The sequence below is a fragment of the Streptomyces sp. NPDC002994 genome, assembly GCF_040611155.1.
In the GTDB taxonomy this organism is placed as follows: Bacteria; Actinomycetota; Actinomycetes; order Streptomycetales; family Streptomycetaceae; genus Streptomyces.
The window spans coordinates 56019-111883 of the sequence record NZ_JBEXNQ010000025.1 but is presented as its reverse complement, the minus strand read 5'-3'; the positions used below and the strand labels follow the sequence as shown (position 1 = coordinate 111883).

The window sequence follows — 55865 nt, the reverse complement described above, 5'->3', positions numbered from 1 at the left end:
GCATGACGACAGCCCGGTATGGGCTCGGGTCGCCAAGGTTCTGTCCGGTGGATCACCGACTGCAGTGGTGCTGGGTCGTTGCACCTGGGTGTGGGGCGGGGTGATCGGTGCGGCTGGAGCGGCATCCGCCCATCAGCACGCCGCAGGGGCCCGTAAGAAAGCACCGCGCAGGTTCGCCCATGCGGGTGGAATCGTCGCAATTATGCAGGTGCGGGGTGTGATCCGGATAGCTTTTTATGTCGTATGCCTTGCCAGCGACGAACAGGATCCAAGCCGTGAGCGAATCATCAGCCGAGGCAGAAGCGAAGAAACTCATCCGCGAATATGTCGATGAGCTGAGGGAGGCGGGCGGAAATGAGGCCTTCTATTCGGGCAATGATGAGAAATGTAAACTTCTACAAAAGAAATTGGACGAGCATCACGTCGCACCCCAACCGAATGCGGCTACTTTCCTCCCCTTGATGCTTGAGTTCTGGTGGCGCGGCTGTAAGCGCGAAGTGCCGAGGTTCCCCAAGGACGTCAATCCGCGCTCCGTAGAATTCTACATGTACCCATCCGGGACGTTTCAGGGCTGGCTGCCAGGGCTCCGGAAATGGAACAGTTCAAGTTTTTATCTTGGGGAGGGTGCGTACTGGGACGGTCCTCAGCATGTCAGGGTTCCTGATGGCGCGACGATCTGTGCGCGGGATCAAAACAACAACGAGTCGAGCCCTCATTTTCAGGCGCTGGGAACCCCCGTAAAGTTTAAACTGGAAGATATTGAAGTGCATCACCTTGATCCGTCGTCCGAAGTGAAAACAACACTGTTTTCGCTGAAGGCGACGAACAGTGAAATGGCCGAACGTTACCTCCGCCCACACGGGGTGGTTTACTCCGGAGGCGGGTCCGTGCCCGAGGACGACACTGCGCGAGATATCTGTTTCGCCTCGGAATCAGCCAATTTCAAGTGGTCGCTCCTGGCTGAGGGGGCTAGCTATAGGTTTATGGCATGGCAGCGTTGTCGCCTAGGGGCGACCACGCGGGAATATGTCGTGCCTGTCGGCTTGCTCTCTTCGTCGAAAGAGAACTGGGACCGGGTTTCCTGCATTACTCACGACAGCGATCACTCCCGCTGGGAGGTGCACGACTTCGCCGGCGGTGGTTGGAAGTAACCGCGCGGCCGCTTCCGGCTTCCACAGCGAACACCACGGACAGCAGCCCGGGGAAACCTGGCCCCCAACCTCAGGGACATAGGCGGAATCCGCGTTGCCGCCAGCACCTCAGCTCGGTGTCGGCCCCCTGCCTTGAGCGGAAGCTGGGGGAGGGCGGGACAGAGCCGAGACCCGCCGGACAAGGCCGCGGCTGCGTTGAATCGTCGACGTGGCGGGTCTGGCGCCGGGCTCGGCTCAGGTTCAGGAACACGTCTCCGCGGGAAGACTCGTCCGGCCGGTGTTCCATAACCTCTTGCTGCCTGGCGTCTCGGCCGGAGAAGGCTCCGGATGCGACAGGGGTAACCGGACCCTTGAGGGCTTTGGCCGGAGCGTGGGCCTGGTCCGGGGTGATACACAGGGCAAGCGGTACGTGGCGCGGGCTGTACTGGGACGAGCACACGGCGATCGGGCTGTCGCCAGTCACGGTCCACCGGGGTTCGCCGATCGACGCCTGTTTGCTCAGCAGGGACGCGGCCAGATCACTGGCCGCGTCTGAACGTATCCCACAGCAGGAAAGCGCTCGCGCCACGGTGTCACGCAGGAGCAGGAGGCGCTCGGATGCATCGGACAGACCTTCGCCGACGTCCTGCTTGCTCGCGGCGAGAGTGATGAGCTCGGCCCAGGACAGTCCGGGGCCGGCCTCGTCGACGCCGCGCTGCCCGAGGTAACCGAGACGCCCCCACGTGGGGTGGCGGACGAAGAAGTCGGCGTTGCTCTCGTCCTCGAAGTTGGCGTACACGCCCGAGTAGGGTCGGGGACTGGAAACGGAGCATCAGCCACCGCGCCAGTCCCCGACCCTACTAGGGCCCGGCCGACGCCAACCCTTTCGTGCGAGGGAACACGCCCCCAGCGCTGGCGCGTGCAGACAGCTCCAGCGTCACCACGTTCGTGTCCGGGCCACCGGACACCTTGACCCCGCGCGGCCAACTCGACCCGCCCTGCGGAACGTTCGCGTCGAGTTGCACTGCGCGCACTGCCTCGCCGTTCTCGCTGAACACCCAGAGCGAAGGGCCTTCGTACGACGTCGCGGAGACCGACCAGTCGACCGGGTCCCCCACCGCGTCGGAGATGTCATCGCTGTCCGTCCCGTACGCGAAGACCTGCACCCGGTCCCAGTCGAACCCGGTCAAGCCGGACAATGGCACCGCCTCCGGTGTCCGCACCGCCGCGTCCAGCTTCGCTTGGAGGGCCTTGTCTGTCGTACTGGACAGTGGTGTCTCCCTGATGAACAAATACCAGGCGACCACCAGCGCCAAGGCCAGTGCCGCCACCGCGACCAGCCACAACTTGCGGACGCCCCGCATGCCCACGCCCTAGCTCCCCGGGCCCGGGTCGCCCGGGTCCCTGCCCTCGTGGGCGCCGCCCTTCACCCCGTTGCTGTGCCCGTGCTCTCCGATCTCCACCTTGTCACTGGCCACGAGGTTCCCTTCGCGGTCCATCACCACGGTCGTGCCGAGCTGCACCGCCGACTGGATCTTCGCGGCCAACTGGGCCGGTGTGTCCGTCGGGTTGTTCATGGCGATGCGGCGCCCGACCTCGTTGTTGTAGAGGTCCATGGCCTCCCGGTCCCTCGGGTTCCCCGGCAGGCGCTCGTGCGCGGTCCCGTACTGCTCGGTCCACTCGGGGCCGAACCGCTTGGTCATCAGCGCGTTCCAGTACGCATGCCTGAAGGCGTCCATGTGACCGTCGTTGCCGTCCTCGGGGAAGCGGGCCTGGCACTCCGCCCAGGCGCGCTCCTTGATGTCCTTGAAGTCGCTCTTCTCGACGACACTCAGGTCACTGAGCAGATTCTCCTCGCCCTGGGTGATCTGCTCGCCGAAGTAGTCCGTCACTCCACGTGGGTCGTCGGTGACTTGGTACTCGCGGAGGATCTCCTTGGGGCTCTTGCGCCGCCCCACGTGCACGACGTCGTTGAACGCGTCCCGGCGCGTGCCACCGTCGTCCTTGAGGTCCCAGGCGATCCGTTCGTCGGCCTTGTCGCCCATCCGTAGCGCGTCCTGGATCTGGGTATGCGCCTCTGCCAGGTTGTCCCGGACGGGACCGCTGCGGTAGTCGGGGTCGTGGATCAACGCCGGCGGCAAGTCGAGGCTTCCGTCCGGGGCGACCTCCGCGCCGTTCTCGCGGGCCTTCTTCAGGCCCGCGCGCAGGTGCTGCTGTGCGGTGCGGATGTCGGCCACGGCCATCTCAAGGGCCAGCCGAATGGCGTCGGCCTCTTCCTGTGCGAACTCCAACTGAGTGAGTTCCGCCACCCAGTTGCTGCGGGCCGCCTCATACGCGGGGCCCGACCAGCCGCTCTTCTCGAGGACGTCCTTGACCTCGGTCCGATAGCGATAGGCCAGATCCTTGAGCTTCCTGACCTGTTCGGCCCAGGCTTCCGCCGCCTTGAGCACCGGGCCGGCGTCGGCCCCTTCCAATTGGGCGACCGTCATCCCCAAGGGATGTCACCACCCTGCATGCCGGACGAGTTGACCACTTCCGCCGCCCGGTAGTTCTGGCTGTTGTACTGCAGGTTCCCGCCGGTGCGCCCGATCCTCTCGGCGAGGGCATTGTTCTGTTCGTCCCACAGCCGCGCGGTGCTCTTCAACTGGTCCTCGCTCAGCCAGCCGTCCACGCCCCCAGCCGCTCGACGCGTCGCGGTGCAGGTCGGCTCCGCCGCGGCCAGCAGGGCCTGCCGGATTTCCAGCGCATCACCGCCGGCCTTCTTGATCGCTTCGGGATCGGCGGCGTAACCCCGCTCACCGTCACGCAACTCAGCCATACAGTTCCCCCTCAAGATCTGTGTGTCCTTCATCCGTACAGTAAGGAGTGGACGCATGAGGCGTCTTGAGGGGTTCCGGGCGATTGTCCGTGGAACCGTCGCGCCTCCATGACCTGGATCGAGGACATGGGCGAGCCAGAAGGCGGGTTCTCGCGCGAGAACCTCGCCCGCGACCAGCTCGCAGTCCCCCTTCAGATACTCCGGGATGTGCACGGCGGCGCTCATAGGAGGAGGTTATGGAATACCGGCGGGACGAGCCGTCGGCGGGGTGGACCTGCTGCCCTGTCTCAACGACCCGGCTTCAAAGCTGCGGGCAACATGCCGGCACCCGGCATGGGGTTCGAGTGCGATGAACCCGGCACTTGGTGAATTCCATCGCCCCTCCGGCCTCATCCGTCTCAGCCGTGCCGCTTGCGGCCATCGCGGGAGCGCTTCGGCGTACAGGCGGAAGCGACGCACCCGGACCGCGCACGGGTGCCCGCTCTCAGGCGCGGTGGTCCGAGCGGTGGGTGAAGATGTCGGTCTTGAGTGCGCGTATGAGGCGGTGGAGTCCTTGCTGGGTGGCGGTCAGTATGACCACCGGGTCGTCGCTCTCGCGGAGTTTGATGCCACTTGTTTCGGCGGCGGCGATTTCCAGGCAGTTGGAGCTGTCACCGCTGTAGGAGGACTTTTGCCAGGGCAGCGTGGGCACGGTGGTTCCTCTCTCAGATGTCCTGTGCGATGCGGTGGATGAACTCGCGGGACGCGCAAGGGGTCAAAGCGCTCTCCTCCATGCGGTCAAAGACGGAGCGGTACTTCGCCAACTGGGCTTCGGCATCCAGGAAATCGCATCCATGGTGGACGTCGAGTTGCACAGTGTCGAGCTGCGGCACAGGGCCGGACACGTAGTCGATCGACTGGCCGTTGCCCGGGAACGTGCCGTTGCCGAAGGGGATCACCCTGATAGTGATGTTGTCGCGCTCACTCATCGCGATGAGGTGCTTGAGCTGGGCTCGGGCTGTTGCGGCTTCACCGAAGCCCATGCGAAGCGCGGCTTCGTGGATGTTCGCGGCGTACGGGATCGGAGGATCCCGGTAGAGGATCTCTTGTCGCTTGATGCGGTGGGAGATCCGGTGCTCCATTTCGTACGGGCGCAGAGGCGGGACAACGGTGTTGAACAGCGCCCGGGCGTGGTCCGGCGTCTGGAGAAGCGCTGGGATGTGAATCACCAGCGCCACCCTCAACGCGGCGGCGTGGTGCTCCAGTTCCGCCAGGTCGGCAAATACGGCGGGCAGAAGTTCTCGGTGATCGTCCCACCAGCCGCGCTTGCGGCCGCCGGTCATGGCCGCGAGGGCCTCCACCAGTTGGTCGTCTGCGCATGAATAGGCGCGGGCGAAGGCTCGGACCCGGTCGGCGCTGACGGCGTAGCGGCCGGCTTCGATGCTGCTGATTCGCGCTTGGTTGACGCCGAGGTGCGTGGCGGCCGTGGTGGCGGTCAGACCAGCGTGCTCACGGAGTTTGCGCAGCTCGGCACCGAGACGGCGCTGACGCAGGGTGGGGGCGGCGCTGGCTGGCATGAGGCTCCCTCTTCGTGTGCACGCAGTGTGCCCGTGTCACCCACAAGGGGCAGATTGGCAAGCATCTCTATGGATTGATGGCAACTATCTCATTCAGCGCTCTATGGTGGAACTCAAGCCACTTGCTGTTCGGGTGCCGTGAGATCGGAAGCGCACCGCCCCCCATCGGGGCGGCATTGCCACCGCGTGGTGCCGAGAGTAATTGGGGTCAATTCCGTCCTTCCACAGGAGGCGTTCATGGCCACCGTATCCTCGCCCGAACCCTGGGCGTACGCCCTTCATCTGCCGCACCATCCCCGTGCTCCGCGCGTTGCTCGTATGACTTTGCGGGCCGTGCTCGGTGGGCACGGGATGGGGGAACTGATCGACACCGCCGAGCTGTTGACCTCCGAGGTGGTCACCAACTCCTACCGTCATTCCGACGGCCCCTCCTCCCTGCGGATGCGGTCCATGCGCGAAGGGCGGCTGCGGGTCAGTGTGTGGGACACCAATCCCGTGATTCCCGCGCCCTTCGACAAGCCGCCCACGCTGCTGCCGTTCCTCCCGGAACCGGACGACTCCACCGGTGGGCGGGGGCTGCTTCTCGTGCAGTTGTGTGCCGACAGCTGGGGTGGCTTCTCCGTCGGGGCCGGGCTCGGCGGGAAACTGCTCTGGTTCGAGTTGGGGCGGCGGCCCGAGGCGGAATTCGCCTTCGCGGCCTGACCGGCCCCGGCACGCAGGAGTCCATCCGTGAGGAGAACGTTCGTGACAGCGTCCGACACCGCAGGGGCCGAATGGCTGACCGTACTGACCATGACCGACAGCCGCGAGAAGGCGCTGGTGCTCGCGCGTGACGCCGTCGACGCGCGACTGGCCGCCTGTGCGCAGGTCATCGGGCCGGTGGCCTCCGTCTACTGGTGGGAGGGCGTGACGGAGACCGCCGAGGAGTGGCAGGTGGTGTTCAAGACGGCGGGCGTGCGGTACGCCGATCTGGAGGCACACCTGAAGGACGCGCACGATTACGAGACGCCCGAGATCATCGCCACGGCCGTCGTGCGCGGCAGCGCGGAGTACCTGGCGTGGGTGGAGCAGGAGACCGCCATCCCGGAGAACAGCGGTCCGTGATCCTGATCAGTCCTGCGGCTCGCGCTCGATCCTTACCGCGCACACCTTGAACTCCGGCATACGTGACGTCGGGTCCAGCGCCGGGTTCGTCAGGGTGTTGGCCCGGCCCTCGCCCGGCCAGTGGAACGGCATGAAGATCGTGTCCGAGCGGATCGCCTCGGTGATCCGGGCCGGGGCCACCGCCCGCCCGCGCCGCGACACCACCGCCAGCCGCTCGCCCTCCGACACGCCCAGGCGCTGTGCGAGCCGCGGATGCAGCTCTACGAACGGGCCGGGCGCGGCCGCGTTGAGTTCGTCGACGCGGCGGGTCTGGGCGCCGGACTGGTACTGGGCGACGACCCGGCCGGTGGTGAGGAGAATCGGATACTCGGCGTCCGGTTCCTCCGCCGCCGGGCGGTGCGTGACGGGGACGAAGCGGGCGCGTCCGTCGGGGGTTGAGAAACGGTCGAGGAAGAGTCGGGGCGTACCGGGGTGGTCGTCATCCGCTGCCGTGTCCGGGCAGGGCCAGAAGACGCCGTCCTCCTCGGCGATCCGGCGGTACGAGATCCCCGAGTAGTCGGCCGGGCCGCCCGCCGACGCGCGGCGCAGTTCGGCGAAGACCTCCTCGGGGTCGACCGGGAAGCCCTTCTCGTGTCCGAGCAGCGACGCGAGGGAGTGCAGGACCTCCAGGTCCGTACGTACACCGGGCGGCGGGTCGATCGCCTTGCGCCGCAGCAGGACACGCCCCTCCAGGTTCGTCGTGGTGCCCGTTTCCTCCGCCCACTGGGTGACGGGCAGGACGACGTCCGCCAGCGCCGCCGTTTCGGAGAGGACCACGTCCGCCACCGCGAGGAAGTCCAGCGAGCGCAGGCGCTCCTCGATGTGGGCGGCGCGCGGCGCGGAGACGACCGGGTTCGAGCCCATGAGGAGGAGGGACTTGATGTCGCCGCCGAGTGCGTCGAGGAGTTCGTACGCGCTGCGGCCCGGGCCGGGGAGGCTGTCCGGGTCCACGCCCCACACCCCCGCGACGTGCTCGCGCGCGGCGGGGTCGGTGAGCTTGCGGTAGCCGGGCAGCTGGTCGGCCTTCTGGCCGTGCTCGCGGCCGCCCTGCCCGTTGCCCTGGCCGGTGAGGCAGCCGTAACCGGACATGGGGCGGCCGGCGCGCCCCGTGGCGAGGCAGAGGTTGATCCAGGCGCCGACGGTGTCGGTGCCCTTGGACTGCTGCTCGGGGCCGCGCGCGGTGAGGACCATGCCGGTCGCCGCGTCGCTGAACATGCCTACCGCTTCGCGGAGTTGCGGGACCGGGACGCCGGTGATGCGCTCGACGAGCTCGGGCCAGTGCCCCATGGCCGCCGCCCGGGCCTCGTCCCAGCCGGCCGTACGGTCCTGGATGAAGGCCTCGTCCGTACGGCCCTCCGCCACGACGATGTGCAGCAGGCCCAGCGCGAGCGCCAGGTCGGTGCCGGGGCGCGGTGCGAGGTGCAGGTCGGCCTGTTCGGCGGTACGGGTGCGGCGCGGGTCGACGACGATGAGCTTGCCGCCGTTCTCCTTCAGCTCGGTGAGGTAGCGGAGTGCGGGCGGCATCGTCTCGGCGAGGTTCGACCCGACGAGGATCACGCAGCCGGTGCGCGGGATGTCCTCCAGGGGGAAGGGCAGACCGCGGTCGAGGCCGAAGGCCTTCTGGTGGGCGGCGGCGGCCGACGACATGCAGAAGCGGCCGTTGTAGTCGATCTGGGACGTGGACAGGACGACGCGGGCGAATTTCCCCAGCGCGTACGCCTTCTCGTTGGTGAGACCGCCGCCTCCGAAGACGCCGACGGCGTCGCGGCCGTACACCTGTCGTGTACGACCCAGACCCTCCGCGATCTTGGAAAGGGCCTCCTCCCAGGTGGCCGGTTCGAGCCTGCCTGTGGCGGGGCGACGGACCAGTGGCTCGGTCAGGCGCACCCGGGAGGAGAGCACTGCGGGCGCCGTACGGCCCTTGCCGCACAGGGCGCCCCGATTCACGGGGAAGTCCGTACGCTCGACGACTTCCACCACGTCGGCGCCGTCCGCTGCCGCGCGCAGGTTCATTCCGCACTGGAGCGCGCAGTACGGGCAGTGGGTGGCGGTCGAGGCGGGGGGCGTGGCCTGGGTGGGGGCCGGGGAAGGGCGGGGCATGCCGTCAGCATGCGACGGCAGTGTTACGGCGACGGGTGCCCGGGTGTTACGCCCCCGGTACGCCCCGCTCCCCCTCGCCGCCGCCGATCGGTGAGGCGGCATGCTGCGACTCGCTCAGTGCGGAGGCGCGAGGAAGCCGTCCACCACGCGGCGCGCCTTGCCCACGGCCTCATTGTCGCCACGGCGCAGGGCGATGTTCGCGGCGGTGAGCACCGCGTCGATCTGGAACGCCGCGAGGTCGGCGTCCAGGTCGTCGATCTCGCCGGTGCGGACGGCTTGGCGCAGTTCGCCCGCGAGGACACCGAGCCAGTCCCGGTGGTGACCGAACAGCGCGTCACGGACCTTCCCGGGCCGGCTGTCGAAGTCCGCGAGGTTCGCCACCCAGAAACAGCCGCCGGGGAAGAGCGGCGTCTCGACGTACGCGATCCAGCGCTCGGTCAGCGCGCGCAGCCGGGCGGCGCCGGGAGGGGCGGCCGACGCGGGGCGGACGACCGCGTCGAGGAAGGCCTCGCGTGCGGACTCGGCGGCGGCGACCTGCAAGGTCTCCTTCGTACCGAACAGGGTCTGGACGCCGCTCTTGCTGAGACCGAGGTCTGTTGCCAGCCGGCCGATGCTGAGCCCGCTGAGCCCCTCCAGCGAGGCCACGTCGGCGGCGTGGCGGGCGATCGTCTGCCTGGTCCGCGCGCCACGCAGGAGCCGCCCGTCGGACGTTCCCCCTGCCGTTCCCCCCGCGTCGGCACTGTCGACCGACCGCTCCGTTGGCTCGCTCACGTGGCCATCCTGCCACACCCTTGCGCTTAACGTACGACCGATCGTACGTTTTGTTTGTGACTGCCACAGCGACTTCCCTCACCGAAGAGTCCGACCCCTACTGCCTGTCGCCGGCGACCGCCGCGCAGCTCCTCGCCGACGCGCCCTGGCGCCGGTTCGCGGTGATCGGCGACAGCCTCTCGGCGGGGACCGGAGACCCGAGCCCCGGCTACGCCGGCCTCGGGTGGGCCGACCGCCTCGCCGACATCCTTCGCCGCGTGCGCCCCGATCTGGCGTACCTGAACTCCGCCGAGATCGGGGCGACGACCGCCGGAACGCTTGCGACGCAGGTGGACCGGTTGATCGCGTACGAACCGGACCTGGTCCATGTGCCGTGCGGCGCCAACGACCTGTTCCGTCCGGAGCCCGACTTCACGCGAATCGAGCAGACGCTGCGGCGCGTGTACGAACTGGCCGCGGGCACCGGCGCCCAGTTGACGGTCTTCACGCTGGGCAAGGCTTTTGTGGTGCCCCAGTTCCCGGACTGGCAGGACAGAGTGCGCAGGCTCAACGCCATCACCCGCGGACTGGCCGCGGAGCACGATGCCGTGCTCATCGACATGTGGGACCACCCGGTCAATTCCCGGCCGGATCTGCTGAGCGCCGACCGGATCCACTTCGCCACCTCGGGCCAGGCCGTGATGGCCGCCGAGGTCGTCAAGGCGCTGGCGGCCGTGCTCGAGGCGAACCAGGGAGTCACCGCGTGACGAACGTCGATGAACCGGTCCGACCGCGACCCGCCGCGCCGCCGGCCGCCACCGCCGCCACCACACCGTGGCCGGCCGTGGCGATCGTGCTGGCCGGCGCGTTCATGGCGATCCTCGACTCCTTCATCGTCATCGTCGCCGGGCCCGCGATCCAGGCCGACCTCGGCGCATCCGACGGCGAGCTGCAATGGATCCTGGCCGGCTATCAGCTCACGTACGCCGTGTTCCTCATCACCGGCGGCCGCCTCGGCGACATGCTCGGCCGCAAACGCATGTTCGTCGCGGGCATGACGCTGTTCACCCTGGCATCGGTCGCGTGCGCCGTCTCCCCGACGGCGGCCGGCCTGATTGCCGCGCGTCTCGTCCAGGGCCTGGGAGCCGCGTTGATGCTCCCTCAGGTGTACGCCGCCATCACCGGGCTGGTCGGAGAGAAGGACCGGCACCGCGCCTTCGGCGTGCTCGGAGTCGTGATCGGGCTCGCCACCATCGGCGGCCAACTCATCGGCGGGCTGCTGATCGGCGCCGACGTCTTCGACTCCGGCTGGCGGTCGGTGTTCCGGATCAACGTCCCGATCGGAATCGTGACTGTACTGCTGGCGGCCAGGCACCTGCCGGAATCCCGGGCGGCGTTCGCGCGCAGGCTCGACCTCCCCGGAGTCGTGGTCCTGAGCGCCGCGCTCTTCCTGCTCGCCTTCCCGCTCATCCAGGGACCTGAAGCGGGCCGGCCCTGGTGGACGTGGGCCGGCCTCGCCGCGAGCGCCCTCGGCTTCGCCCTCTTCGTGCGGATCGAACGGGGGGTGGGGAGGCGGGGCGGCGACCCGCTGGTGAGGATCTCACTCTTCGCCTCGCGGTCGTTCTCCGTAGGCATCGTCCTCGTCCTCGCCCTCTACGCCGTCCTCACCTCGTACTACCTCGTGCTGTCGATCGCACTGCAGGACGGACTCGGCATGTCGGCCCTCGGGGCGGGGCTGGTCTACGCCCCGGCCGCCGTGACCTTCTTCGTCTTCAGCATGCTCGCGAGCAGGCTCGTGCCGAAGTACGGCCGCCGGGTCCTGGAGGCCGGGGCGGTCGTGCTCGCCGCCGGCTACGCGGCAACCGCGATCGTCCTGGCCGGAGGCCTCCCGTTCACGCCGGGGGTCATCATCCCGACGCTCATGCTGCAAAGCGTCGGTGGCGGACTGCTCATCACCCCGGCGCTCAACGCGGTCCTGACGCGAATCGACCCCGACGACGCGGGCATCGCCTCCGGAGTCCTCTCCACCGCCCAACAGGTCGGCGGCGCGCTGGGCGTGGCCGTCATCGGAGTCGTGTTCTTCGACTCCTTCCATCCCTCCGCGCACCACGCGCCCCAGGCGGCAGCGACGGCGGCGGGACACGCCCTGGCGATGTCCTCCGTATTCACCTGCGTCATCGCGATCGCCGCCACCGTCCTGGTGTACCTGCTCCCCAACCACCCGCGCCCTACTGCCCGGTGAGGTACCCGACCGTCATCCCGGCCGTCCAGCCGCCGTCCACCGCCAGCTCGGAGCCCGTCATGTACGCCGCCGCGTCGGACAGCAGGAACGCCACCGCGGCCGCGATCTCCTCCGGTACGCCGACCCGCCCCATGGGGGTGCCCAGGTAGTTGCCCTCGCCGGTCTGGATGCCGACGGGGGCGGTCATCGGGGTGTACGTCATTCCGGGATGCACCGAATTGACCCGGATCTTGGCCTCCGCCAGCTCGACCGCGCCGATCTTCGACAGGCCCCGCACGCCCCACTTGGAGGCGCCGTAACCGGCGGTCATCGCGAGGCCGGTGAGTCCGGCCGCCGACGAGATGTTGACGATGGACCCGCCGCCGCCGCCGTCACAGTCGCCGTCACCACCCGCCCGCATCAGCGGAATCGCGGTCTTCATGCCGATGAAGACCCCGACCAGGTTGATCTCGACGACCTGGCGGAAGTGCTCGACACTCTCGTGCTCCAGGAACTGACCGGTGGCTATCCCGGCGTTGTTGACCAGGCCGTCGATCTTCCCGAACTCGGCGACCGTGAAGTCCAGCGCCGCCTGCCAGTCGCTCTCGCTGGTCACGTCGTGCCGTATGAAACGCGCCGCGTCGCCGAGCTTCTCGGCGGTCGCGGCGCCTTCCTCCTCCAGTACGTCGGTGATGACAGCCTTCCCGCCGCCGTCTACGACGGCCTGCGCGGTGGCGGCGCCGAGGCCGCGGGCCCCGCCGGTGATGAGGACGACCTTGTTGCTCAGATCAACGACAGCAGCGGACACGACGACCAACCCCTGATCAGAATGGATGCGTATGCCTATTCGGCATACCTGTCGGCCGTCAGTCTGTCAGCGCCCCGACGCGTCTGCCAGCGCTTCGGCCACACCGGATTCCCGGCGCCCCAGAAAGCGCGGATCGGGTTCGGTCGCGGCATCGAGCGCCGCCTTGCCGGCCGCGAGGATCTCCCGTACGCCGCCGTAGTACCAGGTCGCGTCGCGCCGGGCGTCGACGCCGACTCCGTACGCGTCGATGCCGGCGGCCCGGCACAGCCCGATCGCCCGGCGGATGTGGAACCCCTGACTCACCAGCACGGCCCGGTTCACGCCGAAGATCTTCTTGGCGCGTACGCACGAGTCCCAGGTGTCGAAGCCCGCGAAGTCGCTGACGATGCGCTTGTCGGGCACGCCCTGCGCGACCAAGTAGGCGCGCATGGCGTCCGGTTCGTCGTACTCCGTCCGACTGTTGTCCCCGGTCACCAGCACGACCTTCGCCTTGCCCACCCGGTAGAGCTCGGCGGCGGTGTCGAGGCGGTTCGCGAGGTACGGCGACGGGCCGCCCCGCCAGAGGCCGGCCCCGAAGACGACGACCACGTCGCGGGCCGGGGCATCGGCCGTCGTCCTGACCCGGCTGTCGGCGACGGCGTGCAGCCAGGTCGCCGGCGCCAGCGCGAAGACGGCGGCGAGCATGAGCGCCTGGACGGTACGCCGTTGGGCGCGGCGGGTTCGGGGTATGAGGCGGCGGCCCTTGAGCCGCTCGCCCGCCCACCGCTGTGCTGCCTTGCCTGCCTTGCCCAGTGAAAATCGCATGTCTTTCCCGCCCCCGACTGGAATCATTTCGCTATGGCGACACAATTCTGGCCCCTGTACGGGCTCCGGATCACGACTCCGCGCCTCGAGCTGACGCTGCCGGACGGCGCGGTGCTCGACGAACTGGCCGGCGTGGCGGCCGACGGCGTACACGATGAGGCATCCATGCCGTTCTCGGTGCCGTGGACGGACGGGGCGCCGCAGGACCGCGCGCGGGCGACCTTCCAGCACGTGCTGGGCACGATCGCGCAGTGGCAGCCGGAGAAGTGGACGCTCAGCCTCGCCGTGCGGTGCGAGGGGAAGACCGTCGGCAGGCAGGACCTGATGACGGAGGACTTCCCGGTGACCAGGGAGGGCGAGACCGGCTCCTGGCTGGGGCTTGCGCACCAGGGGCGCGGCATCGGTACGGAGATGCGTGCGGCCGTGCTGCATCTGGCGTTCGAGGGCCTCGGGGCCCGGCATGTCACCTCCGCGGCGATGACGGACAACCCGCGTTCGCTACGGGTGTCGGAGAAGCTCGGCTACCGGCCGGACGGCCTGATGGTCGAGTCGGTACGGGGTGAGGCCAGGACGTCGCTGCGGCTGCGGCTGACCAGGGACGACTGGGAGGCGCACCGGACGGTGCCAGTGGAGGTGACGGGGCTGGAACCTTGCCGGGAGCTGTTCGGGGTGTAGGCGAAGGTCCGGGTGCTACCGACCACGGACATGGGTGGCCGCCAGCTCGGCTTCCCTGATGACGGTGTCCGTGTCGACGCCCAGCAGCTCGCCGTGCGCCTTGCGCATCCGGCCGTCCACGAAGACGTGACTGACGTTGGGCGGCTGCCCGTTGAGCACGATCTGGTTGATCCAGTCGAAGCGTGGTGCGAAGTTGAGCGTGCCCGGGTCGAGGACGACCACGTCCGCGCGTTTGCCCGGCGTGAGCGAACCGATGCGGTCCGCCATACCGACGCACTCCGCGCCGCCCAGGGTCGCCATGCGCAGTACGGCCGGAATCGTCGGGTGCACCTCGGGGTCCTGGTGCAGCGCCCGCTGCAGTCCCAGGGCCGCCTTCATCAGGTTGAACATGTCGGACGTGTCGTTGGTTCCCCCGTCATGGCCCAGCCCCGCCTTCACGCCGCGTGCGTGCAGCGCGGGCAGCCGCATGATGCCTGAGGCCAGCCGCATGTTGCTCAGCGGGCAGTGGGCCACCCGGACGTCATGCTCGGCGATCAGCGTGATCTCGTCATCGGTGAGATGGATCGCGTGGTTCATCAGCAGATCCGGCCCGAAGGCCCCAGCCAGCCGCAGTGCGCGGACGGGGTCGTCCCGGCGGTCGCTGTGATGCTCCAGGACATGGGAGTTGAGCATCACTCCGAGGTCACGGGCCAGCTCGTTGAACCGGCGCAGCCGGTCTACGCCCGCCATGCCCGCGTGGACGGAGACCTGGGCCGATGCCAGCGGGAGCGGGTCGAGCAGGTCCTTCTTCACCCGGGCGACGAGGTCCGTGTCCGGGGTGCTCTGCATCATCGCGTACACGAAGCGCAGCCCGGACTCGTCCAGCGCGCTGATGTAGCGCTCGCTGGTCTCGTACGGGATGGGGTGCACCCAGTCCACGACGGTCGTGACGCCCGCCTGGAGCGCGTCGAGCGCGGCGAGGCGGACGAAGCGGTACATGTCCTCGGCTTCGATCTTGCTGAGGGTCGTGCTGTTGCAGGAGGCGAGCCAGCCGTACAGATCCTGACCCGCGCATCCGCCGCGAATACTGGACTGCCACAGGTGATTGTGAATGTCCACGAACCCCGGCAGCACCATCCGGCCGCTCACGTCCACCACCCTTGCCCCGGACGGCTCGGGCAGCCGCCGCCCCACGGCGGCGATTTTCCCGTCGCGCATCAGCACATCGGCGTGGTCGAGCGTGCCCAGCGGGCCTTCCCCGACGTCCGGGTCCATGGTGAGGACCACGTCCGCTCCGCGGAGCAAAGTGGTACGCGTCAGCCCCGGTCTCTCAGCTGTCTCAGCTCTCTCGGCTCTCTCAGCCGGCCGCGCCGCGGGGGCGGAGAGCGGGGCCCCCAGCATCAGAGGGACGCTGCCCAGGCCGGCGAGGACGTTTCGGCGGCTGGGCCGCGCAGACTCGGTCATGGTGTTGGTATCCCGCGCGCCGAACCTGAAAGCAAGGTGCAATTCCGGCCAATGGAAAAGTAATTCCAATTGCGCCTGGCGTTCCATTTTTGCTCCTTACCGCCTGCACACCGGCCCCACCCGCCCGGTGAGGCCGTCGCAAAAACCCGTCACGCCCGCGCAACGAGGCGGCAACCTGCGCCCGGCAGTATCGGTCCATGACGGAGTCGGCAGCACACCGCGAGTCACTTCCGCTCGACAGCACGGCGCAACTGCTCACCCGCATCACCACCCAGCTCGGCACGCAGCTGAGGCACGTCTCCCTGAACGGAACCCGCCGTCCGATGACCCTGCCCACGCCCCCGCCCCGGCCGCCGTCCCCGCCCACCCTCGTCGCCGTCGCCCACGGCAGCCGCGATCCCCACGCGCTGCGCACCGTCACCGCGCTGCTGGCGCGGGTCCGCGAGCTGCGCCCGGGGCTCGACGTACGGCTCGGGCACATCGAGCTGAACGAGCCGCTGCTCACCGGCACCCTCGCGGACCTGGACCCGGGCGAGGCCGTGCTCGTACCGCTGCTGCTGAGTCGCGGTTACCACGTCAAGTACGACCTGCCGCAGGCCGCCGCCACCGCCCCCCACCTGCGCACCCGAATAGCCGCCCCGCTCGGTCCGCACCCCCTCCTCGTCGAGGCGCTGTACGCCCGCCTCACCGAGGCCGGCTGGCGGGCCTCCGACGCCACGCACCCCACAAGCGGCGTCGTCCTCGCCGCCGCGGGCTCCCGCGACCCGGAATCCGCCGCCGACACCTGCCGCACCGCCGCCCTGCTCAGCGAACGCCTCGGCGGAGTCCCCGTCATCCCCGCCTACGCGTCCGCCGCCTCGCCGACCGTCCCCGAAGCCCTGCGCGCCCTCGCCGCGCGTGGCCGCCACCGGGCCGCCGTCGCCTCGTACTTCACCGCGCCGGGCCGCTTCGCCACGCAGAGCGCCGCCGCCGCGCCCTGGATCGCGGCCGCGCCGCTCGGCACGCACCCGGCCCTGGCGCGGCTCCTCCTGCTCCGTTACGACCAGGCTGTGGCCACCCGTTCCCCGGCGCCCCGGCGCCAACTGGCCTCCGCCTGAGCCCCGACTGTCACTGGCTGCGTTTACTGTCGGTGCATGGAAGGCACAGCGCACGACGCCCAGTCCCACGACACTCAGTCCCACGACGCCCACTCCTCCTCCGTCCAGCTCGCCCCCGCCCAGCTCGACGCCGCCCTCTACGACGCGGCCGCCACCGAGCGCTGGGCCACCGAGCCCGACAAACGGCCCGGCAGGACCGCCTTCCAGCGCGACCGCGCGCGCGTGCTGCACTCCGCCTCGCTGCGCCGCCTCGCGGGCAAGACCCAGGTCGTCACCCCCGGCTCGAGCAGCCAGGTCTGGGACGCCAGCCCCCGTACCCGCCTCACGCACTCCCTCGAATGCGCCCAGGTCGGCCGCGAGCTGGGCGCCGCCCTCGGCTGTGACCCGGACCTCGTCGAGGCCGCCTGCCTCTCCCACGACATGGGCCACCCGCCCTTCGGGCACAACGGCGAGCAGGCACTCAACGACTTCGCCAAGGACTGCGGCGGCTTCGAGGGCAACGCCCAGTCGCTCCGGCTCCTGACCCGCCTCGAACCCAAGCGTTTCGTACGCTCACCACAGAGCGGCGAGATGGTCAGCGTCGGCCTCAACCTCACCCGCGCCGCCCTCGACGCCGCCACGAAGTACCCCTGGCCGCGCGGCGCCCACCCCACCGAGCCCAGCTCGGGGAAATTCGGCGTCTACGAAGACGACCTGCCGGTCTTCGACTGGGTCCGCCAGGACGCGCCCGCCCACCGCCAGTGCTTCGAGGCCCAGGTCATGGACTGGTCCGACGACGTGGCGTATTCGGTGCACGACTTCGAGGACGGCCTGCACGCCGGCCACCTCGACCCCAACTTCCTGTTCGCCGAGCCCGAGCGCCAGGAGATCTTCGCGGTCGCGATCGGCAGATACGTACCGGAGGACACCAGCCCGGAGGAGCTGGCGGCCGCCCTCGACCGCCTCCTCGACGAGGAGTGGTGGCCGCACGGCTACGACGGGTCGGCCGTCGCCCAGGCCCGGCTCAAGGACGCGACCAGCCAGCTCATCGGCCGCTTCTGCCTGTCCGCCGAGGGCGCGACCCGCCAGGCGTACGGAACGGGAAGGCTCACGAGGTACGCCGCCGAGCTGGTGGTCCCGCGCGAGGTGCGCCACGAGTGCGCCGTCCTCAAGGCCGTCGCCGACCGTTACGTCATGCAGCGCGACGAACAGGAACGGCTCCGCGCCGACCAGCGCATCGTCATCGCCGAGCTGGCCGAGGCCCTCACGGCCCGCGCCCCCGAGGGCCTCGACCCCCAGTTCCGCGCCCTCTTCGCCGACGCGCCCGACGACAGGGCCCGCAAGCGCGTGATCGTCGACCAGATCGCGTGCTTCACGGACGCCGCCGCCCGCTCCCTGCACGCCCGGCTCACGGCCCGTACGCCGCGCCGTTCATGATCGCGTCACCGAGAGGCGTCCGCCGGTGCACGACGTGGCTGCCGCGCCGCTCGGAGGCGACCAGCCCCGCCTCCCGCAGCACCGTCGCGTGCCGGCTCGCCGTCGACAGCGTCAGCCGCAGTGCGCCGCCGAGCTGCGTGGTGGTCATCGGCCGCTCCAGCACCTCCAGGACGGACGCCCGGGTGTGGCCGATGAGCTGCGCCACCGGCAGTCCGGCGCCCTTCGGACCCGGGCCGCCCGCCCCGCCCGGCCGGGAGAGGGCGAGCCACCCGGGATCCGGCGTCACCGGATGGACCAGCACCGGGGGCAGCTCCTGGTCGGCCAGTGAAACGGGATACCGGATACAGAAGAACGACGGAATCATCGTCAGCGAACGCCCGCCCAGCTTCAGTTCGCTGTCCACCGGATAGCCGGTCTCCAGCACCCCGTCGTCACGCCAGGCGAAGTCCTGGTAGCTGCTCAGCAGCCCCTCGGGCCCATGGGACAGAGCCGCCTCCGCCCGCACGGGACGGTCGGCGTCGACGGCCGCCCTGATCACGTCCAGGTACGGCTCCACCGCCACCGCGTAGTAACGGCGCAACGCGTCGCCCAGCCGCTCCAGCGTCTCCACGTCCCCCTCGGCCAGCCGCCGGGCGACCGGTGGCACAGGGCCGTCCGCGAAGAGCCGCCCGAGTTCCGCGCTCATCCTGGCCACGGGCGTGGACAACACCTGGTCGACACCGGTCTCCAGATCCGGGATGCCCCGGCCCGGCGTCAGGAAGTCGGGGAGGTACGCCGCACACGGGCACAGCCGGTGCAGCGAAGCCACGGTCCCGGTGAGTCCGGCGCGGGCGATCGCCGCCCGTACCTCACGCCGCCAGGGATCGAAGACCAGCGCACCCTGCCGGTTCTGCAGCAGGTGAAGGCTGTTCACGATCTCCCACAGAGGATCCGGCCGTGCGGCCACCCGCAGCCGGTTCAGATCCTCGGTGGTGAAGTGGATGCGTAACATGCGCCCCCCAACTCCCTTGCTACGAGCGTACTCACGGGTCACCGGAATAGTGCGGTCCTTTTGCGTTGTGCACGAAAGCCCCGCACGGCGTCCATATCGGCGTGACCCTTGATGCCTGGTGGCTGCGGGCTGTCAACGGGGGAGACGTCCGCGGCCACCTCTTCCATGCCCTCACCCGCTCCTCCCACCCCTCCTACCCCTCGCCCGTCACGTGCGAGCCACCTCCGCGACACGCCCACAGCACACCCCCCTCTTCCCCCATCACGCTCTGTGCGGGACGCTCGAATACGGCGGCGTAGCGTGTGGGCAGGCACAGGAGGAGGCACCAAGTGGTCGACGCGGATCTGACATTCGTCATCATCGGTGGGGGACTGGCGGGGGCGAAGGCCGCCGAAACTCTCCGCAGCGAGGGGTTCACCGGCCGGGTGATCCTCATCGGGGACGAACGCGACCATCCCTACGAACGCCCTCCCCTCTCCAAGGGGTTCCTGGCCGGCAAGGAGGAACGCGACAGCGTCTTCGTCCACGAACCCGGCTGGTACGCCCAGGCCGACATCGAGCTGCACCTCGGCCAGGCGGTCGTGTATCTCGACCGGGAGACCAGGACGGTAGGGCTCGGTGACGGCACCGCCGTCCGCTACGACAAGCTCCTGCTCGCCACCGGCGCCGAGCCGCGCCGCCTCGACATCCCCGGCACCGGCCTCGCCGGCGTCCACCACCTGCGCCGCCTCGCCCACTCCGAGCGGCTGCGCGGCGTACTGGCCTCCCTCGGCCGTGACAACGGGCACCTCATCATCGCCGGGGCCGGCTGGATCGGCCTGGAAGTCGCGGCTGCCGCACGCGGTTACGGCGCCGAGGTCACCGTCGTCGAACCCGAGCCGACCCCCCTCCATCAGGTCATCGGCCCCGAACTCGGCCAGCTCTTCACCGACGTGCACAGCGAGCACGGCGTCCGCTTCCACTTCGGCGCCCGCCTCACCGAGATCACCGGCCAGGACGGCATGGTGCTCGCCGCCCGCACCGACGACGGCGTCGAGCACCTCGCCCACGACGTCCTCGCGGCGATCGGCGCCGCCCCGCGCACCGCCCTCGCCGAGGCCGCCGGCCTCACCCTCGTGGACCGCGCGCACGGCGGCGGCATCGCGGTCGACGCCACGCTGCGTACCTCCGACCCCGACATCTACGCCGCAGGCGACGTCGCCGCCGCCCAGCACCCCCTCCTCGGCACCCGGCTGCGCGTCGAGCACTGGGCCAACGCGCTGAACAGCGGCCCGGCCGCCGCCCGGGCGATGCTGGGCCAGGACGTGTCGTACGACCGCATCCCGTACTTCTTCTCCGACCAGTACGATCTCGGTCTTGAGTACTCCGGGTGGGCGCCTCCGGGCACGTACGACCAGGTCGTCATCCGCGGTGACGTCGCGGGAAAGCGCGAGTTCATCGCCTTCTGGCTGAAGGACCAGCGGGTGCTCGCCGGCATGAACGTGAATGTGTGGGATGTCACCGAGACCGTCCAGGCACTGATCCGCTCCCGGACCCGGGTGGACACCGACGCCCTCTCCGACCCGTCGGTGGAGCTGACGTCGTTGATCACCTGACGGGAGTGTCCGAGCACCGCCGTACACTTCACGCGTGGCAGGCAGGATCAACGATGACGACGTGAAGGCGGTCCGGGACGCGGTCCCGATCGACGCCGTTGTTTCCGAGTACCTCCAGCTCCGCAGCGCCGGCGGCGGCAATCTGAAGGGCCTGTGCCCCTTCCACGACGAGAAGTCCCCGTCCTTCCAGGTCAGCCCGAGCAAGGGTCTTTTCCACTGCTTCGGCTGCCAGGAAGGCGGCGACACGATCGCCTTCGTGATGAAGATCGACCATCTCTCCTTCTCCGAGACGGTCGAGCGCCTGGCCGCCCTGGCGGGCATCACTCTTCGCTACGAAGAAGGCGGCTACAACCCGACCCACCAGCGCGGCGAGCGCGTCCGCCTGGTCGAGGCGCACAAGGCCGCCGCGCAGTTCTACGTCGAGCAGCTCGACTCCGCCGAGGCGGAGATCGGCCGCAAGTTCCTGGCCGAGCGCGGCTTCGAGCAGAGCGCCGCGCAGCACTTCGGCGTCGGGTACAGCCCGGCCGGATGGGACCACCTGACCCGCTACCTGCGAGGCAAGGGGTTCTCCGACAAGGAGCTCACTCTCTCCGGCCTCTCCCAGGAGGGCCGCCGCGGCCCCATCGACCGCTTCCGCGGCCGCCTGATGTGGCCGATCCGCGACATCACGGGGGAGGTCGTCGGCTTCGGCGCGCGCAAGCTGCGCGACGACGACAACGGCCCGAAGTACCTGAACACCCCCGAGACCGCGATCTACAAAAAGTCCCAGGTGCTGTACGGCATCGACCTGGCCAAGAAGGAGATCGCCAAGACCAGCAGGGCGGTGGTCGTCGAGGGGTACACCGACGTCATGGCCTGCCACCTGGCCGGCGTCACGACCGCGATCGCCACCTGCGGCACGTCCTTCGGCGGCGACCACATCAAGATCCTGCGCCGGCTGCTCATGGACAACGCCTCGGCCGAGGTCGTCTTCACCTTCGACGGCGACGCGGCCGGCCAGAAGGCGGCGCTGCGGGCGTTCGAGGACGACCAGAAGTTCGCCGCCGAGACGTCGATCGCGATCACGCCGGGCGGCATGGACCCCTGCGACCTGCGGCTCGCGAAGGGCGACGCGGCGGTGGCGTCGCTGGTCGAGACGCGTACGCCGCTCTTCGAGTTCGCGATCCGCCACGTCGTTTCCCGCCACAACCTGGAAACTCCGGCCGGGCGGGCGGCCGCGCTCGACGAAGCCGCGCCGATCGTCGCCAACATCAAGAACATCGCGATCCAGCACGAGTCCGCCGTCCAGCTCGCGGGCATCCTCGGCATCCTCGACACGCAGTTCGTGGTCAAGCGCGTCGCACAGCTCGCCCGCTGGGCGCGCGACCGGGGCGGACGCGGCCCCGCCGCGCCGCAGGACCGGCGGGCGACTCCGTCGTACGACGCGGCACCGGCCGTCCCGAGCGGCCCCGCGCTGAATCTGCGCAGCCCCGCGCACCGCACCGAACGCGAGCTGCTGAAGCTCGCCCTCCAGCGCCCCGAGCTGGTCTCTCCGGCGTTCGACGCGTACGGGGCCGACGAGTTCACCGCCCCGCCGTACGCCGCCGTACGCCAGGTGATCGAGGAGGCGGGCGGCGCGGAGCAGGGTGCGCAGAACGCGTCCGACTACCTGGCGCAGGTCCGCGAGACGGCTCCCAACGACACGGTGCGGGCGCTGGTCACGGAGCTCGCCGTCGAGCCGATCATGCGCAAGACGGTCGACGAGATCTACGCGGGCGAGCAGCTGATCCGGGTCCGGCTGCGGGCGGTCGACCGCCGGATCCTCGACGTCCAGGGCACGCTGGCCCGCCTCGGCGGCCCGCACGCCGACCCCGAGCAACTCGCCGCCGTACAGAACGAGCTGTGGGTCCTCCAGCAGTACGCCCAGTCCCTACGCAGCCACGGCGCGGCCGCGCTCTGACGCCGCCCCCAGCCCCCTATGGAGCCCCTCCGGCGTTTGAGGAGCGGGGTCTGGGGCGGAGCCCCAGTGCGGGAAGGGGCGGGTAGGGGAAAGCGCCGCAGGCCCACCCGGTAACGGCCCGGACTCAAAAAGTCACCGCACGCCCCTCGTGGCAGCGATGTGTCGTACCCCACACTGGGTGGCGGTGCCTGAGTCCTCGGAGCGCGGCCGGCCCACGCCGAGTGGGCCTCACACACCCGCGGATCCACACATCGTGTACGGGACGGACGGCGGCCCGGTCGCCGCTCCCGTCCCGCTGCCGCACGCCCCCGAACCGGCAGCGTTCACCCTGGAGGTCGCCCCCGTGCAGACCCAGACCCAGCCGCAGACCCAGCCGTTGACCGACGTCATCGCCACGGTCCCTTCGCAGAGCCGGGGCGAACTCCACCCCGAACCCGAAATCGAAACCGAACCCGAAGCGGAACCCGAAACGGAAGCCGAAGTCCTCGTCGAGGACCCCCCGGACGCCCCCGAGACACCGGACGCGTCCGAGCGCCGCCGCAACCCCCGCGCCGACACCGGAGGCCCCTCCTCCGACCTCTTCCGCCAGTACCTCCGAGAAATCGGCCGCATCCCCCTCCTCACCGCCGCCGAAGAGGTGGACCTGGCCCGCCGCGTAGAAGCCGGTCTCTTCGCCGAGGAGAGGCTCAGCGGCTACCCCGATCTCGACTCCCAGCTCGCCGTCGACCTCGACAAGCTCGTGGTCATGGGCCGGATGGCCAAACGCCGCCTGATAGAGGCGAATCTGCGCCTCGTCGTGTCCGTCGCCAAGCGATACGTCGGCCGCGGCCTGACCATGCTCGACCTGGTCCAGGAGGGCAACCTCGGCCTCATCCGCGCCGTCGAGAAGTTCGACTACGCCCGCGGCTACAAGTTCTCGACGTACGCGACCTGGTGGATCCGTCAGGCCATGTCCCGCGCGCTGGCCGACCAGGCCCGCACCATCCGCGTCCCGGTCCACGTCGTCGAGCTGATCAACCGCGTCGTACGGGTCCAGCGCAGGATGCTCCAGGAGCGCGGCTACGAGCCGACCCCCCAAGAGGTCGCCACCCACCTCGAACTCACCCCGGAGCGCGTCAGCGAAGTTCTGCGCCTCGCCCAGGAACCGGTGTCGCTGCACGCACCCGTGGGCGAGGAGGACGACGTGGCGCTCGGCGACCTCATCGAGGACGGCGACGCCGCGTCACCCGTCGAATCGGCCGCTTTCCTCCTCCTGCGCGAGCACCTGGAAGCCGTGCTCTCCACGCTCGGCGAACGCGAACGCAAGGTCGTCCAGCTCCGGTACGGCCTGGCCGACGGCCGGCCGCGCACGCTGGAGGAGATCGGCCGCATCTTCGGCGTGACGCGCGAACGCATCCGCCAGATCGAGTCGAAGACCCTCAACAAGCTCCGCGACCACGCCTTCGCCGACCAGCTGCGCGGCTACCTGGACTGACGCCCGCCGCCCAAGGGCGCGACCGGCGGATCACGCGTACCGGGAGCAAGCACCAGCCCCGGTATGTCTTCGGGCGTGTCCTCAATCGCCGGACGGGCTGGATTTTTCAGCCCGTCCGGCGATTGAGGACCGGGTCCGGGGCGGAGCCCCCACGCGGCGGCAGCCGCAAAATGTCACAGCGGGAAGGGGCGGGGTGGGGAAAGAAAAGCCCCGCCCGACGCGCCCCAGCCGCCACCGGACCACACGCCCTCCGCGAGCCGCCCGGCCGAGCTCGCCGCTGCCCCGGCCGGAGTCCGTCAGTCCACTTCCGCTACCGCCTGAGCGAACTGCGCCGCGTAAAGACGCGCGTACGTGCCCTCCGCCGCCAGCAGCTCGTCATGCGTCCCCTGTTCAACGATGGACCCATTCTCCATCACCAAGATCACGTCCGCGTCCCGGATCGTGGACAGCCGGTGCGCGATCACGAAGCTCGTACGCCCGTGGGCCAGCCGCGCCATCGCCTTCTGGATCAGCACCTCGGTCCGGGTGTCGACCGAGCTCGTCGCCTCGTCGAGGACCAGGATCACCGGATCGGACAGGAACGCCCGCGCGATCGTGATCAGCTGCTTCTCGCCCGCGCTGACCCCCGCCCCCTCGTCGTCGATCACGGTGTCGTACCCGTCCGGCAGCGTCCGTACGAAACGGTCCGCGTGGGCGGCCCGCGCCGCCTCCTCGATCTCCTCGCGCGTGACGTCCCGCGTGGCCGACGCCCCGTACGCGATGTTGTCGGCGATCGTGCCGCCGAACAGCCAGGCGTCCTGAAGGACCATCCCGATGCCCGAACGCAGCTCCTCCCGCCTCATCTTCGCGATGTCGACACCGTCCAGAGTGATCCGGCCGCCCGTCACCTCGTAGAACCGCATCAGCAGATTCACCAGCGTCGTCTTGCCCGCGCCCGTCGGCCCGACGATCGCGACCGTCTGGCCCGGCTCGACGGCGACCGACAGGTGCTCGATGAGCGGCTTGTCCGGCTCGTACCGGAACGACACCTTCTCCAGCGCCACCCTGCCTTCCGGATCGGAGGGCGAAAGCTCCGCGCCGCCGCCCACCGCGTCCGGCTCCTGCTCCTGCGCGTCCAGCAGCTCGAAGACCCGCTCGGCCGACGCGACGCCCGACTGCACCAGGTTCGCCATCGACGCGACCTGCGTCAGCGGCATCGAGAACTGCCGCGAGTACTGGATGAACGCCTGCACATCACCGATCGACAGCGTGCCCGACGCGACCCGCAGCCCGCCCACCACGGCCACCAGCACATAGTTCACATTGCTCACGAAAAACATCAGCGGCTGCATGATCCCGCTGTTGAACTGCGCCTTGAACCCCGCCTCGTACAGCGCGTCGTTCTGCTCGCGGAAAGCCTCCGCCGACTCCTCCTGCCGCCCGAAGACCTTCACCAGCGCGTGACCGGTGTACATCTCCTCGATGTGCGCGTTCAGCTTGCCCGTGCTCTTCCACTGCCGCACGAACTGCGGCTGCGACCGCTTGCCGACCTTCGCCGCCACCACCACCGACAGCGGTACGGTCACCAGCGCCACCAGCGCCAGCAGCGGCGACATCCAGAACATCATCGCCAGTACACCCACGATGGTCAGCAGGGAATTGATGAGCTGGCCCATCGTCTGCGCCATGGTCTGCGAGATGTTGTCGATGTCGTTCGTCGCCCGGCTGAGCACCTCGCCGCGCTTCTGCTGGTCGAAGTACTTCAGCGGCAGCCGCGACAGCTTGGCCTGTACGTCCTCACGCATCCGGAACACGGTCCGGTTGATGACCCGGATCGACAGCCGCGACGACACCAGCATCAGCAGCCCCGCGCCCACGTACACCGCGAGAGCCATCAGCAGTACGTCGCCGACCGCGCCGAAGTCGATGCCCTGCCCAGGCGTGAAGTCCACCCCGGAGAGCATGTCCGCGAGCCCGTCGTCACCCTTCTCCCGCAGGCCCTCGACGACCTGCGCCTTGCTGCCACCGCCCTCGGTCTGCCGGCCGACGACCCCCGCGAAGACCACATCGGTCGCCCGCCCCAGGATCTTCGGCCCGATCACCGAGAGCGCGACGCTCAGCACACCCGCCGCGAGCATCCACCACAACGTGACCCGCTCCGGAGCGAACTGCCGCAGCAGCCGCTTCCCCGAGCCCTTGAAGTCCATCGACCGCTCGGCCGGCCCGCCCGCGCCGGCCATCATGCGTCCACCGGGCCCGCTCATGCCGCCTCAGCCTCCGTCAGCTGGGAGAGCACGATCTCCCGGTACGTCGCGTTGCTTTCCATCAGCTCGTGATGGCGGCCCGTGCCGACCACCCGGCCCTCGTCCAGGACCACGATCCGGTCGGCGTCGCGGATCGTCGACACCCGCTGGGCGACGATCACCACGGTCGCCTCGGCCGTCTCCCGCCCCAGCGCGGCCCGCAGCGCCGCATCGGTCGCGTAGTCCAACGCGGAGAACGAATCGTCAAACAAATAAATCTCCGGCCGCTGCACCAGCGTGCGCGCGATCGCGAGCCGCTGCCGCTGCCCGCCCGACACGTTCGTACCACCCTGCGAGATCGGCGCGTCGAGCCCACCCTCCAGCCGCTCCACGAACTCCCGCGCCTGCGCGACCTCCAGCGCGTGCCACAGCTCCTCGTCGGTCGCGTCCGGCTTCCCGTACCGCAGATTCGTGGCGACCGTTCCGGAGAACAGATAAGGCTTCTGCGGCACCAGCGAAACGGTCTTCGCCATCAGCACCGGATCGAGCGTCCGTACGTCGACCCCGTCCACCAGCACCTCCCCGCCCGTCGCGTCGAACAGCCGGGGTACGAGCCCGAGCAGCGTCGACTTCCCGCTGCCTGTCGACCCGATGATCGCCGTGGTCTCACCCGGACGTGCCACCAGATCGACATCCCTGATCACCGGCTCCTCGGCGCCCGGATAACGGAACTCCGCGCCCCGCAGCTCCAGTTGCCCGTGCCGCCGCAGCTCCCGTACCGGACTGGCCGGCGGTACGACGCTCGACGCCGTGTCCAGCACTTCCTCGATGCGCTCGGCGCACACCTCGGCGCGCGGCACCATCATGAACATGAAGGTGGCCATCATCACGGCCATCACGATCTGCATCAGATACGCGAGGAACGCCGTAAGCGCACCGATCTCCATCCCGCCACTCTCGATCCGGTGCGCGCCGAACCAGACCACCGCGATGCTGGACACGTTCACGACCGTCATCACGATCGGGAACATCAGCGCCATCAGCCGCCCCGAGGACAGCGACACATCCGTCAGCGCGGTGTTCGCCTCCCGGAAGCGGCCCTTCTCGTACTCGTCCCGTACGAACGCCCTGATGACGCGGTTGCCGGTGATCTGCTCGCGCAGAACCCGATTGACGACGTCAAGCCGCTCCTGCATCGCGCGGAAAAGCGGCCGCATCCGCCGCACGATCAGGCTCACGGAGATCCCGAGCACCGGAACGACCGCCAGCAGGACACCCGACAGCGGCACGTCCTGCCCGAGCGCCATGACGATGCCGCCCACGCACATGATCGGCGCCGACACCATCAGCGTGAACGCCATCAGCACCAGCATCTGCACCTGCTGGACGTCATTGGTCGTACGAGTAATGAGCGAGGGAGCCCCGAACTGCCCGACCTCCCGCGCCGAAAAGCTCTGCACCCGCTCGAAGACGGCGGCCCGCACATCCCTGCCCAGCGCCGCGGCGGTCCTCGCGCCGTAGTAGACGGCGCCGATGTTGCAGATCACCTGGACGACGCTGACGGCGATCATGATGCCGCCGAACTCCAGGATGTAGCCGCTGTCCCCGGTCACGACACCGTTGTCAATGATGTCGGCGTTGAGGGTCGGCAGATAGAGCGTCGCGGAGGTCTGCACGAGCTGTAGCAGCACCAGCAGGGCCATGGGTTTCTTGTACGGGCCGAGACGGGCCCGTAGGAGTCGTATGAGCACGCGGAGTCTCTCGGTGTCGGCAAGATCGGGGTCCGCCCCATCCTCCGACACCGGGCGCCGGCAATTCCAAGGGATTTCCCCATCCCCAGGTCAAGACTCAGGAAGCTTCAGGCGCCGAACGCCCCCGGGTGGATCTGGTCCCGCGTGGCGCCGTACTGCTGGCGCACCGCCTGCCCCACCGCCAGCTCGTCACCCGGCTCCAGCACCTGCGCCGCCGCGCCCTGCCAGCCCGGCGGGGTGTGCGGAGCCAGCGTGCCCTGCGCGACGCCGAGCGCCCACGCGGCCTGCCGGGCCGCGCCCAGCGCCGCGTACTCGGCGGGCTGTGGCACGACCACCTGCGTACCGAAGATCGCGGGCGCCGCCGCCTGCACGGCCGGCAGCTCGGCGGCGGCCCCCAGCAGGAACACCCGCCGCACCTCCACGCCCCGGGCCCGCAGTACGTCCATGGCATCGGCCAGCGAGCACAGCATGCCCTCGAAAGCCGCCCGCGCCAGATGCTCGGGCTTCATCGACTCGCGCCGCAGCCCGCTCAAGGTCCCGGCGGTGTGCGGAAGTTGCGGCGTACGCTCACCTTCGAGATACGGCAGCAGTACGAGCCCGTAGGAGCCCGGCGACGACTTGAGCGCCAGATCCGAAAGCCCTTCAAGATCCGTCCCCAGCAGATCGGCCGTGCCGCGCAGCGCCCGCACGGCATTGAGCGTGTGCACGACCGGCAGATGCATCCCGGTGGCGTCGGCAAACGACGTAATAAGCCCGCTCGAATCGGCGAGCCCCTCATGATGGACGGCCATCACAGACCCCGAGGCTCCGAGTGACACCACAGCGTCCCCGACCCCGACCCCCAGCCCGAAGGCCGCGGCCATCGTCTCGCCGGTGCCGGCGGATATGAGCAGCCCCTCAGGGGTGGTCCCCGCGGCGTCGGAAGGGCCGAGCACCTCGGGCAGCGCGGCCTGGTGCCCCAGCGCCAGCTCAACGAGATCCGGCCGGTAGGACCCGGTCACAGCCGACCAGTAACCGGTCCCCGAGGCCGCGCCCCGGTCGGTGGTCCTGCGGGCCGGGCGCCCGAGCAGCTGCCACACCAGCCAGTCGTGCGGCTGCATCACGGCGGCGGTGCGCTGCGCGGATTCCGGCTCGTCGCGCGCCAGCCAGCGCAGCTTCGCGACGGGCTGCGGAGCCGTCGGCACCGACCCGACAGCCTCGGCCCACGCCTGCCGCCCGCCGAGCGCGTCGACCAGATCGGCGGCCGCGACCTGGGCACGCTTGTCATTGCCGAGCAGCGCCGGACGTACCACCGAACCGTGCCCGTCGAGCGGGATCATGCCGTGCTGCTGCGCCGATACGCCGATGGCCTGCACGCCCTCGAGCAGCCCGCCGGCCGCGGCCTCGCCCAGCGACAGAAGCCACACCTGTGGATCGGCCTCGGTGGATTTCGCCTCCCCGGGGTGCGGGGCATAGCCCTGCCGCAGCACTGCACCCGTATCCGCATCGCACACGACGATGCGCGTAGAACCAGACGAACTGTCCAAGCCGGCGACTATCCCCATGCTCAAGATTCTGCCGCATGCGGAGCTGGGGCCGCGCCGGGCTCTTGTCCGTGGTCCTAGGTGTTGGTCGTACCCCAGTCGTCCTCGCCGCTCTGCCCGCGCTCACGCAGCGACCGCACGCGCTCGGTGACGGAGCCGGGCATCCGGTCCCCGACCTTGTCGCTGACCGTATGGAGCGCCTTGCCCGCGAAGTCGCGGCCGTTGTGGGCGGCGGACTCGGCGGCGTTGCGTACGGCGGGGTTCTGGGCGACCTGGCGCGCGGACTTCTTCAACTGCTCGTAGCGCTCGCGCCCGGCTCGGGTCCCGAGCACGTACCCGAGGGCCAGTCCGGCGATGAATGTGAGCTTGAAGCGCATGGCTGTCACCCTTCTCCTACGTCGGTGGTCCCCTGGTGCCGGGGGAGTTTTCGGACCGTGGGGCTCTGCTGGCCGCCTACCCGTGGGCACCCGTGATCAACCCGGGGGATACCGATTGGCGGAGCACCCCCCTGCTTGCGCTAATGTATGTGTCGCAGCGAGCACACGCCCCCCGGGACGCCATCCGGTGGGTACGTTCGGTGCAACGCAGCAATCCCCTGTAGCTCAATTGGCAGAGCAGCCGGCTGTTAACCGGCAGGTTACTGGTTCGAGTCCAGTCGGGGGAGCGCGATCCCCTGTAGCTCAATTGGCAGAGCATTCGGCTGTTAACCGGAGGGTTACTGGTTCGAGTCCAGTCGGGGGAGCGGCAAGAAAAAGGGCCCCTCAGGGGTCCTTTTTCGTATCTCCTGCAACCGCGCAGGCGTCAGCGAAGTCCTCCTGGGCATGCGTAGCAGCCCACCCGAGGCAGGAGATCGTATGAGCGGCTATGCTGCGGCAGACGGCGCGCACAAATGTGCGCGACGCGCCGTAAGGGGCGGTAGCTCAGCCGGTTAGAGCAGCGGACTCATAATCCGTCGGCCGTGGGTTCGAGTCCCACCCGCCCCACCACACAGTGGTCGCGCAGAATCGTTTCTACCTGCGGAAACGCCAGAACGCGGGCCGCCACTCCAGTGTGGCGGCCCCCATTCATTCGTCCGGACCAAGATCCAGGGGACACGCAGGGGACACGGTGCGCCCGAAATCGCGTGTGGTGAGATTCGGGGCTTTTGGCGGGCTTGGGTGAGCTCGCGATCCGGCTTTGTGCCGCCCCGCTCGCGCACCTCAATGCAGTGCATGTTGACGATGTACGCTAAGTGTGTACATCGTCACTCTCTGGTGGGGTGGTGAGCGTGTCCGTTACCCAGATCGACCTTGATGACGAGGCGCTGGCTGAGGCGATGCGCCTGATGGGCGTGACGACGAAGAAGGAGACCGTCAACGCGGCTCTGCGGGATTATGCGGCTCGTATCCGGAGGCTTGAGGCCGCGGAGAAGTTGGCCGAGCGGGGCGAGCGCGGCGAGTTCGAGGAGGCCGCGGCTGCGTACGACGCTGCTAAGCGCGCGCGGCGGGCGGCCTTTGGGTGATCACATATCTCGTTGACATCTCTGCGCTGTGGCACCTGTTCCGTACCCCTGGGGCGCTGCGCCCCGGGGAGGGGCACATCGCCGCCGGGGTGTTGCGCGTCTGCGAGCCCACGCGCACAGAGTTCCTGTACTCGGCCACCAGCCCGTCGCACCGCGACGAGTTGGCCGGGGAGCTGGATGCCCTGTGCCCGCTCTCGCCGGTCCCCAAGAACGCGTGGCGCTGGGTCGACACCGCCCAGTACAAGCTCACGCAACGCGGTCAGCACGGTGCCGCGGGAGTCATCGATCTCCTGGTGTGCGCGACGGCCGTTCACCACGGCCACACCGTGCTCCACGTGGACAACGACTTCGTCACCGTGGCGGCGGTCCTCAAGGAAGTGCCGCAGCGCGACGTCCGCGCCTGACGCAGCCGAGACCGATCGCGAAGGTCTTGCCGGGCTCACCCCAGCCCCCACGGTGGCGGGTGGCGGTGTGAGCCGTTCACAGATATTGCTGCCCGTCGGGCATCGCGGCGATCGGGATGTGGATGCGGCCGGGGGCCGCGAACGCCTCGTAGACGTTCCACCTTGAACGCAGACAGCGGACTGCTGCGCGTGCATGTGTGCACCCCCACACTCCCTGCCGGCCGTCATGGACGCGGCCCGCATCGACGCCCAGCTGGTCTCCCCTTCCCCGTCCCGCTCTGGGGCGATGGAGAACTGGCGTAAAAGGGCTACGAGTTGGGGATCGCCGGCGCTGTCGCGCACTGCGCGGCCAGCTGAGGCCCCCCGAAGGCGGCTAAGAGACTTCCAATCTTTTCGAGTGGCGGGCCAATCCGCCCGGCTGCCGGGTCCGAATAGGGGGCGTGAGGATCTCCCGTACAAACCTGGCCCGAGGAGGGCTCGCCGCCCTCAGCGGCCTGCTGTCCGGCTACGCCGCGCTGGCCGTTGCCGAACTCGTCTCGGCGGCCGTCCGCCCCGAAGCGGGGCCGGTCACAGCGGTCGGTGGTGCGGCGATCGACCGCACTCCGGCGCCCCTGAAGGACTGGGCGATCCGGAACTTCGGTGAGAACGACAAGCTCGTTCTGCAGTTGGGCATTCTGGCGACGCTCGCCGCGCTGGGTCTGGTGCTCGGTGTGGTGGCGCTGCGGTATCGGCGTGTCGGTTCGGCCGGTGTGCTGATGTTCGGGGTGGTGGGTGCTGCCGCGGCGGTGAGCCGCCCGGACTCGACCGGTGTAGCGGACGGGCTGCCGTCGCTGGTGGGCGGTGTGGTGGGAGCCGGTGTGCTCTATGTGCTCATCGGCCGTCTGCTCAGGACTCGGCGACATGCGGAGGTTTCGAGCGGCAGCGGTTGGGACCGGCGGGGATTCCTGATCGCGGCGACGGCGGCGGCGGCCGCGTCCAGCGGCGCGGGCGCGCTCGGCCGGACGCTCAACGGCCGACGTGGCCAGGACGCGATCGCCTCACGTGCCGAAGTACTGCTGCCCCAGCCCGCATCACCCGCGGCGCCCGTCCCGTCCGGCGCTCAGCTACGAGTTCCGGGCATCAGCTCCTTCATCACGCCGAGCAGGACCTTCTACCGCGTCGACACCGCTTTGATCGTGCCGAAGGTCGACGCCAGTACTTGGCGACTGCGCATCCACGGCAAGGGCGTCAAGCGTCCGCTCACCGTCAGCTTCCAGGACCTGCTGGACCGCGAGTTGATCGAGCGGGACATCACACTGACGTGTGTCTCCAACGAGGTCGGGGGGCCCTATGTGGGCAACGCTCGCTGGATCGGCGTACGACTGGCGGACCTGCTGCGCGAGACGGGCGTGAGGCCGCCCTCACGCGGTGGGCCCGCGGACCAGCTCGTGGCCCGCTCGGTGGACGGCATGACGCTCGGCACTCCGGTCGAGGACGTCATGGATGGCCGCGACGCGATGCTCGCGGTGGGAATGAACGGCGAGCCGCTCTCCTTCGTGCACGGCTTCCCCGTCCGGATGCTCGTCCCGGGGCTGTACGGATACGTATCCGCCTGCAAGTGGATCGAAGACATCGAACTCACGACGTTCGACGACTACGACCCGTACTGGGTGAAGCGCAAGTGGGCCCGCAAGGCTCCGGTCAAGACGCAGTCCCGCATCGACACCCCCAAGCCCTTCGCCCGGCCCAAGGCCGGCACCGTCGTGGTCGCCGGCGTCGCATGGGCTCAGCACCGGGGCATCGAGAGGGTTGAAATCCGCATCGACGACGGTCCCTGGCGGCCCGCGGACCTCGCCGCGCAGGACACCGTAGACACGTGGCGGCAATGGTCCTTCCCCTGGAAGGCCACGCCCGGCAGCCACACCCTCACCGTGCGCGCCACCGACCGCACAGGTGAAGTCCAGACCGATAAGCGAACGCGGACCATCCCCGACGGCGCGAGCGGCCGGCACTCGGTAGTCGTCACCGTCGACTGACCCGCACTCGGCAGGAGACCCGGCTCCGCCCCCCCGCCGAAAATCCAGACCTTTCTTCCTTACAGACAGTTACATCGCAACCACTCAAGGAGAACGCAATGAATGCCTTCCGCTTCCGCCGCGTAGCCATTGCCGTCGCGGCTGCCGCAGCTCTGCCGCTGGGCCTGGTCGCGTGCTCGGACGACAGCTCCGACTCGGCGACCGACAACTCATCGGGCACGGCCGCTTCCTCCCCGAAGGAGTCGACTCCCGCCGCCGACGACACGGCGATGACGGACAAGCCGTTCGGTCCCGGTTGCGCCTCCGTGCCGAAGGACGGCGCCGGCAGCTTCGACGGCATGGCAAAGGACCCGGTGGCCACAGCCGCGTCGAACAACCCGGCGCTGTCCACCCTGGTGACCGCGGTGAAGAAGGCCGGCCTGGTCGACACGCTGAACAACGCCGAGAACATCACGGTGTTCGCACCGACCAACGATGCCTTCGCCAAGATCCCCAAGGCCGACTTGGACAAGGTCCTCAACGACAAGGCCACACTGACCAAGATCCTGACCTACCACGTCGTGGGCCAGAAGCTCACGCCGAAGCAGCTGGAGAACGGTTCGTACGACACTCTTCAGAAGAGCAAGCTCACCACTTCCGGATCGGGCGAGTCGTACAAGGTCAACGACACGGCGAACGTGGTGTGCGGCAACGTCCCCACCGCCAACGCCACCGTCTACATCATCGACACCGTTCTGATGCCCAAGTAGCAAGGGACCGTCGGCCGGCGGACCCGCCGGGAATCCTCGACATCCATGCTGCAGAGGCCGCTGTGCCGCCCCACCCGGGCCGCGCAGCGGTCTCACGGTGGGTGTGGGCGCATCCAGCCTGCGGTGAGAGCGGGTTCGACCGCCCATCGAGGCCGCGTACTCCCGCGTATTCGAGGCCACAACCCTCGTACCCCCGCACCGACACCGTTGGGTCGGACTCCTGTGTGGCGGCACCGAACCATGCGAACAGCCGCAGCAGCATCGGGTAGGTACGCTCGTTGTCCACTGTGGAGCCGCCTCGGACAAGGTGACGTGACAGGCGGATGGTGCGCGGTCCCAGGGGCGCTTGCCGTGACACGGTCAGCCGGATGGGGCCGGGCTGCCGACCGGGGAGCCGGGCTTGACTTCCAGTTCGGCCCACACGGTGTGCCCGTGGCTGGTGCGGTCGTTGCCCCAGGAAGACGCGAGAGTGTCGACGATGAACAAGCCGCGCCCGCCGTCCGTCAGGGAGCCGGAGGGGTGGCGCCAGCGGGCACGTATGAGGTTGATGTCGATGCCTGACCCGGCGTCGGCGACCTCCAGCCGCACGTATCGCCGCCCATCCTCCTGGGACAACATCAGACACATGCTGACACTCCACGGCGGCTTGCCGTGGCGGGCAGCGTTGGACAGCAGCTCCGTCACGACCAACAGCGCGTCGTCGGTGAGGCTCTGCAAGCCGCAGTACGTCAGATGCCGTCCGATCACGGCTCTGGCACCAGCGGCAGCATCCGCCGATGACGCGGCCTCGCTTCGGCCGGCCCAGAAAGGGGGCGTAACGGGCACGACGTCTCTCATGCCTGTTATTCGTCACCGGCACGTCTTTGGATGGGTCTGCGCACGTGAGTGTGTCGACCAGACCGGCCTTCTTCCCCGCGGTGATGACGGGCGCCAGACAGGGCGGCTACGGCGACGACAACGGCGAATTGCGACGCGAGCGGGTGCTGAACATGAAGACAGCCGTTTGAATGGGCCACGGGCACCGGCGGGCCGCGCCGGTGAGTGAGGGCGAGGGCTGCCAGGTAGGTACGGCCCCGCAGTCCGACAGTCCGCTTCGACTGCTTCGAGGCCGTACCGCTTCCCTCACGCCCTTCATTCGTCACCAGAGCCGATACGGATTGGCCGTGGAGCGAACGTGTTTCCCGGGCGCACAGAAAGTCGCCCGGGGAACCAATCCATGAGGCCCGCGGCTACGAATCAGTCGAAAGAGCAAAACCGAAGAATCGCTGAAGGGTGGCTTTCGCTCACCTGTATCGCTTGAAAGGTTGGGTATGGGCGGCTATCACACCGAGCTTCGCCTCGCTGGCTGCGCCCGTCCGAGAGGTGTGCGGTGAAAGAGATCGCACGCATCGGCGGCGCTGCGCAGGGTGGCCCGGAACTCTCCGATGTCGTAGCTCGCGTTGCCGGCGGCGACCAGGAAGCCTTCGCCACCCTCTACGACGCGATCGCCGGCCCGGTCTACGGACTGGTACTCAAGGTGCTGCGGGATCCGGCCCAGTCCGAGGAAGTGGCGCAGGAAGTCATGGTCGAGGTGTGGCGTACCGCTACGCGCTTCCGTCCCGATCAGGGAAGCGTCATGACATGGGTGATGACGATGGCTCACCGTCGTGCCGTGGACCGCGTGCGCTCCGAGCAAGCAGCGACCGCCCGCGAGCAACGCACTGCGGTTCGCGAGCGCACGCCCGACTACGACCAGGTCAGCGAGGAAGTGACTGTCCGGCTGGAGAGTGAACAAGTCAGGCGATGTCTTCGGACCCTGACCGAGCTGCAGCGCCAGGCCCTGACCCTCGCCTACTACCAGGGCTACACCTATCAGGAGGTGGCTGCCACACTGTCGGCGCCACTGGGAACAGTTAAGACACGTCTGCGTGACGGCCTGATCCGCCTTCGAGACTGCATGGGAGTAAACGCATGAGCGACGAACACGTGCACGTCCTCACCGGCGCCTACGCCCTGAACGCGGTGGCAGACAGCGAGCGCGAGACGGTCGAGCGCCACGTGCGTCAGTGCACGGCATGTGCCCAAGAAGTACGAGAGTTGACCGCCACCGCGGCCCGCCTGGGAGCAGCCGTCGCCGCCGCGCCCCCGCCCGCGATGAAGAGGCAGGTCATCGCCCGGATCGAGGCAGTGCGTCAGCTGGCCCCGCAGGCGACGGCCGCTGATGTCGTACGCCGTCCGACGACCGGCCGCGCACGGTACATGCCCCGTCTGGTCCTGGCCGCTTGTGTGGCGGCGGCCACCGGGTTCGGAGGGGTGGCAGCCTGGCAGTTCCAGGAGGCCCAGCAGGCCGGACAGCTTGCCCAGCAGGTCAGGGAGGAGGCCGCGGACATGGCGCGGGTACTGGCAGCCCCCGATGCCCGCAGCGCCTCGGGCAGCGTCAAGGGCGGTGCGCAGGCCACGGTGATTGTCTCCCGCAGCCAGAACAGTGCCGTCTTCCTGGCCTCCGGCCTGCCGGAGCTGCCTGAAGGCAAGACCTACCAGCTGTGGTTCGACGACAACGACACGATGAGGCCGGCCGGCCTCATGCGTCGCGACGGTGGTGTGGTGATGGAGGGCGACGTGGGAAAGGCCACCGGCATGGGCGTCACGGTAGAACCCGCAGGCGGCTCATCCCAACCCACCACCACACCCTTGGCACTCATGGCACTCCCCTCCTGATACGTCCGCAGGCCTCCGCTCGGCTCAAACCGAGGAGCAACTCCAACAGGAGGGCTCTCTGGGGGACCGCCAGGGGACACGCAGGGGACGGAAGGCCCCGGAAGGATCAGGAAGGCTCGTACACAGCCAGACGGTTGCAGGCCGCTGACCTGTGAATATGGGAAGATCGAGGCAAGACTGGGAGCGATCGGAAAATCCGAAAAGGACTCATAATCCGTCGGCTGTGGGTTCGAGTCCCACCCGCCCCACGTAAAGGCACCCTGACCTGCGGAAACGTTTCTGCTCGGGTCGGGGTCGCGAATTTTGCTCCGACGGAGAGAATCCGCTGCTCAGGACTTCGCCGCGTGACGTGTCCGCGGCGGCTAAGGGGCCCCTGACCTGCGGTGACGGCACCCTCATCGAGGTTTGGGGCACCTTCTGGAGGGCGAGACGCAGCGATGTGTGGACGCTGTGTGGACACGAGGAAATCGTTGGTGAGTCAGGGTGGCTGGACAGACTCCGCGACCGGGGCTGATTGGCGCGGTACGAGCGCCGACGGGGTCGGTTGACGAACGAGTTCCAGCGGCGGGGGCGCAAGGGTCGGCGGTCAGCGAGCCGGCGCGGGCTGTCCTGAAAGCGGCCCGATCTGAAAACTGCACGTCCTGCTCGCGAGCTCTGTGGCGCGGGGGTGAACGTCCAAGCCGGAGAGATTTAGGGCTTGCAGATCATTAACACGTCGTCTTGATCTTGCTGCTGGGCTCGCAGGTCAGAGCGAGGACCCGGGCCTGGAGGATGGAGAGGGCTGCGGGTGGGGTCGTCGCGGGCGGGATGGCGATCCCATGTGCCTCGATCAGTCTCCGGTTCTTCAGGGGAGTGCGGTGCATGGCCGTGCGGCTGCTGCCGAACAGCACGGCGAGAGGTTTCCGGGGCCAGGGCGACCCGCAGGTGGAGCACGGTGGCCAGGACCTGTTCGGGGAAGGCGAGCCGGGGCGGGCGGCCGCGCTGGGTATCGCTGTCCGGGGCCAACGTTCCTCTGAGGTCGTCCAGTTGCCAGCGGGTCATCCCGGTCAGCGGCGGATCGGAAAGCAGGGAATGGTCCCCTTTGCGGCAGGTGCCTGCGGGGCCCGCGCCGCCGGGATGACAGGGCAGGATCGGGGATGCAGGACATAGTTCCAGTCGCCGTGGAACGCGTGCCGGGTCAGCGGCAGGGCAGCCGTCTCCGCATCCCCGATCTGGACTCCGGTGGGGTATGTGTTGGTATCGAGTGCGGCACTCACGCGCAGTCCGGTGCGGGTGGTGGTTGCCGCGATGCTGTTCACGATGACGTGGCTGGTCGGCGGGCGGCCGCGCCAGTTCGCTCAAGCAGCCTTCGTACTGTTCATCAGTCTCCTCGCCGCGGGCGGTGATGCGGGGGTTGAGCAGCACGATCGGGCTCTGGTCGCGGCCGGGTGGTTGGACGACCGCTGCGGCCCAGCCGATACCAATCTGGACGGCCGCCAGACCCATGCCCTGGGCGAAGGGCTGAACCTGCCCGACGCGGCGCATGGAGGCGAACAACAGATCGACGGCGCGCTCGGCCGCCGCCTATTCGGCGGGCAGATCAAAGCGGCGGGCCGCCTCCCCGAGGATGGGAGCGCCGTGCTGGACGACGCCGATCTCGCGCATGTGCTGGCTGAGCCGCATCACCGTACCCACTCGGACGGCTCGTCGTCCCAGACCACCGCCCGGTCACCGTCCTCGGTGACGGGCGCCTCCACAGTCTCCGTCTCCGCCTCCGGGAAGTCCTCTGGGGTCATGGCCTCATAATGCCCAAGCGCCCACGGCCAGTCGAGCACGATCCCGGCCTCTATTGTCCCGCCGGTCCAGAGATCACCGCTACGAGGGTACTGATATCAGCAGCTATGGACCCGGAAGGGGTAACCGGCGCCTTGACAAGGGCGGCTGCTGAGGGAGTCGCCTTCAGTAGAGGGAGAAGTGGGCCATGAGTACTCAGCACAGCCGGGTTCCAGCCGGCGGTGTCGCGGCGGCCTGCGGGCAACGCCCACGGGATTCCTGCAATCGCGGTGCCGAAGGCCCTCGACTGAGCGGCTGACGTCTAGCGTTGGTTCGGCCTGTGGTGGAGTACCACTGGACCGCCAACGTGATGGCGAGGGCGATCTCGACCAGGTCGCCGCCGTAGTACATGAGCCGGGCACCGGCCTGGAGGTCGTCCCGAGGAACAGCGGTCCCGGGCGGTGGCGTGACGAAAAGGGATTTGGCCAGGAGCGCGTGCGCTGCGCCGGTGGCGAGCAGGGTGGCGCCGCGCCATCTCAGGCTCCAGCGGCGGCGCATCGGGTCCAGGCGGCAGACGGCGAACGTGAAAAGCAGGCCGGCAGTCACGACGTGCGCGTGTACGGCCGCTTGGACCAAGGGCTGGTGGTGGGTGGCCGTCAGGAGCGGGGTGCGGTAGAGCGCCCACAGGCCGCCCATGTCGAGCAGCGCCGCCAGGGGCGGGAACACTATCCATGTGGCGGGGCGGGAGTGCAGGGCTGCGAGCAGCAGGCGTCGTGCGCGGCCGGGGCCGGTGACCCGCAGAACCAGAGTGAGTGGGCGAGCAAGGACCAGCAGCAGCGGGGCCGCCATGCCGACGATCAGGTGCTGAGTCATATGGGCCGTGAAAGGGCCGCCCGGGCCTGGGGTTGTCGCCGCCACCGCCAGGGCCGCGCCGCCGACGCTGAAAGAGACGTCGCGCGTCGGTGGCCAGGCGTCGCCACGCGTGCGCAGCCGTACTGCGGCTGTGAGGTAGGCGGCCACGGCTGCCAGCGCGGTAACCGCGATGGCCTGAGTCATGGGGTCACCCGCGCGGCCGGGTCGCCCGGAGGGCCAAGGCTGTTCCGGCGGCCAGCAGGAGGACGGCCGCGCCGTTCCAGGCCCAGTCGTAGGGGGTGACGTCGACTCCGTACCGGATCTGGTGCAGGCGAAGCAGCTTGTGGTCGACGATGCCGTCGAAGAGCTGAAAGGCTCCCAGACCCAGGAAGAGTCCGGCCCACGCGTGCGCCGGGGCCAGGACGCTACGGCGGCGCAGATCGGCGTACAGGACCAATCCGGCGACCAAGCCCAGGAGTTCGGCGGTGTGCAGCAGCCCGTCGGACAACAGCCCCACGGTGGAGGTGGAGCGGTCGTAGAAGTGGTGCCACGCCAGGATCTGGTGGAAGACGATTTCGTCGACGGCAGCCATCACCGCCGCGCCGATCAGCGCGCAGACCGCCATCGACCTGCGCGGCAGAAGGCGGGCGGCGACCGGGGGCCTGGCCGGTTCACTCATGCGGCTTCCGCTTTCTTCCGGGGCACGTCGTCCCGGTACGCCTACCCCCGGAAGATGCGGAGCAGCGCCGCATCCGGGTGAGGCGATCCGCAGGCGGGTGCTTGGCGGACCCTGGACGTGGTGGTCGCGGTCACCGGGGGTACGTGCACCGCATGATGAAGCGCGCACTGTGGCAGGGCCTGGTCGCCGGAGCGACGGGCGCTGTGGTGATGACTCTGGGCGAGAAGGCGGAGCAGCGTCTGACGGGCCGGCCCGATTCCCACGTCCCGGCACGCACCTTGGAACGCCTGACCGGCATGCGGGAGCGGCCAGGGCGCCAGCCCGTTCCGCTGAATTGGGTGATGCACTTCGGGCAGGGGGCACTGGCCGGGGTGCTGCGCTCGGTGATGGCACAGGCCGGGCTGCGCGGTCCGTGGTCCTCAGCCATGTTCGCGGTGGTACGGCTGACCAACGACCAGATCCTGGAGAACGCCACGGGAGTCGGCGCCCCGCCCCAGACATGGCCCCGCCCGGAACTGGCGGTGGACCTGCTGCACAAGACCGTCTACGCCTTCGCCACCGGGGCGGTCGCGGACGCTCTCGCCGCCCGCAACGGACCTGGCCCCGGACAGCAGCATGCCGCGCTCCGCCCGGGCCGCCGCACCGACGTGGGGCCGCTTCCCAGGAACGGTTAGCACGCGGCGGCCGGGATCGCCGGGTCTCTTCACAGTGGTCCAGCCGGGTGAGTGTGGGTGGGCCGGGTGCGCGGTGCCGCAGTGGCCCGGCCGGGGAGCGCGGAGCATGGCCACGTTCTGTTGTGCCCCGGGTGCACACCGCTTGCTGGGGTACTCCGGCAGTTCGAGCCCAGGTTTCTCAAGGAGGCCCAGATGACGTTCAACCCCTTGGAGCAGCGTGGTATCCCGCTCGACCGTCAGCTAAGGAACTGGCGGGAGTTGAACGTGGAACCGATCGACCCGGATCGCTGTGATCCGTATACGAGGTGCCGGATCATCACGATGAACGGGATCGAGGTGGAGGCCATCATGTTCAGCCACCAGCTCGCCCGCCACACTGCGGATCCGGAGATCAAAAGGCAGCTCGCGAGGACCCGCTACATCGAGGCGCAGCAGCAGAAGGTCGTCAACTGGCTGCTGCCCGGCGTTTCGTCGGTGCTGGAGACGACGATCGCCTACGAGCAGGTGGCGGTCGATCTGACGGCGTGGATCGCGCGGATGGAGCCGGACCCGTACCTCAAGCAGGCGTACCAGTTGTACCAGGTATGGAGCGGAGCAGCGGGTTCGCACTCCCGCGCTCCGGGCCGACTGGCTGAATCAGACGTTCATGCACTGGCCCTTCCGGTCGGCTCAGGTTCAGGCTCTTGTGCCTGAGGGGCTGATCGTGGAGGAGTACGAGGGTGCGGCATGGGTGGGTCTCTCGCCTTTCGTCATGGCGGACGTGCGCCCTCCCGGCATACCCGCTGCGGTGCCTCTCCCGACGTTCGCGGAGACCAATCTGCGGACCTATGTCCGACGCCCGGACGGGCTGGACGGGCTCTGGTTCCTGTCCATCGAGGTGGCCTGCCCGCTGATGGTGGGAGCTCGTGCCGTCGGCGCACCGTACAGCCCGGGCAGACTGAGCGTCTCCCGGAGCGGTGATGTCATCTCGTACGTGGGCTCCCGGTGGAGCGGTACGCCGTCATACCGTCTGCTCGTCCGCCCCGGCGAGCCGATTACGCCGACGGACCGGGACGTATGGCTTACTTCGCGCTGGCGGACGTACACGCGCCGGTTCGGCGCGATCTGGGAGACGCCTGTCGAGCACGAGCCCTGGCCGTTGTCCGACGCCACTGTTGACGTGCTCGAGGAGACGCTGGCCACCGCGGCAGGCCTCCCCCCCCCGCCCCTCACCGAGCCCGTGGTGCACTTCTCGCAAGGAGTCAGGCATGTGCGCCTCGGGGCCTCCCGGCCCTGCGCCGGTCTTCCTTGACCTCGGCTGATACCACCGAGGCCTGTCGGACACTGCCCAGAACTTTCGACAGGGGGCGAGAAAACGAGATGAGCCGAAAACACGGCAAGGCCACCGGGCCCGCTCGACTGCGCTTCGACGGATGGATCGCGGGCATTGGCACCTCCTCCGGTACGCGCATCGTGATGGGACATTGGACGCGATCGCCGTTCGGGCCGTTCAGCGACGTGATGCTCGAGCGAGCGAACGGGGAACGGCTGCACGCTTTCGAGAACCGCGACGCGACAGCGTTCCGCGCTCAAGTAGCCCGAGCGGCAGGACCGCCGGGGCCCCCGCCGAATGGGCGCTGTGTGGACGCGGTGTGGACACAAGCATCTACGCAGACCCGCAAAGCCTGATGTGGAGCAACATGCGACAGAAACGTTCCTTCTGGAGCGTTGGTGCGCAAAGTAGGGCTCAACGGAGAGAATCCGCCGCTCGGGATGTTCTCGTCGGATGAGTGTGCGGACACGAGGAAATCACCGGTAACCATCGCCGAGCGGGACGCGTGCAGCGTCAGGGCGCGAGACCGATGCGCGGGTGAGTGAGGGGGCGGCCCCTATACCCCCATGCACTCGCACCTTTGGAACACCCCCGCGCCAGCGGGGAGGAAGTGGCTGTGGGGTTGCTGGCGGAGCAATCAGCTTCTGGACGAGGGTGGCGGTTCTGCGTCGGCATGGCGGCTGGACCGGAGCGTGGCGAGACCGAAGGCCAGTCCTCCGGCGATGAACCAGGGGTTCCAGAGGGCCAGCGTCCAGGCTCGCTGCTCCCCGCTCACCGAGGCATCCAGGTGCGTTGTGTTGGTCAGCAGCAGCACCTCGATACCGATGCCCCGGACCAGCAGGAGGGCACTGACGCCCCACCCCAGCCACCGTGCCGGCAAAGCGGGAACGCCCCGGAGCCTGGACGAGGCAAGCAGCCATGCCAGCAGGGTGCCGAGGAGGCACAGCGCACCCACACCCCACAAACCGGCCACGACGAACCACAGCGGGCGCTCGGTGGCCAGCGGACCGGCGGAGATGCTCAGCCCCACATCACCGCCGACGGCCCAGTAGAAGTGCAACCCGGCGAACGTGGCCGCCCACAAGCACGCGATACGCCCCCACGGCGTGGACGGTTCTGCGCTCGTTCCCTCCGGTTCGCGGTTCACCGCCGGCCCTCACAGGCATCACGCCTGTCAGTGCACGGGTCATCCGCTTCCTGTGGCAACACGATGAACGCCGTGCCCTTGGTCAGGTCGATGCTGGAGCGGGGCGGCGCACCGTCGCTCTCGTCGTCCCGCAGCAGCAGCTCCACCCTCCGCTGCTCCACCTCTACCGACTTGCTTCCGTTCACGACCGTCGTGAATTCATCGAAGGCCACGCTCGACAACGACTGCCCCGTGCGCCTGCGTACCCAAGGGATCAAGCCCAGCCCCGTGAACCATCGCCACGCGCTCTCCACCAGGGCGAACGAGACCAGCAGACACACAAACGCCGGGAACGACATGGCCCCAATCGCCACAACTGGCCTCCCTCATCCTCAACACAGCTGGCGGTCGGGAAAAGGCGGACGGGTCGGCGCCGTTTCCATCGGACGTGCGGACCGAGAGAACTCGGGACGCCAGCCATCGACTCGCGCGTGGACCGCTCGCACAGACAGTCCGGCACACAGCCCGGCAGCGTCGTACGCCGTCGTGGGACTCATCTCGCTGATCGCCATGGGCTCACTGTTCTGGATCCGCAGCGCGCAGGGATCACGCTGGCGCATGATCCGGTTCCCCCTCGCGGGGGAGGCGCTGCCCATGGAGATCCACCTCGTGGAGGAGTGTCTGCGTCGGCCTGGACAGCCCGAAGGATCCGCTCCCATGTGCCGTCCGCCGTCCCCGACCAACGCCGGTGGCGGTCATGCACCGTCTTCCATTTCGCGAACCGCGTGGCTAGATCCCGCGACGGGATGCCAGTCCGCCGGCGGAAGAGAATGCCGTTGATGACTGCGCGGTGATTCCGCCACCGCCCGCCCCGACCTTTGTTCTTCGGAAGGTGCGGCTCCAGCCGAGCCCACTCCGCGTCCAGGGCGGACTGCGTCATTTCCACGCCCTGTAGGGCCTATTGAAGGACAAGGACTGCCAGCGGCCGAGACGATTCGTTAGACAGGCGAAAGACTTCCGTGCATAATCCTTAGGCATGGGAAAGACTTACGAACGTATCGACGGCAGGCTGCGCACCTTCATAGAGGCGCAGCCCATGTTCTTCACCGCGACCGCCCCGCTGGCCGGCGACGGCACGGTCAACCTCTCCCCCAAGGGCCTCAAGGGCTCCTTCGCCGTGCTCGACGAGCAGCGGGTCGCGTATCTCGACTTCGCCGGCAGCACTGCCGAGACCATCGCCCATCTGCGGGAGAACGGGCGGATCACGGTGATGTGGTGCGCCTTCCAGGGGCCGCCCAACATCGTTCGGGTGCACGGCCAGGGTGAGGCGGTCTTCCGCGACGACCCGCGGTTCAAGGATCTGCTCGCGCACTTCCCGGACATCGACCCGACGCCGCACGGGCTGCGCGCGATCATCGTGGTGACGGCCGAACTGGTCCGCGACAGCTGCGGATACGGCGTCCCTTTCATGTCGTACGACGAAGATCGCGATCTGCACGGGAAGCGCTTCGCACGTGAGGACGACGCCTCGCTGAGTGCGTACTTCACCAAAAAGGAGCACATCGCGCAGAGCATCGACGGCCTGCCCGGACTTCCGCTTCCGCTGCCGCCCAGTAGTTTCTGAGCAACCGCCCCTCTCCTCGCTGGGGTTGTCATGGACGTCGTACCTGCCGGTGTCGCCTCTGCACGAAAGGGCTGATCGAAACCGAAACTCCTGGTGGTGCCAGGACAATGCCTCGCGCGCCTACAAGCGGCTGGGGCGCGGGCATCTTCCTGCATGTCAACGGGCGGGCGGCGACGGCGGGTTGTGTTTCGGTGCCCGCGGATGTGATGCGGCGGATTCTCGACTGGGCCGAGCCGCGGAAGCGGCCGCACACCGCGATCGGCACCCAGTCCGGAGCTACGGCCATCACTCGCTACTCAGCCAGCTAAGGCCTGTCTTTCGGGTCTTGCAGGGCTAGTCCCCGGACTGGGCGGCCGCTGGTCGTTCAGGGCTGCTGCTGGTTGATGTTGATCATCCAGGTGATGCCGAAGCGGTCCGTACACATGCCGAAGACGTCGCCCCACATCTGCTTCTCCAGCGGGACCGAAACCGTGCCGTCGCCGGAGAGCTTGTCCCAGTAGCCGCGCAGTTCGCCGGCGTCCTCCCCGCTGACGCTCACGGAGATGTTGTTCCCGGGCTTGTACTCCATCCCCGGAGGGGTGTCGGCGGCCATGAGCGTGAAGCCGCTATCGGTCTCCAGCATGCTGTGCATGATCTTGTCGGCGGCATCTCCGGCCTCCTTCTCGCCGAAGTCACTGAACGTGTTCGTTCTCAGGCTGCCGCCGAAGACTCCCTTGTAGAACTCCATGGCTTGCCGGGCGTTGCCGTCGAAGTTGATGTACGGGTTGAGGCGAGAGGTCACAGAATATTCCTTTTCTGGGTGTTATGTCGGTTCTCGCAGATTAGGTGGTGCCGACGCTCGTTGCGGGAATGCGCGGCGACCGGCGCGCGGCGATCCGCATTGGCGAAATTCATACATGCCTCGGTGCGCCCCCGGCGCACTTCTGGTGTTCCGGGTCGGCTTGCCGTCCGTGGGGGATGTGCACCGTAGGTTGATGACGGTTCGCCGCCCAGCGGCCGCGAAGGCCCTGGGGGCCGGCCGCCGCTTGTGGCAAGCCCCGCATCACCTGGCTGGTGCGCAGCCGGCCTCGGCTTTGCTCGGGGCGGTGGCAGGGGGAGGGCGCCGTACACCTCGGGTGTCTCAGGGCTGGTGATCAACTCGGGCAAAGCTGTCTATACGTTATAACACCACCCATATGCTGCGCATCCTGCCTAATGCGTGCGCTGTTGGATGGAATATGACCAATACAAAGCGGCCGGACACCACCGCAGTGCGGATGGGGCGGTGGGTTTTCACGCCGGCCTGTGTTCGCTTCGCTCGCGAAGCGAACGCGACCTTGCATGACCGTGACCGGTGCATCGTCTTGAGGTACTCGTCCTCGATCCTCGAAAACTTCCTGAAGGAAATGGGAAGCATTGAGGCTGAGTTCGTCACGCTGTCGAGCACCGTGGAAGGCTCCGCCGGACCTGTCGGTCAGCAGGCAGGGCAGCGCTTTCATGCCTGAGGCGCGCGGCCGCCACAGTCGGCCGCCCTCCCGCTCAGACGATGCTGAGGCCTCGACGGATACGGTTGACGCGGACCAGCTCGCTTCTCCCCTTGGTCCGCTGGACGCGCACTGGGACCCGGCGGAGGAACTCGCTCATCTGCTGAAAGAGGCCATCGAAACCGACGCGAGCACCGCCCCCTCGTCCGCTGTCCTCGGCGAACCTCCGGGCACCGAAGGCCCGGACGCCCCTCTTGCGGGCCTGGCACAGATCACCGCAGAACTGCCCGCCCTGCGCGCCGCGCCCTCTCGCCGTCGCCGCGCGCCCTCGCGCAGACATGTGGCGAGCGGGCTGCAGACGGCCAGTTTCTTCCTGGCCGCGCTCGCAGCCGTCGTCGTGTCCATGGTCTGCGTCTTCGGCGGCATGGTCGCTTACGACCCGTTGCGCCACCTCGCCAAGTACCGCACGACCGGCGACGCGGTCAGGTGGTGGCCCTTGCTCGTCTACGGGCCTTGGATGGTTGCCTCCCTGTCCATCCTGCGCGCCGCCCTCCACCGGCGCCGCGCTGTGCATTCCTGGACCGTCGTGCTGCTCTTCTCCACCGTCTCCATACTCCTGTGTGTCTCCCAGGCTCCGAGGACCTTCGTCGACGTGGCAGCAGCCTCGCTCCCGTCCTTCGCCGCTCTGGCTTGCTTCCAGCAACTCGTCCGGCAGATCACCCTCACCCGGCCACCCCGCCAAGCGGCCCCCCGCCACCGGAGTGCCGCGCCCTCGCAGCAGAGTTCCGGACGACGCTTCGAAGTCAAGGCAGACGGTGAGCGGCCGGGATCTTGACCCGCAGCCTGTAGAGCCGGGTGATCTGCTGGGGCAGGTCGTTGTCGTCGCTGGTCAGGAGTAGGCGCAGGTGATGGTGGCCCTCGTAGCGCTGGACCGTCATTCCCTCGATGTTGTCGACGAGGGGGTGGTTCTGGGGGAGGTGTGACGGGGCTCCCAGGGTTGGGCAGGTGTCGAAGTCCGCCAGGAGGGTTTTGGGGAGGATGCCGTCGGTCGGTGTCAGGTGCTCCACGTTGCTGATGTCGCTGGCGCCGCGAGGGTCGGTCACGTACAGGCGGACCGAGATGCGGAACTGAGCGGTGAAGCCCCGTTCCAGGACCAGGAGTCGGCCGTCCGCTGTGGGAGCCAGCTCCACCAGGCCGTGGCCGGCGTCTACCGCGTAGCCGTACTGGGCCGCGGGGGTGAAGGGTGCTGAGCGGCCGGGGCGGTGCCAGGTTTGGATGCGTTGCAGCGCGCGGCCTGATGCGTCCGTGCCGTCGCCTGTCAGCGGACCTTCCATTCCCGCCATCAGCGTGCGGCCGTTGGGGTGGGACGTCAGGCTCTCGAAGGTCTGGTTCTGGCGGGCGCGGCCGGCCGGGGCGACGTGGAGTGCCTTTGGTACGGGGAGTTGGCCGAGGATCTTGCCGTGGGGTGCGTAGCGCCTGATTGATGGTTCCGTTTCTGAGGCGACCAGGTAGCTGCCGTCGGGCTCGGTGACTATTGCCTCGGAGTCGAGCGGGCCGCCGGCGGGGTCGGTGAGCGGAAGCGCTCCTGTGATGACCGGGCGCAGGGGGCCGTGCCGGCCCGGGCCGAGGTCCAGGCGGAAGAGTGTCGAGCGGTCCGAGAGCGCTACGGCCGAGCCGTCGGGGTGGACGGCCAGAGCCGATAGGCCGCCGACCTTCCGGTCGTTGAAGGCCGTCTTGTCCAGCGCGTCGGAGTAGCTGTCCACCGAGACGTAGGGCGAGCATGCGCGGTCGTGTGCTGGTTCGGTGCGGGTCGTGGGAGCTGCGACGGTCGCTCCCGTCAGCGTCAGCGTCAGTGTCAGCGTCAGTGTCAGGGCTGTGGCGCAGACGGTGGAGATCGTGGTTCGGCGGCGCACGGGTACCCCCAAGGGTGGTGGCGTACACGACAAGTGCCGAATAGTCATATGGCTGATTGAAGGAGATGGGAAGGGCGCGCCCTGCTCGCTCCGACTCGGTCGGAAGCCGGGGACGTCATTCATCGGATCAATGGGCCCGATTTCTCGGGAAAATGGCGCCTGAGGGGTGTTATAGAGGCTGAAAGGTCTGATAAATATTCGGCGCGGACGCGACGACCGGACCCGGCCGCCCCCCAACTCCGTAGCTTCCCTCGGTGAGGAGCCGTCTGATGACTGGCAGAACAGTGCGGAACAGGACAAGAGCGGCCCGCGCGGGCGCGCTGGCTGTTTGTGCCTCCCTCGCGCTCGCCGCTTGCGGCAGCACCAAGGACCAAGTGGCAGGCGGCAGCGGGGGAGGAGAGGGAGGAGAGGGAGGCGGGAAGGTGGGCGTGATCCTGCCCCTGCTGACCTCGCCGTTCTGGCAGGCGTACAACGACTACGTGCCGAAGATGGCCACGTCGCAGGACGTTCACGCGCTCAAGACCGTCAACTCCAACAGCGACCCCGCCCAGCAGATCACCGACATCAACAACCAGCTCAACCAGGGCGTCAGAGGTCTCGTCGTCGCGCCGCTCGACAGCGCCGCGATATCCGCCGGCCTCGACCAGGCCGAGCGCAAGGGCGTCCCGGTCGTCGCCGTCGACGTCGCCCCCGAAAAAGGCAAGGTCGCGATGATCGTGCGCGCCAACAACGTGGCGTACGGCGAGAAGGCTTGCACGTTCCTCGGCGAGGCCGTGAAGAGCGGCAAAGTCGTCCAGATCATGGGTGACCTCGCCTCGGTCAACGGGCGCGAGCGCTCGGAGGCCTTCCGTATGTGCGTGAACAAGAACCACCCGAAGGTCGAAGTCCTGGAGATTCCGGCGAAGTGGGAGTCCGACGCCGCCGCGTCCAAGCTCGACACCCTCCTGAATGCCCATCCGGACATCAAGGGGATCTATATGCAGGCCGGCGGCGTGTATCTCGCTCCCACCCTCCAGACCCTCAAGAGCAAGAGCCTGCTCAAGAAGGCCGGGCAGCCGGGGCATATCGCGATCGTCTCCAACGACGGCATCCCGCAGGAGTTCGACGCGATCCGCAAGGGCGAGATCGACGCGACCGTCTCCCAGCCGGCCGACACGTACGCGAAGTACGGCATGTACTACATCAAGGCCGCCATGGAAGGCAGGACCTTCCAACCCGGCCCGACCGACCACGACTCCGTCATCGTCGAGCACCCCAACGGGATGCTTGAGGACCAGCTGCCCGCGCCGCTGGTCACGAAGGAGAACGTGGACGATCCCGAGCTGTGGGGCAATACGGTCCAGTGAGTACTGAAACCAGACCGCCGGTTCCGCTCGTCGCGGCGACTGGCATCACCAAGCGGTACGGTCCGACCACCGCGCTCCAGGACGGCCGGCTGACCGTCATGCCCGGTGAGTCCCACGCCCTCGTCGGCCGCAACGGCGCCGGCAAGTCCACCCTCGTCACCATCCTCACCGGCCTCCAGGCGCCCGACGCCGGAACCGTCCTCTTCGACGGCGAGGCCGCGCCCGCGCTCTCCGACCGGGACGCGTGGCGCGCCAAGGTCGCCTGCGTCTACCAGAAGCCCACCGTCGTACCCGAACTGACCGTCGCCGAGAACCTTTTCATCAACCGGCAGCCCACTCGGCGCGGTGGTTTGATCAGCTGGCGGCGGCTGCGCGCCGAGGCGGCGGAGCTGCTGGAGACCTGGGACGTACGCGTCGACCCTGACGGCCCCGTCCGCGATCTCAAGGTCGAGGACCGGCAGATGGTCGAGATCGCCCGCGCCCTGTCGTTCGGCGCGCGCTTCATCATCCTCGACGAGCCGACCGCCCAGCTCGACAACAGGGAGATCGAGCGGCTCTTCGCGCGCATGCGGACGCTTCAGCAATCCGGCGTGACGTTCTTGTTCATCTCGCACCACCTCCAGGAGGTGTACGAGGTCTGCCAGGCCGTCACCGTGCTGCGCGACGCCCGCTGGATCACCACCGCCCCCGTCACCGAACTCCCGCGCGCCGCCCTGGTCGAGGCCATGGCGGGCGAGGCCGTCACGGCGCGGGAGAGCGCGGCGCGGACGAACGTCCCCGCCGACGCCGCGGTGCGTCTGCGGGTCACCGGGCTGAGCTCGGCGGCGTACGAGAACGTCGGCCTGACCGTCCGCGAGGGCGAGGTCGTCGGCCTCGCCGGCAGCAGCGGCAGCGGCAAGGTGGAGCTGGCCGAGACCTTCGCCGGTCTGTACGCCCCGGATTCGGGCAGCGCGGAACTCGACGGGCGGCGGATGCCGTTCGGTGACGTACCGGCGGCTCTGAAGGCGGGCGTGGGGTGTGTGCCGCGCGATCGGCACGACCAGGGGCTGGTGGCCGGGATGAGCGTCGGCGACAACGCGACGCTGAGCGTACTCGGGCGGCTCGGCCGGTACGGCTTCGTGTCCACCGACCGCAAGCGCGCCGAGGCGCAGCAGCTCATCGCCCGCCTCGACATCCATGCCGCGGGGCCGCAGCAGCCGGTGTCCGACCTGTCCGGCGGCAACGCCCAGAAGGTCGTCATGGCGCGGGCGCTGGCGTCCGATCCGCGGCTGCTCGTCCTCATCAATCCCACGGCGGGCGTCGACGTGAAGTCCAAGGAGTCGCTGCTCGCGCGAATGGACAGTGCGCGTGAGGACGGTACGGCGGTGCTGGTCGTGTCCGACGAGATCGACGACCTGCGCCGCTGCGACCGCGTGCTCGTCCTCTTTCACGGGCGGGTCGTCGCCGATCATCCGGCGGGCTGGCACGACCACGAGCTGATCGCATCCATAGAAGGAATAGAAGGAACAGAAGGAGTGGACCGTGGCTGACACCACTGCTCCGTCGGCCTCGGCGTCGGACACGACCACCGCCGGTGGCGGCCACAAGCCCATGCCGTCCCCGGCCGCCAAGGGAACGCGTGGCCTGCTGCTCAGCCGGGCCCGCGAACTCGCCCTCGTACCGGCCCTGCTGGTCCTCGTCGTCTTCGGCGCCCTGGTCAACGACACCTTCCTCACCCAGCGCAACCTCATCTCCATCCTCGGCGCTTCCGCCGCGCTCGCGATGGTGGTGCTCGCCGAGGCGCTGGTGCTCATCACCGGCAAGTTCGATCTGTCACTGGAGTCGGTAGTCGGCATCGCCCCGGCCGTCGGCGCGCTGCTCGTGCTGCCCGCCGCCCAGGGGGGGTTCGGCACCGAACTGCCGGTCTTCGTCTGCGTCATGGCGATCGTGGTGATCGGCGCGGTGATCGGCGTCTTCAACGGCCTGCTGGTGGTGAAGCTCAAGCTCAACGCCTTCATCGTCACGCTCGCCATGCTGATCGTGCTGCGCGGCCTGCTCGTCGGCGCGACCGAGGGCAAGACGCTCTTCGGGATGCCCGACGCCTTTTACACGCTCGCCACCACCACGTTTCTGACGGTCCCGATGTCGGTGTGGCTGGCGGCCATCGCCTTCGGTGTCGCGGGGCTCGTGCTCAAGTACCACCGCGTGGGCAGGGCGCTCTTCGCGATCGGCGGCAATCCCGCCGCCGCGCGGGCCGCCGGCATCCGCGTGGAGCGGGTGATGCTCGGGGTGTTCGTCGTCGCGGGGGCGCTTGCCGCCGTCGGCGGGCTCATGCAGACGGGTTACGTCGGTGCCATCAACGCCAACCAGGGCCAGAACATGATCTTCACGGTGTTCGCTGCCGCCGTCATCGGCGGGATCAGCCTGGACGGCGGCAGGGGCACCATGTTCGGCGCGCTCACCGGCGTGCTGCTGCTCGGCGTCGTACAGAACCTGCTGACACTCGCCCAGGTGCCGTCCTTCTGGATCCAGGCGATCTACGGCGGAATCATCCTCGTCGCTTTGATGATCGCGCGCGTCACGACCGGCCGGGCCCAGGACTGAGTAGGTAAGGACCGTGCCATGAAACTCCCCGTAGCCGTACCCGTGATCGGGCGGCCCACTGGGCCCCGTATCACCGCCATCGAGACGTACGACATCAGATTCCCCACCTCACGGCAGCTCGACGGCTCCGACGCCATGAACCCCGATCCCGACTACTCCGCCGCCTATGTGGTGCTGCGCACCGACGCGGCGGACGGGCACGAGGGGCACGGTTTCACCTTCACCATCGGGCGCGGCAACGACGTCCAGGTCGCGGCGATCGAAGCCCTGCGCGCGCATGTCGTCGGCCGGCCGGCCGACGAGCTGTGCGCCGACCCGGGCACGCTCGGCCGGGACCTGACCGGGGACAGCCAACTGCGCTGGCTCGGGCCCGAGAAGGGCGTGATGCACATGGCGATCGGCGCGGTCGTCAACGCCGCCTGGGACCTCGCCTCCAAGCGGGCCGGCAAGCCGCTGTGGAAGTTCCTCGCCGACGCCGAACCCGAGTGGCTCGTCTCGCAGGTCGACTTCCGCTACATCGCGGACGAACTCAGCCCCGAGGACGCGCTGGGGCTGCTGCGGTGGGGCCGGGACGGGCGCGGCGAGCGGGAGGCGCTGCTCCGCGCGCAGGGGTACCCCGGCTACACCACGTCCCCGGGCTGGCTCGGCTACTCCGACGAGAAGCTGACCCGGCTGGCGCGGGAGGCCGTCGCCGACGGCTTCATCCAGATCAAGCTGAAGGTCGGCGCGGATCTGGCGGACGACATCCGGCGGATGCGGACCGCGCGCGCCGCCGTCGGCCCCGACATCCGCATCGCGATCGACGCCAACCAGCGGTGGAACGTCGGCGAGGCCGTCGACTGGACGCGGGCGCTGGCGGAATTCGACCCGTACTGGATCGAGGAGCCGACCAGCCCCGACGACGTTCTCGGGCACGCCGAGATCCGCAAGGCCGTCACGCCCGTGAAGGTCGCCACCGGCGAACACGTACAGAACCGCATCGTCTTCAAGCAGCTCCTCCAGGCCGGGGCCATCGACGTACTCCAGATCGACGCGGCGCGGGTCGGCGGGGTGAACGAGAATCTGGCGATTCTGCTGCTCGCCGCGAAGTTCGGGGTGCCGGTGTGTCCGCACGCGGGGGGCGTCGGGCTGTGCGAGCTCGTCCAGCACCTGTCGATGTTCGACTACGTCGCGCTCACCGGGACCACCGAGAACCGTGTCATCGAGTACGTCGACCACCTCCACGAGCACTTCACGGAACCCGTGGTGGTACGGGACGGGCACTACGCGGCGCCGGACGCGCCGGGGTTCTCGGCGACGATGCGTCCCGAGTCGATCGCTGAATTCACCTATCCGGACGGCTCGTTCTGGGTCGCCGATCTGGCATGTGAGTCCGCCGCTGCCGAGGAGGCCGCCGTATGACGCAGACCGCGATGGACGACCCGAACCGTCTCGACGGCCTCAAGGCCCTGGTGACCGGCGGTGCCTCCGGCATCGGCCTCGCCACCGCGCGGCTGCTCGCCGCACGCGGCGCCGACGTCGCCGTACTGGACCTGGACCCGTCCGGTGCGGGGGCGCCGCTGCTCGGGATCAAGGCCGACGTCTCGGACGACGCGTCCGTACGGGAAGGAGTCGCCACGGCGGTGAACCGGCTCGGCGGGCTCGACATCCTGGTCAACAACGCGGGCATCGGCGCCGCCGGAACCGTCGAGGACAACGACGACGCGCAGTGGCACCGCGTCCTGGACGTCAACGTCCTAGGCATGGTCCGCACCACCCGCGCCGCGCTGCCGCACCTGCGGCGGTCGGCGCACGCCGCGATCGTCAACACGTGCTCGATCGCCGCGACGGCCGGGCTGCCGCAGCGTGCGCTCTACAGCGCCAGCAAGGGCGCGGTGCTGTCCCTGACCCTTGCCATGGCCGCCGACCACGTACGGGAAGGGATACGCGTCAACTGCGTGAACCCGGGCACCGCCGACACCCCGTGGGTCGGCCGCCTCCTGGACGCCGCCGACGACCCGGAGGCCGAGCGCGCCTCCCTGAACGCCCGCCAGCCCATGGGCCGCCTGGTCAGCGCCGGTGAAGTGGCCGCCGCCATCGCCTACCTCGCGAGCCCGGCCGCGGCCTCGGTCACCGGCACCTCGCTCGCGGTCGACGGTGGCATGCAGGGCCTGCGCCCGCGCCCGGCGGAAGCCCGGTGAGCGCGGGCCCGGTGAGCGCGCCGGGGGAGGTCGCGGACATCACCACCCTGGGGCGCAGCGGCGTACCCGTCACCGCACTGTCCTTCGGGGCCGCCGCGCTCGGCAATCTCTTCGCTCCCGTCACCGACGAGGCCGCCGCCGAAGCGGTCCACGCCGCCTGGGACGCCGGCATCCGCTACTTCGACACCGCGCCGCACTACGGCCTCGGGCTCTCCGAGCGGCGCCTCGGGGACGCCCTGCGCGGGCGGGACCGTGACACGTACACCCTCTCCACCAAGGTGGGACGGCTGCTGGTCGCGGACGGACCGCGGGGCGGTAGGGACGGTGGCTGTACGGACGGCGAGGGCTTCGCCGTGCCCGCCACGCACCGCCGTGTCTGGGACTTCAGCGGCGACGGCGTACGGCGCTCCGTCGAGGACAGCCTTCAGCGGCTCGGCCTCGACCGGATCGACGTCGTCTACCTCCACGACCCCGACGACCACGCCGACCAGGCGTTCCGCGAGGGTTACCCGGCGCTGGAGCGGCTGCGCGCCGAAGGCACCGTACGGGCGATCGGCGCCGGCATGAACCAGGCCGCGATGCTCACCCGCTTCATCCGCGACACCGATGTCGACGCGGTGCTGTGCGCCGGCCGCTACACCCTCCTCGACCAGCGCGCAGGCGACGAACTCCTGCCCGAGGCCACCGCCCGCGGCAAAAGCGTCGTCGTCGGCGGGGTCTTCAACTCCGGCCTGCTGGCCGACCCGCGCCCCGGTGCGACGTACGACTACGCCCCCGCGTCGATGGACCTCCTCGACCGCGCCCTGCGTGCCAAGGCCGTCGCCGAGCGCCACGGCGTCCCGCTGCGCGCCGCCGCCCTGCGCTTCCCCTTCGGCCGGACCGCCGTGGCGAGCGTGCTGGTCGGTGCGCGGTCGGCGGCCGAAGTGGCGGACGCGGCCGCCATGTTCGCGACACGCACCCCCGCGCGGATGTGGGAGGAGCTGCGCGGGGAGAGTGTGCTGGGGGCGGACGTACCGGTCCCGGTGGAGGTCGAACAACCATGAAAATCGCCCTGTTCATCACCTGCTTCAACGACACGATGTTTCCGGATACGGGAAGGGCGGTGGTCTCACTCCTTGAACGCCTCGGCCACACCGTCGAGTTCCCCCAGGCCCAGGCCTGCTGCGGCCAGATGCATTTCAACACCGGCTACCGCCCCGAGACCCTCCCCATGGTCCGGCGCTTCGCCGACGTCTTCGAGAGGCAGGAGTACGACGCCGTGGTCGCCCCCTCCGGATCCTGCGTCGGCATGGTCCGCGACTACCACCACGTTGTGGCCCGGCAGTACGGCGACAGCGCGCTCGTCGAGCGCGTGGAAGCGGTGACCCCCAGGGTGTACGAGCTCTCCGAGCTGCTCGTCGACGTACTCGGCGTGACCGACGTCGGGGCGTACTTCCCGCACCGCGTCACCTACCACCCCACTTGCCACAGCCTGCGCATGCTCCGTGTGGGCGACCGCCCGCTCCAGCTCCTGCGCGCCGTCAAGGGAATCGACCTGGT

The 55865-nt window shown here is 69.0% G+C and carries 52 protein-coding genes, 3 tRNA genes and 7 pseudogenes (1 of these 62 only partly in view); 34 read left to right on the top strand and 28 right to left on the bottom strand.

Annotated elements, in window-relative coordinates:
* Positions 1-275 precede the first annotated feature (275 nt).
* Positions 276-1151 carry a hypothetical protein gene (locus ABZX79_RS28910; RefSeq protein ID WP_355263901.1) on the top strand — a complete coding sequence of 292 codons (876 nt, stop codon included), beginning with the start codon at positions 276-278 and terminating at the stop codon, positions 1149-1151.
* Between the two features lie 839 nt (positions 1152-1990).
* Here the strand turns inward: ABZX79_RS28910 and ABZX79_RS28905 are convergent.
* The 5 genes from ABZX79_RS28905 to ABZX79_RS28885 form a co-directional block, all read right to left on the bottom strand.
* Positions 1991-2500, bottom strand: a complete 510-nt coding sequence (locus ABZX79_RS28905; RefSeq protein WP_355263898.1) for a hypothetical protein — start codon at positions 2498-2500, stop codon at positions 1991-1993.
* Positions 2501-2503: 3 nt separating this feature from the next.
* A complete protein-coding gene (locus tag ABZX79_RS28900; RefSeq protein ID WP_355263895.1) occupies positions 2504-3619 on the bottom strand; it encodes a hypothetical protein in 1116 nt (371 codons plus the stop codon).
* Positions 3616-3948: a hypothetical protein gene (locus tag ABZX79_RS28895; protein ID WP_355263892.1), complete on the bottom strand. Its 333-nt coding sequence runs from the start codon at positions 3946-3948 to the stop codon at positions 3616-3618. The genes ABZX79_RS28900 and ABZX79_RS28895 overlap by 4 nt, the downstream gene beginning before the upstream one ends.
* Positions 3949-4432: 484 nt before the next feature.
* The gene (locus tag ABZX79_RS28890) at positions 4433-4639 is read right to left on the bottom strand and encodes a DUF397 domain-containing protein (protein ID WP_355263889.1); all 207 of its coding nucleotides are present in this window, start codon (positions 4637-4639) and stop codon (positions 4433-4435) included.
* A 13-nt stretch (positions 4640-4652) separates the two neighbouring features.
* The gene (locus tag ABZX79_RS28885) at positions 4653-5504 is read right to left on the bottom strand and encodes a helix-turn-helix transcriptional regulator (RefSeq protein WP_355263886.1); all 852 of its coding nucleotides are present in this window, start codon (positions 5502-5504) and stop codon (positions 4653-4655) included.
* A 237-nt stretch (positions 5505-5741) separates the two neighbouring features.
* Here ABZX79_RS28885 and ABZX79_RS28880 point away from each other — a divergent pair, with 237 nt between their 5' ends.
* Both ABZX79_RS28880 and cutA read left to right on the top strand, forming a co-directional pair.
* Positions 5742-6206 (top strand): ATP-binding protein, encoded by a 465-nt coding sequence (locus ABZX79_RS28880; protein WP_355263883.1) that lies wholly within the window; start codon positions 5742-5744, stop codon positions 6204-6206.
* A 90-nt stretch (positions 6207-6296) separates the two neighbouring features.
* Positions 6297-6608, top strand: coding sequence for a divalent-cation tolerance protein CutA (gene cutA / locus ABZX79_RS28875; protein WP_355263927.1), 312 nt, complete (start codon positions 6297-6299; stop codon positions 6606-6608).
* Between the two features lie 6 nt (positions 6609-6614).
* Here cutA and ABZX79_RS28870 read toward each other — a convergent pair whose 3' ends face one another.
* Positions 6615-8747 (bottom strand): molybdopterin oxidoreductase family protein, encoded by a 2133-nt coding sequence (locus tag ABZX79_RS28870; protein ID WP_355263880.1) that lies wholly within the window; start codon positions 8745-8747, stop codon positions 6615-6617.
* Positions 8748-8861: 114 nt separating this feature from the next.
* Positions 8862-9518 (bottom strand): TetR/AcrR family transcriptional regulator, encoded by a 657-nt coding sequence (locus ABZX79_RS28865; RefSeq protein ID WP_355263877.1) that lies wholly within the window; start codon positions 9516-9518, stop codon positions 8862-8864.
* Between the two features lie 56 nt (positions 9519-9574).
* Between ABZX79_RS28865 and ABZX79_RS28860 the strand changes: the two genes are divergently transcribed.
* On the top strand, positions 9575-10264 hold the full coding sequence (locus ABZX79_RS28860; RefSeq protein WP_355263874.1) for an SGNH/GDSL hydrolase family protein: 690 nt from the start codon (positions 9575-9577) through the stop codon (positions 10262-10264).
* Positions 10261-11739, top strand: a complete 1479-nt coding sequence (locus tag ABZX79_RS28855; RefSeq protein WP_355263871.1) for an MFS transporter — start codon at positions 10261-10263, stop codon at positions 11737-11739. Before ABZX79_RS28860 ends, ABZX79_RS28855 begins: the two co-directional genes overlap by 4 nt.
* On the opposite strand, the gene ABZX79_RS28850 is transcribed toward ABZX79_RS28855, so the two are convergent.
* Together ABZX79_RS28850 and ABZX79_RS28845 are read right to left on the bottom strand one after the other, a co-directional pair.
* Positions 11726-12526: an SDR family oxidoreductase gene (locus ABZX79_RS28850; protein ID WP_355263868.1), complete on the bottom strand. Its 801-nt coding sequence runs from the start codon at positions 12524-12526 to the stop codon at positions 11726-11728. The genes ABZX79_RS28855 and ABZX79_RS28850 overlap by 14 nt on opposite strands.
* A 66-nt stretch (positions 12527-12592) precedes the next feature.
* Positions 12593-13330 (bottom strand): ElyC/SanA/YdcF family protein, encoded by a 738-nt coding sequence (locus ABZX79_RS28845; protein WP_355263865.1) that lies wholly within the window; start codon positions 13328-13330, stop codon positions 12593-12595.
* A gap of 33 nt (positions 13331-13363) precedes the next feature.
* Here ABZX79_RS28845 and ABZX79_RS28840 point away from each other — a divergent pair, with 33 nt between their 5' ends.
* Positions 13364-14005, top strand: coding sequence for a GNAT family protein (locus ABZX79_RS28840; RefSeq protein WP_355263862.1), 642 nt, complete (start codon positions 13364-13366; stop codon positions 14003-14005).
* Positions 14006-14020: 15 nt separating this feature from the next.
* On the opposite strand, the gene ABZX79_RS28835 is transcribed toward ABZX79_RS28840, so the two are convergent.
* The gene (locus tag ABZX79_RS28835) at positions 14021-15271 is read right to left on the bottom strand and encodes an amidohydrolase family protein (RefSeq protein WP_355263859.1); all 1251 of its coding nucleotides are present in this window, start codon (positions 15269-15271) and stop codon (positions 14021-14023) included.
* A gap of 374 nt (positions 15272-15645) precedes the next feature.
* Here ABZX79_RS28835 and ABZX79_RS28830 point away from each other — a divergent pair, with 374 nt between their 5' ends.
* Positions 15646-16545 carry a sirohydrochlorin chelatase gene (locus tag ABZX79_RS28830; RefSeq protein ID WP_355263856.1) on the top strand — a complete coding sequence of 300 codons (900 nt, stop codon included), beginning with the start codon at positions 15646-15648 and terminating at the stop codon, positions 16543-16545.
* 36 nt (positions 16546-16581) lie between these two features.
* Complete coding sequence (locus ABZX79_RS28825) at positions 16582-17961, top strand: deoxyguanosinetriphosphate triphosphohydrolase (protein ID WP_355263853.1); 1380 nt, start codon at positions 16582-16584, stop codon at positions 17959-17961.
* Here the strand turns inward: ABZX79_RS28825 and ABZX79_RS28820 are convergent.
* Positions 17933-18952, bottom strand: coding sequence for a winged helix-turn-helix domain-containing protein (locus ABZX79_RS28820; RefSeq protein WP_355263850.1), 1020 nt, complete (start codon positions 18950-18952; stop codon positions 17933-17935). The genes ABZX79_RS28825 and ABZX79_RS28820 overlap by 29 nt on opposite strands.
* Positions 18953-19281: 329 nt before the next feature.
* Here ABZX79_RS28820 and ABZX79_RS28815 point away from each other — a divergent pair, with 329 nt between their 5' ends.
* From ABZX79_RS28815 to ABZX79_RS28805, 3 genes are all read left to right on the top strand, one after another.
* The gene (locus tag ABZX79_RS28815; RefSeq protein ID WP_355263847.1) at positions 19282-20547 is read left to right on the top strand and encodes an FAD-dependent oxidoreductase; all 1266 of its coding nucleotides are present in this window, start codon (positions 19282-19284) and stop codon (positions 20545-20547) included.
* A gap of 34 nt (positions 20548-20581) precedes the next feature.
* Positions 20582-22486, top strand: a complete 1905-nt coding sequence (gene dnaG, locus ABZX79_RS28810; RefSeq protein ID WP_214976257.1) for a DNA primase — start codon at positions 20582-20584, stop codon at positions 22484-22486.
* 184 nt (positions 22487-22670) lie between these two features.
* The gene (locus tag ABZX79_RS28805; RefSeq protein ID WP_355263843.1) at positions 22671-23960 is read left to right on the top strand and encodes an RNA polymerase sigma factor; all 1290 of its coding nucleotides are present in this window, start codon (positions 22671-22673) and stop codon (positions 23958-23960) included.
* Between the two features lie 296 nt (positions 23961-24256).
* Here the strand turns inward: ABZX79_RS28805 and ABZX79_RS28800 are convergent, their stop codons facing one another.
* From ABZX79_RS28800 to ABZX79_RS28785, 4 genes are all read right to left on the bottom strand, one after another.
* On the bottom strand, positions 24257-26203 hold the full coding sequence (locus ABZX79_RS28800; RefSeq protein ID WP_355263840.1) for an ABC transporter ATP-binding protein: 1947 nt from the start codon (positions 26201-26203) through the stop codon (positions 24257-24259).
* Positions 26200-27933, bottom strand: a complete 1734-nt coding sequence (locus tag ABZX79_RS28795) for an ABC transporter ATP-binding protein (RefSeq protein WP_355263837.1) — start codon at positions 27931-27933, stop codon at positions 26200-26202. The genes ABZX79_RS28800 and ABZX79_RS28795 overlap by 4 nt, the downstream gene beginning before the upstream one ends.
* A gap of 107 nt (positions 27934-28040) precedes the next feature.
* Entirely contained in the window at positions 28041-29477 is a 1437-nt protein-coding gene (locus ABZX79_RS28790) for an FGGY family carbohydrate kinase (RefSeq protein WP_355263834.1), read from the bottom strand.
* A gap of 56 nt (positions 29478-29533) precedes the next feature.
* Positions 29534-29833: a YtxH domain-containing protein gene (locus tag ABZX79_RS28785; protein ID WP_355263831.1), complete on the bottom strand. Its 300-nt coding sequence runs from the start codon at positions 29831-29833 to the stop codon at positions 29534-29536.
* Between the two features lie 214 nt (positions 29834-30047).
* Between ABZX79_RS28785 and ABZX79_RS28780 the strand changes: the two genes are divergently transcribed.
* The 5 genes from ABZX79_RS28780 (at position 30048) to ABZX79_RS28760 (ending at position 31361) form a co-directional block, all read left to right on the top strand.
* Positions 30048-30120, top strand: a tRNA-Asn gene (locus ABZX79_RS28780).
* 5 nt (positions 30121-30125) lie between these two features.
* Positions 30126-30198, top strand: a tRNA-Asn gene (locus ABZX79_RS28775).
* A gap of 167 nt (positions 30199-30365) precedes the next feature.
* Positions 30366-30442: transfer RNA gene (locus ABZX79_RS28770), tRNA-Ile, on the top strand.
* Positions 30443-30723: 281 nt separating this feature from the next.
* A complete protein-coding gene (locus tag ABZX79_RS28765; RefSeq protein WP_355263828.1) occupies positions 30724-30957 on the top strand; it encodes a type II toxin-antitoxin system VapB family antitoxin in 234 nt (77 codons plus the stop codon).
* Positions 30954-31361, top strand: coding sequence for a PIN domain nuclease (locus tag ABZX79_RS28760; RefSeq protein ID WP_355263825.1), 408 nt, complete (start codon positions 30954-30956; stop codon positions 31359-31361). Before ABZX79_RS28765 ends, ABZX79_RS28760 begins: the two co-directional genes overlap by 4 nt.
* 1 nt (position 31362) lies before the next feature.
* Here the strand turns inward: ABZX79_RS28760 and ABZX79_RS28755 are convergent.
* Positions 31363-31614 (bottom strand): annotated as a pseudogene (locus ABZX79_RS28755) (short-chain fatty acyl-CoA regulator family protein); the annotation flags it as partial.
* A gap of 178 nt (positions 31615-31792) precedes the next feature.
* On the opposite strand from ABZX79_RS28755, the gene ABZX79_RS28750 reads away from it, so the two are divergent.
* Positions 31793-33376: a molybdopterin-dependent oxidoreductase gene (locus tag ABZX79_RS28750; protein WP_355263924.1), complete on the top strand. Its 1584-nt coding sequence runs from the start codon at positions 31793-31795 to the stop codon at positions 33374-33376.
* A 98-nt stretch (positions 33377-33474) separates the two neighbouring features.
* Entirely contained in the window at positions 33475-34125 is a 651-nt protein-coding gene (locus ABZX79_RS28745; protein WP_355263822.1) for a fasciclin domain-containing protein, read from the top strand.
* A 151-nt stretch (positions 34126-34276) separates the two neighbouring features.
* Here the strand turns inward: ABZX79_RS28745 and ABZX79_RS28740 are convergent.
* Both ABZX79_RS28740 and ABZX79_RS28735 read right to left on the bottom strand, forming a co-directional pair.
* A pseudogene (locus tag ABZX79_RS28740) lies at positions 34277-34411 on the bottom strand (amine oxidase); the annotation flags it as partial.
* A 74-nt stretch (positions 34412-34485) separates the two neighbouring features.
* On the bottom strand, positions 34486-34962 hold the full coding sequence (locus ABZX79_RS28735; protein ID WP_355263819.1) for an ATP-binding protein: 477 nt from the start codon (positions 34960-34962) through the stop codon (positions 34486-34488).
* A 532-nt stretch (positions 34963-35494) separates the two neighbouring features.
* On the opposite strand from ABZX79_RS28735, the gene ABZX79_RS28730 reads away from it, so the two are divergent.
* Together ABZX79_RS28730 and ABZX79_RS28725 are read left to right on the top strand one after the other, a co-directional pair.
* Entirely contained in the window at positions 35495-36079 is a 585-nt protein-coding gene (locus ABZX79_RS28730; protein ID WP_355263816.1) for a sigma-70 family RNA polymerase sigma factor, read from the top strand.
* Entirely contained in the window at positions 36076-36822 is a 747-nt protein-coding gene (locus ABZX79_RS28725; RefSeq protein WP_355263813.1) for an anti-sigma factor, read from the top strand. Before ABZX79_RS28730 ends, ABZX79_RS28725 begins: the two co-directional genes overlap by 4 nt.
* 707 nt (positions 36823-37529) lie before the next feature.
* Here ABZX79_RS28725 and ABZX79_RS28720 read toward each other — a convergent pair.
* The 5 genes and pseudogenes from ABZX79_RS28720 to ABZX79_RS28700 all read right to left on the bottom strand — a co-directional run bounded on the left by ABZX79_RS28720 (position 37530) and on the right by ABZX79_RS28700 (position 40105).
* Positions 37530-37712, bottom strand: a complete 183-nt coding sequence (locus ABZX79_RS28720; protein WP_355263930.1) for a hypothetical protein — start codon at positions 37710-37712, stop codon at positions 37530-37532.
* A gap of 243 nt (positions 37713-37955) precedes the next feature.
* Positions 37956-38156, bottom strand: a pseudogene (locus tag ABZX79_RS28715) (ISAzo13 family transposase); the annotation flags it as partial.
* A 61-nt stretch (positions 38157-38217) separates the two neighbouring features.
* Positions 38218-38307 (bottom strand): annotated as a pseudogene (locus ABZX79_RS28710) (peptide deformylase); the annotation flags it as partial.
* A gap of 483 nt (positions 38308-38790) precedes the next feature.
* Positions 38791-39630: a cytochrome c oxidase assembly protein gene (locus ABZX79_RS28705; protein WP_355263810.1), complete on the bottom strand. Its 840-nt coding sequence runs from the start codon at positions 39628-39630 to the stop codon at positions 38791-38793.
* Positions 39631-39634: 4 nt separating this feature from the next.
* Complete coding sequence (locus ABZX79_RS28700; RefSeq protein WP_355263807.1) at positions 39635-40105, bottom strand: DUF2243 domain-containing protein; 471 nt, start codon at positions 40103-40105, stop codon at positions 39635-39637.
* Positions 40106-40257: 152 nt separating this feature from the next.
* On the opposite strand from ABZX79_RS28700, the gene ABZX79_RS28695 reads away from it, so the two are divergent.
* The 3 genes and pseudogenes from ABZX79_RS28695 to ABZX79_RS28685 all read left to right on the top strand — a co-directional run bounded on the left by ABZX79_RS28695 (position 40258) and on the right by ABZX79_RS28685 (position 42070).
* Complete coding sequence (locus ABZX79_RS28695; RefSeq protein ID WP_355263804.1) at positions 40258-40779, top strand: hypothetical protein; 522 nt, start codon at positions 40258-40260, stop codon at positions 40777-40779.
* 192 nt (positions 40780-40971) lie between these two features.
* Positions 40972-41352 (top strand): annotated as a pseudogene (locus ABZX79_RS28690) (hypothetical protein); the annotation flags it as partial.
* Between the two features lie 73 nt (positions 41353-41425).
* Complete coding sequence (locus ABZX79_RS28685) at positions 41426-42070, top strand: DUF2071 domain-containing protein (RefSeq protein ID WP_355263801.1); 645 nt, start codon at positions 41426-41428, stop codon at positions 42068-42070.
* A 658-nt stretch (positions 42071-42728) separates the two neighbouring features.
* On the opposite strand, the gene ABZX79_RS28680 is transcribed toward ABZX79_RS28685, so the two are convergent.
* The 3 genes and pseudogenes from ABZX79_RS28680 to ABZX79_RS28670 form a co-directional block, all read right to left on the bottom strand.
* Entirely contained in the window at positions 42729-43238 is a 510-nt protein-coding gene (locus tag ABZX79_RS28680; RefSeq protein ID WP_355263798.1) for a DUF3995 domain-containing protein, read from the bottom strand.
* The gene (locus ABZX79_RS28675) at positions 43235-43576 is read right to left on the bottom strand and encodes a DUF6191 domain-containing protein (RefSeq protein ID WP_355263795.1); all 342 of its coding nucleotides are present in this window, start codon (positions 43574-43576) and stop codon (positions 43235-43237) included. The genes ABZX79_RS28680 and ABZX79_RS28675 overlap by 4 nt, the downstream gene beginning before the upstream one ends.
* A gap of 320 nt (positions 43577-43896) precedes the next feature.
* Positions 43897-44157 (bottom strand): annotated as a pseudogene (locus ABZX79_RS28670) (transposase); the annotation flags it as partial.
* A 96-nt stretch (positions 44158-44253) separates the two neighbouring features.
* Here ABZX79_RS28670 and ABZX79_RS28665 point away from each other — a divergent pair.
* Positions 44254-44841, top strand: a complete 588-nt coding sequence (locus tag ABZX79_RS28665) for a pyridoxamine 5'-phosphate oxidase family protein (protein WP_355263792.1) — start codon at positions 44254-44256, stop codon at positions 44839-44841.
* A gap of 85 nt (positions 44842-44926) precedes the next feature.
* Positions 44927-45149 (top strand): annotated as a pseudogene (locus ABZX79_RS28660) (hypothetical protein); the annotation flags it as partial.
* 56 nt (positions 45150-45205) lie between these two features.
* Here ABZX79_RS28660 and ABZX79_RS28655 read toward each other — a convergent pair.
* Positions 45206-45622: a VOC family protein gene (locus ABZX79_RS28655; protein ID WP_355263789.1), complete on the bottom strand. Its 417-nt coding sequence runs from the start codon at positions 45620-45622 to the stop codon at positions 45206-45208.
* Between the two features lie 394 nt (positions 45623-46016).
* Here ABZX79_RS28655 and ABZX79_RS28650 point away from each other — a divergent pair, with 394 nt between their 5' ends.
* Both ABZX79_RS28650 and ABZX79_RS28645 read left to right on the top strand, forming a co-directional pair.
* Positions 46017-46325 (top strand): hypothetical protein, encoded by a 309-nt coding sequence (locus tag ABZX79_RS28650; protein ID WP_355263786.1) that lies wholly within the window; start codon positions 46017-46019, stop codon positions 46323-46325.
* Entirely contained in the window at positions 46318-47139 is an 822-nt protein-coding gene (locus tag ABZX79_RS28645) for a DUF2637 domain-containing protein (protein ID WP_355263783.1), read from the top strand. The genes ABZX79_RS28650 and ABZX79_RS28645 overlap by 8 nt, the downstream gene beginning before the upstream one ends.
* On the opposite strand, the gene ABZX79_RS28640 is transcribed toward ABZX79_RS28645, so the two are convergent.
* Positions 47108-48217, bottom strand: coding sequence for an esterase-like activity of phytase family protein (locus ABZX79_RS28640; protein ID WP_355263780.1), 1110 nt, complete (start codon positions 48215-48217; stop codon positions 47108-47110). The two genes, ABZX79_RS28645 and ABZX79_RS28640, sit on opposite strands and share 32 nt — an antisense overlap.
* Positions 48218-48486: 269 nt before the next feature.
* On the opposite strand from ABZX79_RS28640, the gene ABZX79_RS28635 reads away from it, so the two are divergent.
* The 7 genes from ABZX79_RS28635 to ABZX79_RS28605 form a co-directional block, all read left to right on the top strand.
* The gene (locus ABZX79_RS28635) at positions 48487-49563 is read left to right on the top strand and encodes a sugar ABC transporter substrate-binding protein (protein ID WP_355263777.1); all 1077 of its coding nucleotides are present in this window, start codon (positions 48487-48489) and stop codon (positions 49561-49563) included.
* Positions 49560-51092, top strand: a complete 1533-nt coding sequence (locus tag ABZX79_RS28630; protein WP_355263774.1) for a sugar ABC transporter ATP-binding protein — start codon at positions 49560-49562, stop codon at positions 51090-51092. The genes ABZX79_RS28635 and ABZX79_RS28630 overlap by 4 nt, the downstream gene beginning before the upstream one ends.
* A gap of 61 nt (positions 51093-51153) precedes the next feature.
* A complete protein-coding gene (locus tag ABZX79_RS28625; RefSeq protein ID WP_355263921.1) occupies positions 51154-52146 on the top strand; it encodes an ABC transporter permease in 993 nt (330 codons plus the stop codon).
* 18 nt (positions 52147-52164) lie between these two features.
* Positions 52165-53547, top strand: coding sequence for an L-fuconate dehydratase (locus ABZX79_RS28620; protein ID WP_355263771.1), 1383 nt, complete (start codon positions 52165-52167; stop codon positions 53545-53547).
* A complete protein-coding gene (locus tag ABZX79_RS28615) occupies positions 53544-54326 on the top strand; it encodes an SDR family oxidoreductase (RefSeq protein ID WP_355263768.1) in 783 nt (260 codons plus the stop codon). Before ABZX79_RS28620 ends, ABZX79_RS28615 begins: the two co-directional genes overlap by 4 nt.
* Positions 54323-55369: an aldo/keto reductase gene (locus ABZX79_RS28610; protein WP_355263765.1), complete on the top strand. Its 1047-nt coding sequence runs from the start codon at positions 54323-54325 to the stop codon at positions 55367-55369. The genes ABZX79_RS28615 and ABZX79_RS28610 overlap by 4 nt, the downstream gene beginning before the upstream one ends.
* Positions 55366-55865 carry the 5' portion of a (Fe-S)-binding protein gene (locus ABZX79_RS28605; RefSeq protein ID WP_355263762.1) on the top strand. 283 nt of this gene lie beyond the right edge of the window, so 500 of the gene's 783 nt are visible here — the first part of the coding sequence; its start codon is at positions 55366-55368; its stop codon lies off the right edge, out of view. The genes ABZX79_RS28610 and ABZX79_RS28605 overlap by 4 nt, the downstream gene beginning before the upstream one ends.

Bases quoted from the DNA above. Each gene is read 5' to 3' on its own strand.
- cutA (WP_355263927.1), top strand. From the start codon at position 6,297: ATGACCGACAGCCGCGAGAAGGCGCTGGTGCTCGCGCGTGACGCCGTC.
- ABZX79_RS28885 (WP_355263886.1), bottom strand. From the start codon at position 5,504: ATGCCAGCCAGCGCCGCCCCCACCCTGCGTCAGCGCCGTCTCGGTGCC.
- ABZX79_RS28825 (WP_355263853.1), top strand. From the start codon at position 16,582: ATGGAAGGCACAGCGCACGACGCCCAGTCCCACGACACTCAGTCCCAC.
- ABZX79_RS28845 (WP_355263865.1), bottom strand. From the start codon at position 13,330: ATGCGATTTTCACTGGGCAAGGCAGGCAAGGCAGCACAGCGGTGGGCG.
- ABZX79_RS28645 (WP_355263783.1), top strand. From the start codon at position 46,318: ATGCCTGAGGCGCGCGGCCGCCACAGTCGGCCGCCCTCCCGCTCAGAC.
- ABZX79_RS28830 (WP_355263856.1), top strand. From the start codon at position 15,646: ATGACGGAGTCGGCAGCACACCGCGAGTCACTTCCGCTCGACAGCACG.
- ABZX79_RS28900 (WP_355263895.1), bottom strand. From the start codon at position 3,619: ATGACGGTCGCCCAATTGGAAGGGGCCGACGCCGGCCCGGTGCTCAAG.
- ABZX79_RS28615 (WP_355263768.1), top strand. From the start codon at position 53,544: ATGACGCAGACCGCGATGGACGACCCGAACCGTCTCGACGGCCTCAAG.
- ABZX79_RS28880 (WP_355263883.1), top strand. From the start codon at position 5,742: ATGGCCACCGTATCCTCGCCCGAACCCTGGGCGTACGCCCTTCATCTG.
- ABZX79_RS28870 (WP_355263880.1), bottom strand. From the start codon at position 8,747: ATGCCCCGCCCTTCCCCGGCCCCCACCCAGGCCACGCCCCCCGCCTCG.
- ABZX79_RS28700 (WP_355263807.1), bottom strand. From the start codon at position 40,105: ATGAGTGAACCGGCCAGGCCCCCGGTCGCCGCCCGCCTTCTGCCGCGC.
- ABZX79_RS28820 (WP_355263850.1), bottom strand. From the start codon at position 18,952: ATGTTACGCATCCACTTCACCACCGAGGATCTGAACCGGCTGCGGGTG.
- ABZX79_RS28705 (WP_355263810.1), bottom strand. From the start codon at position 39,630: ATGACTCAGGCCATCGCGGTTACCGCGCTGGCAGCCGTGGCCGCCTAC.
- ABZX79_RS28800 (WP_355263840.1), bottom strand. From the start codon at position 26,203: ATGAGCGGGCCCGGTGGACGCATGATGGCCGGCGCGGGCGGGCCGGCC.
- ABZX79_RS28735 (WP_355263819.1), bottom strand. From the start codon at position 34,962: ATGAGAGACGTCGTGCCCGTTACGCCCCCTTTCTGGGCCGGCCGAAGC.
- ABZX79_RS28625 (WP_355263921.1), top strand. From the start codon at position 51,154: ATGCCGTCCCCGGCCGCCAAGGGAACGCGTGGCCTGCTGCTCAGCCGG.
- ABZX79_RS28675 (WP_355263795.1), bottom strand. From the start codon at position 43,576: ATGTCGTTCCCGGCGTTTGTGTGTCTGCTGGTCTCGTTCGCCCTGGTG.
- ABZX79_RS28790 (WP_355263834.1), bottom strand. From the start codon at position 29,477: ATGGGGATAGTCGCCGGCTTGGACAGTTCGTCTGGTTCTACGCGCATC.
- ABZX79_RS28840 (WP_355263862.1), top strand. From the start codon at position 13,364: ATGGCGACACAATTCTGGCCCCTGTACGGGCTCCGGATCACGACTCCG.
- ABZX79_RS28695 (WP_355263804.1), top strand. From the start codon at position 40,258: ATGATGAAGCGCGCACTGTGGCAGGGCCTGGTCGCCGGAGCGACGGGC.
- ABZX79_RS28745 (WP_355263822.1), top strand. From the start codon at position 33,475: ATGAATGCCTTCCGCTTCCGCCGCGTAGCCATTGCCGTCGCGGCTGCC.
- ABZX79_RS28635 (WP_355263777.1), top strand. From the start codon at position 48,487: ATGACTGGCAGAACAGTGCGGAACAGGACAAGAGCGGCCCGCGCGGGC.
- ABZX79_RS28650 (WP_355263786.1), top strand. From the start codon at position 46,017: ATGCTGCGCATCCTGCCTAATGCGTGCGCTGTTGGATGGAATATGACC.
- ABZX79_RS28725 (WP_355263813.1), top strand. From the start codon at position 36,076: ATGAGCGACGAACACGTGCACGTCCTCACCGGCGCCTACGCCCTGAAC.
- ABZX79_RS28685 (WP_355263801.1), top strand. From the start codon at position 41,426: ATGCACTGGCCCTTCCGGTCGGCTCAGGTTCAGGCTCTTGTGCCTGAG.
- ABZX79_RS28785 (WP_355263831.1), bottom strand. From the start codon at position 29,833: ATGCGCTTCAAGCTCACATTCATCGCCGGACTGGCCCTCGGGTACGTG.
- ABZX79_RS28620 (WP_355263771.1), top strand. From the start codon at position 52,165: ATGAAACTCCCCGTAGCCGTACCCGTGATCGGGCGGCCCACTGGGCCC.
- ABZX79_RS28665 (WP_355263792.1), top strand. From the start codon at position 44,254: ATGGGAAAGACTTACGAACGTATCGACGGCAGGCTGCGCACCTTCATA.
- ABZX79_RS28895 (WP_355263892.1), bottom strand. From the start codon at position 3,948: ATGGCTGAGTTGCGTGACGGTGAGCGGGGTTACGCCGCCGATCCCGAA.